The organism is Lentzea sp. NPDC059081 (assembly GCF_042738015.1).
Classification (GTDB): Bacteria; Actinomycetota; Actinomycetes; order Mycobacteriales; family Pseudonocardiaceae; genus Lentzea.
In genome coordinates this window covers 1-55173 of record NZ_JBHYGW010000013.1, presented here as the reverse complement: position 1 = coordinate 55173, position 55173 = coordinate 1, and the positions used below count along the sequence as shown (strand labels likewise).

The 55173-nt window shown below is 69.1% G+C and carries 57 protein-coding genes, 1 tRNA gene, 1 pseudogene and 1 riboswitch (1 of these 60 only partly in view); of the genes and pseudogenes, 38 read left to right on the top strand and 21 right to left on the bottom strand.

All coding sequences use genetic code 11. From position 1 onward, the window contains the following. Together ACFWV3_RS26545 and ACFWV3_RS26540 are read right to left on the bottom strand one after the other, a co-directional pair. A protein-coding gene (locus ACFWV3_RS26545; protein WP_382414749.1) for an ATP-binding protein crosses the window boundary here: on the bottom strand, window positions 1–133 show its beginning. 1565 nt of this gene lie to the left of the window's left edge; the window shows 133 of its 1698 coding nt (coding positions 1–133); its start codon is at window positions 131–133; its stop codon lies off the left edge, out of view. 69 nt (window positions 134–202) lie between these two features. Next, the gene (locus ACFWV3_RS26540) at window positions 203–1621 is read right to left on the bottom strand and encodes a M20/M25/M40 family metallo-hydrolase (RefSeq protein ID WP_382414747.1); all 1419 of its coding nucleotides are present in this window, start codon (window positions 1619–1621) and stop codon (window positions 203–205) included. A 355-nt stretch (window positions 1622–1976) separates the two neighbouring features. Between ACFWV3_RS26540 and pdhA the strand changes: the two genes are divergently transcribed. The 5 genes from pdhA (at window position 1977) to ACFWV3_RS26515 (ending at window position 7025) form a co-directional block, all read left to right on the top strand. Next, on the top strand, window positions 1977–3173 hold the full coding sequence (gene pdhA / locus ACFWV3_RS26535; protein ID WP_382414745.1) for a pyruvate dehydrogenase (acetyl-transferring) E1 component subunit alpha: 1197 nt from the start codon (window positions 1977–1979) through the stop codon (window positions 3171–3173). Further along, window positions 3173–4195 (top strand): alpha-ketoacid dehydrogenase subunit beta, encoded by a 1023-nt coding sequence (locus ACFWV3_RS26530; protein ID WP_382414744.1) that lies wholly within the window; start codon window positions 3173–3175, stop codon window positions 4193–4195. Before pdhA ends, ACFWV3_RS26530 begins: the two co-directional genes overlap by 1 nt. Before the next feature lie 14 nt (window positions 4196–4209). Then, a complete protein-coding gene (locus ACFWV3_RS26525) occupies window positions 4210–5601 on the top strand; it encodes a dihydrolipoamide acetyltransferase family protein (protein WP_382414743.1) in 1392 nt (463 codons plus the stop codon). 115 nt (window positions 5602–5716) lie between these two features. Further along, window positions 5717–6637 (top strand): MerR family transcriptional regulator, encoded by a 921-nt coding sequence (locus ACFWV3_RS26520; RefSeq protein WP_382414742.1) that lies wholly within the window; start codon window positions 5717–5719, stop codon window positions 6635–6637. A gap of 61 nt (window positions 6638–6698) precedes the next feature. Next, window positions 6699–7025: a hypothetical protein gene (locus ACFWV3_RS26515; protein WP_382414740.1), complete on the top strand. Its 327-nt coding sequence runs from the start codon at window positions 6699–6701 to the stop codon at window positions 7023–7025. A 5-nt stretch (window positions 7026–7030) separates the two neighbouring features. On the opposite strand, the gene ACFWV3_RS26510 is transcribed toward ACFWV3_RS26515, so the two are convergent. The 3 genes from ACFWV3_RS26510 to ACFWV3_RS26500 all read right to left on the bottom strand — a co-directional run bounded on the left by ACFWV3_RS26510 (window position 7031) and on the right by ACFWV3_RS26500 (window position 9371). Continuing rightward, window positions 7031–7411, bottom strand: a complete 381-nt coding sequence (locus ACFWV3_RS26510) for a hypothetical protein (protein WP_382414738.1) — start codon at window positions 7409–7411, stop codon at window positions 7031–7033. Between the two features lie 99 nt (window positions 7412–7510). Beyond that, window positions 7511–8725 carry an acyl-CoA dehydrogenase family protein gene (locus ACFWV3_RS26505; RefSeq protein ID WP_330855300.1) on the bottom strand — a complete coding sequence of 405 codons (1215 nt, stop codon included), beginning with the start codon at window positions 8723–8725 and terminating at the stop codon, window positions 7511–7513. Window positions 8726–8741: 16 nt separating this feature from the next. Continuing rightward, complete coding sequence (locus tag ACFWV3_RS26500) at window positions 8742–9371, bottom strand: SCP2 sterol-binding domain-containing protein (protein WP_382414736.1); 630 nt, start codon at window positions 9369–9371, stop codon at window positions 8742–8744. Window positions 9372–9473: 102 nt separating this feature from the next. Here ACFWV3_RS26500 and ACFWV3_RS26495 point away from each other — a divergent pair, with 102 nt between their 5' ends. Further along, entirely contained in the window at window positions 9474–10109 is a 636-nt protein-coding gene (locus tag ACFWV3_RS26495) for a TetR/AcrR family transcriptional regulator (protein WP_382414734.1), read from the top strand. Here the strand turns inward: ACFWV3_RS26495 and ACFWV3_RS26490 are convergent. Both ACFWV3_RS26490 and ACFWV3_RS26485 read right to left on the bottom strand, forming a co-directional pair. After that, complete coding sequence (locus tag ACFWV3_RS26490; RefSeq protein ID WP_382414732.1) at window positions 10098–10865, bottom strand: MaoC family dehydratase; 768 nt, start codon at window positions 10863–10865, stop codon at window positions 10098–10100. The genes ACFWV3_RS26495 and ACFWV3_RS26490 overlap by 12 nt on opposite strands. After that, entirely contained in the window at window positions 10865–12100 is a 1236-nt protein-coding gene (locus ACFWV3_RS26485) for a 3-oxoacyl-ACP reductase (protein ID WP_382414730.1), read from the bottom strand. The genes ACFWV3_RS26490 and ACFWV3_RS26485 overlap by 1 nt, the downstream gene beginning before the upstream one ends. A gap of 53 nt (window positions 12101–12153) precedes the next feature. Here ACFWV3_RS26485 and ACFWV3_RS26480 point away from each other — a divergent pair, with 53 nt between their 5' ends. From ACFWV3_RS26480 to ACFWV3_RS26470, 3 genes are read left to right on the top strand one after another with little or no spacing between them, the layout of a single operon-like run. After that, window positions 12154–13359, top strand: a complete 1206-nt coding sequence (locus ACFWV3_RS26480) for an acetyl-CoA C-acetyltransferase (protein ID WP_382414728.1) — start codon at window positions 12154–12156, stop codon at window positions 13357–13359. Beyond that, window positions 13356–14318, top strand: coding sequence for a serine hydrolase domain-containing protein (locus ACFWV3_RS26475; RefSeq protein ID WP_382414726.1), 963 nt, complete (start codon window positions 13356–13358; stop codon window positions 14316–14318). Before ACFWV3_RS26480 ends, ACFWV3_RS26475 begins: the two co-directional genes overlap by 4 nt. Before the next feature lie 33 nt (window positions 14319–14351). Continuing rightward, window positions 14352–14630 carry a hypothetical protein gene (locus tag ACFWV3_RS26470; protein ID WP_382414724.1) on the top strand — a complete coding sequence of 93 codons (279 nt, stop codon included), beginning with the start codon at window positions 14352–14354 and terminating at the stop codon, window positions 14628–14630. Here ACFWV3_RS26470 and ACFWV3_RS26465 read toward each other — a convergent pair. After that, complete coding sequence (locus tag ACFWV3_RS26465; RefSeq protein WP_382414722.1) at window positions 14627–15241, bottom strand: SIMPL domain-containing protein; 615 nt, start codon at window positions 15239–15241, stop codon at window positions 14627–14629. The two genes, ACFWV3_RS26470 and ACFWV3_RS26465, sit on opposite strands and share 4 nt — an antisense overlap. Window positions 15242–15395: 154 nt before the next feature. Here ACFWV3_RS26465 and ACFWV3_RS26460 point away from each other — a divergent pair, with 154 nt between their 5' ends. From ACFWV3_RS26460 to ACFWV3_RS26435, 6 genes and pseudogenes are all read left to right on the top strand, one after another. Then, window positions 15396–16589, top strand: coding sequence for an AAA family ATPase (locus tag ACFWV3_RS26460; protein ID WP_382414720.1), 1194 nt, complete (start codon window positions 15396–15398; stop codon window positions 16587–16589). Window positions 16590–16747: 158 nt separating this feature from the next. Continuing rightward, complete coding sequence (locus ACFWV3_RS26455) at window positions 16748–16894, top strand: hypothetical protein (protein WP_169746017.1); 147 nt, start codon at window positions 16748–16750, stop codon at window positions 16892–16894. Between the two features lie 207 nt (window positions 16895–17101). After that, window positions 17102–17584: pseudogene (locus ACFWV3_RS26450) on the top strand (NAD(P)-dependent oxidoreductase); the annotation flags it as partial. After that, window positions 17585–17974, top strand: a complete 390-nt coding sequence (locus tag ACFWV3_RS26445) for an NAD-binding protein (protein ID WP_382415058.1) — start codon at window positions 17585–17587, stop codon at window positions 17972–17974. A gap of 53 nt (window positions 17975–18027) precedes the next feature. Then, window positions 18028–19398, top strand: coding sequence for a S28 family serine protease (locus tag ACFWV3_RS26440; RefSeq protein WP_382414718.1), 1371 nt, complete (start codon window positions 18028–18030; stop codon window positions 19396–19398). A 15-nt stretch (window positions 19399–19413) separates the two neighbouring features. Then, complete coding sequence (locus ACFWV3_RS26435; protein ID WP_382414716.1) at window positions 19414–19758, top strand: NTP pyrophosphohydrolase; 345 nt, start codon at window positions 19414–19416, stop codon at window positions 19756–19758. On the opposite strand, the gene ACFWV3_RS26430 is transcribed toward ACFWV3_RS26435, so the two are convergent. Further along, window positions 19755–20528 (bottom strand): HAD family hydrolase, encoded by a 774-nt coding sequence (locus tag ACFWV3_RS26430; RefSeq protein ID WP_382414714.1) that lies wholly within the window; start codon window positions 20526–20528, stop codon window positions 19755–19757. The genes ACFWV3_RS26435 and ACFWV3_RS26430 overlap by 4 nt on opposite strands. A 7-nt stretch (window positions 20529–20535) precedes the next feature. Continuing rightward, a complete protein-coding gene (locus ACFWV3_RS26425) occupies window positions 20536–21222 on the bottom strand; it encodes a TetR/AcrR family transcriptional regulator (RefSeq protein ID WP_382414712.1) in 687 nt (228 codons plus the stop codon). 88 nt (window positions 21223–21310) lie between these two features. Between ACFWV3_RS26425 and ACFWV3_RS26420 the strand changes: the two genes are divergently transcribed. Beyond that, complete coding sequence (locus ACFWV3_RS26420; protein ID WP_382414710.1) at window positions 21311–22228, top strand: SDR family oxidoreductase; 918 nt, start codon at window positions 21311–21313, stop codon at window positions 22226–22228. A gap of 26 nt (window positions 22229–22254) precedes the next feature. Continuing rightward, on the top strand, window positions 22255–22923 hold the full coding sequence (locus tag ACFWV3_RS26415) for a dienelactone hydrolase family protein (RefSeq protein WP_382414708.1): 669 nt from the start codon (window positions 22255–22257) through the stop codon (window positions 22921–22923). On the opposite strand, the gene ACFWV3_RS26410 is transcribed toward ACFWV3_RS26415, so the two are convergent. Continuing rightward, window positions 22920–23936, bottom strand: a complete 1017-nt coding sequence (locus tag ACFWV3_RS26410; RefSeq protein WP_382414706.1) for an NAD(P)-binding domain-containing protein — start codon at window positions 23934–23936, stop codon at window positions 22920–22922. The genes ACFWV3_RS26415 and ACFWV3_RS26410 overlap by 4 nt on opposite strands. 121 nt (window positions 23937–24057) lie before the next feature. On the opposite strand from ACFWV3_RS26410, the gene ACFWV3_RS26405 reads away from it, so the two are divergent. The 6 genes from ACFWV3_RS26405 to ACFWV3_RS26380 all read left to right on the top strand — a co-directional run bounded on the left by ACFWV3_RS26405 (window position 24058) and on the right by ACFWV3_RS26380 (window position 30485). Then, window positions 24058–24948 carry a pentapeptide repeat-containing protein gene (locus ACFWV3_RS26405; RefSeq protein ID WP_382414704.1) on the top strand — a complete coding sequence of 297 codons (891 nt, stop codon included), beginning with the start codon at window positions 24058–24060 and terminating at the stop codon, window positions 24946–24948. Beyond that, window positions 24938–25378 (top strand): hypothetical protein, encoded by a 441-nt coding sequence (locus tag ACFWV3_RS26400; protein ID WP_382414702.1) that lies wholly within the window; start codon window positions 24938–24940, stop codon window positions 25376–25378. Before ACFWV3_RS26405 ends, ACFWV3_RS26400 begins: the two co-directional genes overlap by 11 nt. Before the next feature lie 8 nt (window positions 25379–25386). After that, on the top strand, window positions 25387–27246 hold the full coding sequence (locus ACFWV3_RS26395) for an NHL domain-containing thioredoxin family protein (protein ID WP_382415056.1): 1860 nt from the start codon (window positions 25387–25389) through the stop codon (window positions 27244–27246). 36 nt (window positions 27247–27282) lie between these two features. After that, entirely contained in the window at window positions 27283–27576 is a 294-nt protein-coding gene (locus ACFWV3_RS26390) for a co-chaperone GroES (protein ID WP_089919073.1), read from the top strand. A gap of 284 nt (window positions 27577–27860) precedes the next feature. Then, window positions 27861–29645: a VanW family protein gene (locus tag ACFWV3_RS26385; RefSeq protein ID WP_382415053.1), complete on the top strand. Its 1785-nt coding sequence runs from the start codon at window positions 27861–27863 to the stop codon at window positions 29643–29645. Window positions 29646–29756: 111 nt separating this feature from the next. Then, on the top strand, window positions 29757–30485 hold the full coding sequence (locus ACFWV3_RS26380) for a DUF1206 domain-containing protein (protein ID WP_382415051.1): 729 nt from the start codon (window positions 29757–29759) through the stop codon (window positions 30483–30485). 96 nt (window positions 30486–30581) lie between these two features. On the opposite strand, the gene ACFWV3_RS26375 is transcribed toward ACFWV3_RS26380, so the two are convergent. Then, window positions 30582–32417 (bottom strand): acyl-CoA dehydrogenase, encoded by a 1836-nt coding sequence (locus tag ACFWV3_RS26375; RefSeq protein WP_382414700.1) that lies wholly within the window; start codon window positions 32415–32417, stop codon window positions 30582–30584. A gap of 150 nt (window positions 32418–32567) precedes the next feature. Continuing rightward, complete coding sequence (locus tag ACFWV3_RS26370; protein WP_382414698.1) at window positions 32568–33602, bottom strand: FAD-dependent oxidoreductase; 1035 nt, start codon at window positions 33600–33602, stop codon at window positions 32568–32570. A gap of 81 nt (window positions 33603–33683) precedes the next feature. On the opposite strand from ACFWV3_RS26370, the gene ACFWV3_RS26365 reads away from it, so the two are divergent. Then, complete coding sequence (locus ACFWV3_RS26365) at window positions 33684–34259, top strand: TetR/AcrR family transcriptional regulator (RefSeq protein ID WP_382414696.1); 576 nt, start codon at window positions 33684–33686, stop codon at window positions 34257–34259. Here ACFWV3_RS26365 and ACFWV3_RS26360 read toward each other — a convergent pair. Beyond that, on the bottom strand, window positions 34221–34859 hold the full coding sequence (locus ACFWV3_RS26360) for a response regulator transcription factor (RefSeq protein ID WP_382414694.1): 639 nt from the start codon (window positions 34857–34859) through the stop codon (window positions 34221–34223). The two genes, ACFWV3_RS26365 and ACFWV3_RS26360, sit on opposite strands and share 39 nt — an antisense overlap. A gap of 245 nt (window positions 34860–35104) precedes the next feature. Between ACFWV3_RS26360 and ACFWV3_RS26355 the strand changes: the two genes are divergently transcribed. Beyond that, window positions 35105–36613, top strand: a complete 1509-nt coding sequence (locus ACFWV3_RS26355; RefSeq protein ID WP_382414693.1) for a sodium:solute symporter family protein — start codon at window positions 35105–35107, stop codon at window positions 36611–36613. On the opposite strand, the gene ACFWV3_RS26350 is transcribed toward ACFWV3_RS26355, so the two are convergent. Next, window positions 36573–36968 (bottom strand): hypothetical protein, encoded by a 396-nt coding sequence (locus tag ACFWV3_RS26350; protein WP_382414691.1) that lies wholly within the window; start codon window positions 36966–36968, stop codon window positions 36573–36575. The two genes, ACFWV3_RS26355 and ACFWV3_RS26350, sit on opposite strands and share 41 nt — an antisense overlap. 90 nt (window positions 36969–37058) lie before the next feature. Between ACFWV3_RS26350 and ACFWV3_RS26345 the strand changes: the two genes are divergently transcribed. Next, window positions 37059–37475 carry a hypothetical protein gene (locus ACFWV3_RS26345; RefSeq protein ID WP_382414689.1) on the top strand — a complete coding sequence of 139 codons (417 nt, stop codon included), beginning with the start codon at window positions 37059–37061 and terminating at the stop codon, window positions 37473–37475. A gap of 270 nt (window positions 37476–37745) precedes the next feature. On the opposite strand, the gene ACFWV3_RS26340 is transcribed toward ACFWV3_RS26345, so the two are convergent. Further along, window positions 37746–37819 (bottom strand) — tRNA-Gly (locus ACFWV3_RS26340). Between the two features lie 119 nt (window positions 37820–37938). Between ACFWV3_RS26340 and dcd the strand changes: the two genes are divergently transcribed. Continuing rightward, window positions 37939–38520, top strand: coding sequence for a dCTP deaminase (dcd, locus tag ACFWV3_RS26335; RefSeq protein ID WP_382414687.1), 582 nt, complete (start codon window positions 37939–37941; stop codon window positions 38518–38520). On the opposite strand, the gene ACFWV3_RS26330 is transcribed toward dcd, so the two are convergent. Continuing rightward, entirely contained in the window at window positions 38517–39491 is a 975-nt protein-coding gene (locus ACFWV3_RS26330) for a cation diffusion facilitator family transporter (RefSeq protein WP_382414685.1), read from the bottom strand. The two genes, dcd and ACFWV3_RS26330, sit on opposite strands and share 4 nt — an antisense overlap. Window positions 39492–39768: 277 nt before the next feature. Here ACFWV3_RS26330 and ACFWV3_RS26325 point away from each other — a divergent pair, with 277 nt between their 5' ends. Beyond that, a complete protein-coding gene (locus ACFWV3_RS26325) occupies window positions 39769–40149 on the top strand; it encodes a phage holin family protein (RefSeq protein ID WP_382414683.1) in 381 nt (126 codons plus the stop codon). Between the two features lie 58 nt (window positions 40150–40207). Here the strand turns inward: ACFWV3_RS26325 and ACFWV3_RS26320 are convergent, their stop codons facing one another. Continuing rightward, window positions 40208–42469 carry a (Fe-S)-binding protein gene (locus tag ACFWV3_RS26320; protein ID WP_382414681.1) on the bottom strand — a complete coding sequence of 754 codons (2262 nt, stop codon included), beginning with the start codon at window positions 42467–42469 and terminating at the stop codon, window positions 40208–40210. A gap of 144 nt (window positions 42470–42613) precedes the next feature. Between ACFWV3_RS26320 and ACFWV3_RS26315 the strand changes: the two genes are divergently transcribed. From ACFWV3_RS26315 to ACFWV3_RS26280, 8 genes are all read left to right on the top strand, one after another. Then, window positions 42614–42937 carry a DMT family transporter gene (locus tag ACFWV3_RS26315; RefSeq protein WP_382414679.1) on the top strand — a complete coding sequence of 108 codons (324 nt, stop codon included), beginning with the start codon at window positions 42614–42616 and terminating at the stop codon, window positions 42935–42937. Window positions 42938–42945: 8 nt separating this feature from the next. Next, window positions 42946–43524 (top strand): TetR/AcrR family transcriptional regulator, encoded by a 579-nt coding sequence (locus tag ACFWV3_RS26310; RefSeq protein WP_382414678.1) that lies wholly within the window; start codon window positions 42946–42948, stop codon window positions 43522–43524. A 4-nt stretch (window positions 43525–43528) separates the two neighbouring features. Continuing rightward, window positions 43529–44083, top strand: coding sequence for a hypothetical protein (locus ACFWV3_RS26305; protein ID WP_382414676.1), 555 nt, complete (start codon window positions 43529–43531; stop codon window positions 44081–44083). Window positions 44084–44164: 81 nt separating this feature from the next. Further along, window positions 44165–45001, top strand: a complete 837-nt coding sequence (locus ACFWV3_RS26300) for a DUF4097 domain-containing protein (RefSeq protein WP_382414674.1) — start codon at window positions 44165–44167, stop codon at window positions 44999–45001. A 187-nt stretch (window positions 45002–45188) separates the two neighbouring features. Further along, complete coding sequence (gene dnaK / locus ACFWV3_RS26295; protein WP_382414672.1) at window positions 45189–47051, top strand: molecular chaperone DnaK; 1863 nt, start codon at window positions 45189–45191, stop codon at window positions 47049–47051. Then, window positions 47048–47695 carry a nucleotide exchange factor GrpE gene (grpE, locus tag ACFWV3_RS26290; RefSeq protein ID WP_382414670.1) on the top strand — a complete coding sequence of 216 codons (648 nt, stop codon included), beginning with the start codon at window positions 47048–47050 and terminating at the stop codon, window positions 47693–47695. The genes dnaK and grpE overlap by 4 nt, the downstream gene beginning before the upstream one ends. Window positions 47696–47712: 17 nt before the next feature. Next, window positions 47713–48876 (top strand): molecular chaperone DnaJ, encoded by a 1164-nt coding sequence (gene dnaJ, locus ACFWV3_RS26285; protein ID WP_382414669.1) that lies wholly within the window; start codon window positions 47713–47715, stop codon window positions 48874–48876. 5 nt (window positions 48877–48881) lie between these two features. Beyond that, window positions 48882–49310, top strand: coding sequence for a heat shock protein transcriptional repressor HspR (locus ACFWV3_RS26280; protein WP_382414667.1), 429 nt, complete (start codon window positions 48882–48884; stop codon window positions 49308–49310). A 522-nt stretch (window positions 49311–49832) separates the two neighbouring features. Here ACFWV3_RS26280 and ACFWV3_RS26275 read toward each other — a convergent pair. Beyond that, entirely contained in the window at window positions 49833–50732 is a 900-nt protein-coding gene (locus ACFWV3_RS26275; RefSeq protein WP_382414665.1) for an SDR family oxidoreductase, read from the bottom strand. Window positions 50733–50821: 89 nt separating this feature from the next. Between ACFWV3_RS26275 and ACFWV3_RS26270 the strand changes: the two genes are divergently transcribed. Beyond that, a complete protein-coding gene (locus ACFWV3_RS26270; RefSeq protein WP_382414663.1) occupies window positions 50822–51397 on the top strand; it encodes a helix-turn-helix domain-containing protein in 576 nt (191 codons plus the stop codon). Here the strand turns inward: ACFWV3_RS26270 and glyA are convergent. Further along, window positions 51380–52597, bottom strand: coding sequence for a serine hydroxymethyltransferase (gene glyA, locus ACFWV3_RS26265; protein ID WP_382414661.1), 1218 nt, complete (start codon window positions 52595–52597; stop codon window positions 51380–51382). The two genes, ACFWV3_RS26270 and glyA, sit on opposite strands and share 18 nt — an antisense overlap. 13 nt (window positions 52598–52610) lie before the next feature. Next, a riboswitch (ZMP/ZTP riboswitch) is annotated at window positions 52611–52692 on the bottom strand. A gap of 6 nt (window positions 52693–52698) precedes the next feature. After that, window positions 52699–53802, bottom strand: coding sequence for an FAD-binding oxidoreductase (locus ACFWV3_RS26260; RefSeq protein WP_382414659.1), 1104 nt, complete (start codon window positions 53800–53802; stop codon window positions 52699–52701). A 469-nt stretch (window positions 53803–54271) separates the two neighbouring features. On the opposite strand from ACFWV3_RS26260, the gene ACFWV3_RS26255 reads away from it, so the two are divergent. Continuing rightward, entirely contained in the window at window positions 54272–54790 is a 519-nt protein-coding gene (locus ACFWV3_RS26255) for a pyridoxamine 5'-phosphate oxidase family protein (RefSeq protein WP_382414657.1), read from the top strand. The last annotated feature ends 383 nt before the right edge of the window (window positions 54791–55173 follow it).

Below are 55173 nucleotides of genomic sequence, written 5' to 3'. Positions count from 1 at the left end.
TGGCGAAGGCGGACAGGGTCTCCACGACGCTCTTGGGCAACCCGCCGGCTGCGGACTTCACCTCGACATCGCTCATCTCGGCGCCTGTCCGGCGCAGGCGTTCGACGAGCGACAGCAGTGTCGAGGTGTCCAAGACTCTCCCACTCTCAACTCTCAAGCACTTGCTTGAGAGTACCTTAGAGTAGTTGAGAGTAGCGGAGAGTCAGCTCTTCCTGGAGTGCGCGTCGAGCACCAGCGCCACCGCCTCGGTGACCCGAGCCGCGTGCGCCAGGTGCAGCCACTCGTCCGGCACGTGCAGGTTGGAGTCCGGCCCCACCGCGCCCGTGACCACGAACTGCGCGTCCGGGTACGCCTCGTGGAGCAGCCCCATGAACGGGATCGACCCGCCCAGCGACACGGTCCGCCACGGCGCGCCGAAGACCTCCTTGCCGGCGTCGTCCAGCGTCGCCGACAGCCACGGCGCCAGCTCCGGCGCGTTCCAGCCGTCCGCGTACTCGACGCGCGAGAGTTCGACCGTCGCGCCGTAGGGGACGTCCGTCGTGAGCTTGGCCTTCACCGCTTCCAGCGCTGCCGCGGCATCCGCCGTCGGCGGCAGGCGGAACGAGAGCACGAGGGTCGTGAACGGCCGCAGCACGTTGCCCGCGTCGTCCGGCAGGGGCAGTCCCTCGGCGCCGGTGACGGACAGGGTCGGCCGCCAGCCGGAGTTCAGCGCCAGCTCGACCTCGTCGGAGGCCATCGGCCGCAGGTCGCCCACCCGCGGCACCGGGTCCCACAGCGCGCCGGGAGCGGCCTCGACGGCCTCGCGGACCTCGGTCAGTCGCCCGGCCGGGATCTCGACGTGCATCTCCGGCACGAGGATCTCGCCGGTCTCGGCGTTCTCGATCCGGTCGAGCAGGATCCGCGCGATCCGGAACGACGACGGCACGATGCCCGACGCCATGCCGGAGTGCATGCCGCCCTCCAGCACCCGCACGGTGGCCGTGACCTGCACCAGCCCGCGCAGCGACGTCGTCAGCCACATGCGGTCGTAGTCCGAGCCGCCCGAGTCGAGGCAGACGACCAGCGAGACCTGGCCGAGCCGTTCCGACAGGTGTTCCAGGTAGGCGGGCAGATCGGGCGAACCCGACTCCTCGCCGGTCTCCAGCAGCACGACGCAGCGTGCGTGCGAACCACCCGCCGCGCGCACGGCCTCGATAGCGGCGATTGCGGCATATCCGGAGTAACCGTCATCGGCCGCGCCACGGCCGTAGAGACGTCCGTCACGCAGCACGGGGGTCCACGGGCCCAGCCCCTCGCCCCAACCGCCCACCGGCGGCTGCTTGTCGAGGTGTCCGTAGAGCAACACCGTGTCGTCGCCGGAGTTACCGGATGCCGGCACGTCCACCACCAGCAGGGGCGTGCGTCCCGCCAGTTGGACGACTTCGAGCCCTGCGCCCGGCAGATCCCGTGCGGCGATCCAGGCCTGCACGTGGGCGATCGCCGCGGCCAGTTCGCCGTGTTCTTCCCATGCCGGGTCGAACGCGGGCGAGATCGCCGGCACGGCGACGAGCTGAGACAGGCTCGGGACGATCTGTTCGTCCCAAAGCGTCCTGACGGTGCTGGTCACAACTGAGCGGTCCACCTCTCGATCCTGTCACGACTCCGCCTCCGCTCGCGTCCGTAGCCTCTTGGGAAAGGCCTCGAGCTAAGTTAACGATCGGTAACCGGGACAGCGGTGTCCGGTGGTCGGACGCCGACCTTCGGAGGACAAAAGGTCGAACTTCCGACAGTTGTCGCTGATCAGAACGTTGACTCGTGTGTTACGAAGTGGGACGGGTCTCACCAACTCGGGTGAGGCCGTGTCAGGATGTGGTCGTAAGCCACCGTCACCGTCGACGGCTGCCTCCGGCCCCACAGGGTTGGCGGCGACCGCCGACGTCGCCGCACGAGGTCGTCACGAGCGATCAGGCGGTCGGAGTAGACAGAGGAGAAGGCGCATGTCGTCCCCTGAGCAATGGACGCACCCTGAGCCGGACGCAGCGCCGGCCGCCACTGCCGCAAAACCGACAGCGGAACAGGTGATCGCAGGCTTGCGAGCGACAGACGAGGGTGGCGCCGACCTGGTGCAGCTCCTCACCCCCGAAGGCGAACGGGTCCAGCACCCCGACTTCGACATCGACATCACGGCGGAGGAGCTGCGCGGCCTGTACCGCGACATGGTCCTGATCCGCCGGGTCGACCGCGAGGCGAACGCGCTGCAGCGCAAGGGTCAGCTCGGCATCTGGGTGCCGCTGCTCGGTCAGGAGGCCGCGCAGATCGGCGCCGGCCGCGCGATGCGCCAGACGGACATGGCCTTCCCCAGCTACCGCGAGCACGGCATCGCGTGGACGCGCGGGATCAACCCGACGGAGCTGCTCGGCATCTTCCGCGGCACCGACCAGGGCACCTGGGACCCGGTCGAGAAGCGCTTCCACCCGTACACGATCGTCATCGGCAACCAGGTCCTCAACGCGGCCGGGTACGCGATGGGCCAGAAGTTCGACGGCAAGGTCGGCGACGACGAGGGAGAAGCCACCATGTGCTTCTTCGGCGACGGCGCGACCAGCCAGGGCGACGTGCACGAGGGCTTCGTGTGGGCCGCGGTCTACGACGCGCCGCTCGTCTTCTTCTGCCAGAACAACCAGTGGGCGATCTCCGAGCCCACCGAGCGCCAGTCGCGCCTGCCGCTGTACCAGCGCGCCCGCGGCTACGGCTTCCCCGGCATCCGGGTCGACGGCAACGACGTCCTCGCGACGCTCGCCGTCACGAAGTGGGCGCTGGACGAGTGCCGCCACGGCAACGGCCCGATCCTGATCGAGGCGTTCACCTACCGGATGGACGCGCACACCACCTCCGACGACCCGAGCCGTTACCGGCTGTCCGACGAGCTGGAGATGTGGAAGCTCAAGGACCCGATCGAGCGCGTGAAGGTCTACCTGGTCCGCCAGCAGTGGGCCGACAGCTCGTTCTTCGAGGGCGTCGAGGCCGAGGCCGACCAGCTGGGCGAGGAGCTGCGGGAGTTCTGCACGAACATGCCGGACCCGCCCGCTGGACGGATCTTCAGCAACGTGTACGCGGAGGGCAGCCCCGCCCTCGACGCGCAGCGCGACGAGTTCCTCGACTACGTCTCGGGTTTCGCGGGAGGCGAGCACTGATGGCAGCACCGACGATGGACCGGTCCACGGCCGCCGCCCCGGCGTCGCCGCAGACCCTCACGATCTCCAAGGCCCTGAACATGGGCCTGCGGGCGGCCATGGAGGCCAACCCCAAGGTCATCATGATGGGCGAGGACATCGGCAAGCTCGGTGGCGTCTTCCGCATCACCGACGGCCTGCAGAAGGACTTCGGCGAGCAGCGCGTGCTCGACACGCCGCTCGCGGAGTCCGGCATCATCGGCACCGCCGTGGGTCTCGCGATCCGCGGCTACCGCCCGGTGTGCGAGATCCAGTTCGACGGCTTCATCTTCCCGGGCTTCGACCAGATCGTGTCGCAGGTCGCGAAGCTGCACTACCGCACGCAGGGCAAGATCAAGATGCCCATCGTGATCCGCGTGCCGTTCGGTGGCGGCATCGGTGCCGTCGAGCACCACTCGGAGTCGCCAGAGTCGTACTTCGCGCACACCGCCGGCCTCAAGGTCGTCTCGTGCTCGAACCCGGCCGACGCCTACTGGATGATCCAGCAGGCCATCGACTGCGACGACCCGGTGCTGTTCTTCGAGCCCAAGCGCCGCTACTACGAGAAGGGCGAGGTCGACACGACCGTCACGCCCGGCAAGCTCTTCGAGTCGCGCGTGCTGCGTCCCGGCACGGACGCGACGCTGGTGGCGTACGGCCCGATGGTCCGCACGGCCCTGGATGCCGCGGGTGCGGCCGCGGAGGACGGCACGTCGCTGGAGGTCATCGACCTGCGCACGTTGTCGCCGCTCGACCTGGGGCCCGTGTTCGAGTCGGTGCGCCGCACCGGCCGGCTGGTCGTCGTCTCCGAGGCGCCGTCCGAGTCCTCGATCGCCAGCGAGATTGCAGCCAAGGTCCAGCAGGAGTGCTTCTACTCCTTGCAGGCACCGGTGCTGCGGGTGACCGGTTTCGACACCCCGTACCCGCCGTCGAAGCTCGAGGAGGAGTTCCTCCCCGACCTCGACCGGGTGCTGCACGCCGTCGACCGCTCTCTCGCCTGGTAAGGGGACAACCGGAAATGCCGCAGTACAAGCAATTCCCCCTGCCGGACACAGCAGAGGGGCTGACCGAGGCCGAGATCCTCACCTGGCACGTGAAGCCCGGTGACACCGTCACGGTCAACCAGATCATCGTCGAGATCGAGACGGCCAAGGCGGCCGTCGAGCTGCCGTGCCCGTGGTCCGGCGTCGTGACGGAGCTGCTGGCCGAGCCCGGCCAGACCGTCGAGGTCGGCGTCCCGATCATCACGATCGACACCGACCCCGGTGGCGCCGCCGCTCCCGCTCCCGCCGCTGCTCCCGTTGCGGCGGAAGCGAACGGCACCTCGTCCGGCAAGATCGGCGAGGAGATGCCGGGCGGGCGCATCGCGACGCTCGTGGGCTACGGCCCGAAGTCCGGTGCGGCGAAGCGCCGTGCGCGCAAGGACGCTCCGGCGCCGGTTGCGGCCGTCGTGGCGCCTCCTGCTCCTGTCGCTCCGCCGGCTCCGGTCGCTCCGGCTGCCCCGGTTGCTCCTCCGGCGCCGGTCGTCGCGCCCGGCGGGTACGTGCCGCTGGCCAAGCCGCCGGTGCGCAAGCTGGCCAAGGACCTCGGCGTCGACCTGCGCGCACTCACCGGCTCCGGCCCGGACGGCGTGATCACGCGCGAGGACGTCGAAGGCGCCGTGGCAGCACCCGCCGCCGCCCCGTCCGCACTGTCCTTCGTGGACAACGGCGGCCGCGAACGCCGGGTGCCGATCAAGGGCGTCCGCAAGGCGACCGCCCAGGCGATGGTGGACAGCGCGTTCACCGCACCGCACGTCACCGAGTTCCTGACGGTCGACGTGACCCCGATGATGGAGCTGCGCGCACGCCTGAAGAACGCGCCGGAGTTCCGCGGCGTGAAGCTGACCCCGCTGGCGTTCTGCGCCAAGGCCGTCATCCTCGCCGCCCGCCGCACGCCCGACGTCAACGCGACGTGGGACAGCGCGGCCAACGAGATCGTCTACAAGGACTACGTCCACCTGGGCATCGCGGCCGCCACGCCACGAGGCCTGGTGGTCCCGAAGGTCCGCGACGCAGACCGCATGTCGTTGAAGGAGCTCGCGGTCGCACTGGACGAGCTCGCCACGGTCGCCCGCGACGGCAAGACGTCCCCGGCCGACATGATGAACGGCACCATCACGATCACCAACGTCGGCGTCTTCGGCGTCGACACCGGCACGCCGATCCTCAACCCCGGCGAGTCCGCGATCCTCGCCCTGGGCGCGATCCGCGACATGCCGTGGGTGGTCGACGGCGAGATCAAGGTCCGCAAGATCTGCCAGCTCGCGTTGTCGTTCGACCACCGCGTGGTCGACGGGCAGCAGGGCTCGCAGTTCCTGGCCGACGTCGGCGCGCTGCTGGCCGAGCCGGGCATCGCGATGACCTACTGAGGTCGGTTCGCTCGAAGGCCCTCGCACTCCGGTGCGGGGGCCTTTTCGCTGTTCAGCCACTCGTTCGGTGATTCGAGTTGACCCTCCAGCAACTGGAGACTGCACAGTGGTCCCCGTGACGCGCTACCAGATCGGCGAGCTCGCCAAGATGACCGGACTCACCGTCCGCACCATCAGGTTCTACTCCGACTCGGGCCTCATCCCGCCCACGGACAGGACCGCCGGCGGCTACCGCACCTACGACACGGACGCGCTGGCCAGGCTGAAGCTGGTCCGCACGCTCCGAGACCTGGGCGTGGACCTGCCTACCGCCGGCCGCGTGCTGGCCAGCGAGGTGTCGGTGACCGACGTGGCGCGTGCACACGCAGAAGCGATCGACGCGCAGATGAAGACGTTGCGGCTCAGGCGAGCCGTGCTGCGCGCCGTCGCCAAAGGAGGGGAGATGGAACTGATGAACGAGTTGGCACGCATGTCGGACGAGGAGCGCCAGCGCATCCTCGACGACTTCTTCGAGGAGGTGTTCGGTCCCTACGAGCTGGACCCGCAGTTCGAGCAGCACATGCGTTCCGTGCGCGTCGAGCTGCCGGACGACCCCACGACCGAACAGCTGGAGGCGTGGGTCGAGCTCGCGAAGCTCGTGCAGGACAGCGACTTCCGCGCGGTCGTCAAGCGGATGTCCCGGCAGCACGAGGAGAAGCGCCGCGAAGGCGCCGACATGAGCCCTCCGGCGGGCAACCAGATGGAGGCGTTCGACTTCGCGATCGCCCAGGCCCGTGAGGCACTGGACGCCGGCATCGCGCCGGAGTCCGCCGAAGCGCGGACGATCGTCGACCGCGTGAACGCCAACTGGGCGGAGGCCCTGGGCCTGCCGAACGACGGCAGCCTCGTCGCACGCCTGCGCGAGCTCTCCGACTTCGCGGACCCGCGCGCCGAGCGCTACTGGGTGCTGATCGCGAAGGTCAACGGCTGGCCCGCCATGCCGGACCACTCACGTGAGCGCGCCTGGCTCCGCGAAGCCGGCCAGCCCTTCGGTTAGAAACGCCTGCGGGAACCAGCTGGGCGCCCAGCTCGTTCCCGTGGTGACGAAGGGGGTCGTCATGTCGGTACTGCTCGAGATCCTGGGGAGCTTCCTGGGCGAGGCCTTCGGCCCGTCCGGCGAGGACCACGCGCGCGGCGACGGCGACGTGTTCCTCGACGGCGACTGGTGCGAGGGTGAACTCTTCTTCGGTCCCACCAAAATCGTCTGGGACCAGCGCATCGTCTTCAGCGACGCCGAGGGCCGCGTCGAGCAGATCGTCGACCACGACCCACCACATCCGAACTTCGTGGTGCTGCACTTCCGCCGCCCGGCCGACACCGTGCTGCTGGCGGTGCACCGCCGCGAGCTCAAGCGAGTGGGCGCCGTCCTGAACCTGCCGCTCTGACGCGACTACTCGGGCCGACGAATCGCGGCGTAAGCGAGCGCTCCTCCCGCAAGACCGAGGGCGAGACCCACCCACCCGCGCTGGTTCATGACCGGGTCGTTCTGCATCTGCACGTTCAGCAACGGGATCGCGAAGAGCAGAGCACCGCCGAAGAACGCGACCGCCGCCACCACGCCCACCCAAGCCGGCCGGGCCAACCCGCGGAAGCTGAACCCGCCCTTCACCATGATCCGCACCACCAGCATGAGGGCGATCGAGACGACCACCAGCACGACGTTCGCCGCCCGCGGCAACAACGGACTCCCTGTCACGAACCCGGAAACGATGACGATGGCGTCGACGAGGATGACAAGAAGCGAGGCCCACTCCGGCCGCGACGGATTCATGCGTCACGACAGTAGGGCCACCGTGCACCACACCGGGCGATAACGGACAAGATCGACGCTGAGACGACCCGCCGACCGGCAGGCCGTCTCAGCCGAACGTCACTTGATCTGCATCCCGGAGATCATCCGCGACACCACGAGCCGCTGGATCTCCGACGTGCCCTCGAAAATGGTGAAGATCTTCGCGTCCCGGTGCATCCGCTCCACCGGGTGGTCCCGCGTGTACCCGGCCCCGCCCAGGATGTGGATCGCCCGCTCGGTGGCCCACACCGACACCTCGGACGCCTTGAGCTTCGACATCGACCCCTCGCCGGCGGTGAACGGGACGTTGTTGCGCCCCATCCACGCCGCCCGCCACACCAGCAGCCGGGACGCGTCGATCTCCATCCGCATGTTCGCCAGGTCGAACGCGATCGACTGGTTCTCGATGATCTTGCGCCCGAACGCCTCGCGGTCCTTCGCGTACTCCAGCGCGTAGTCGTAGGCGGCACGTGCGACACCCACGGCCATGGCACCCACGGTCGGACGGGTGGTCTCGAAGGTGGCCATCGCGGCCTGGCCACCCGCGCGCAGACCCTCACGAGCCCGCGCGAGCCGAGCTTCCAGCCGCTCGCGCCCACCCAGCACACAACGGCCGGGCACCCGCACGTCGTCCAGGAACACGTCGGCCGTGTGCGACGCGCGCATGCCGTGCTTCTTGATCTTGCCGGGCGACGACAACCCCGGCGTGCCGGGGGGAACGATGAAACCGGCCTGACCGCGAGAGCCCAAGGAGGCATCAACTACAGCGGTGACCACGTGCACGTTCGCGATGCCGCCGTTGGTGGCCCAGGCCTTCTGGCCGTTCAGCACCCACTCGTCGGTCGCCTCGTCGTACCGGGCGCGGGTGCGGTAGCCGGCCACGTCGGAGCCCGCCTGGGGCTCGGAGGCGCAGAACGCCGCCAGCTTCGGGTCCGACTCGTCGCCGAAGCACTCCGGCACCCACTCGGCGAGCTGTTCCGGTTCGCCGCCCGCGAAGATGCCCGCGACGGCCAGGCCGGTGCCCATCAACGACAGCGCGATGCCCGCGTCACCCCAGAAGAGCTCCTCGGTGGCGATGGGCAGGGACAGGCCGATCGGGTCCGCGAACCAGGTTGCGAGGGCTTCGAAGCCGTAGAGGCCGATCTTCGCCGCCTCCTGGATCACCGGCCACGGCGTCTCCTCGCGCTCGTCCCACTCCGAGGCCGCCGGCCTGATCACGTCGCGAGCGAAGCCGTGCACCCAGTCGCGCAGGTCGGTCTGGTCTTCGTTCAGTTCGAGCGAGAAGCCACCCACTGCACAAACCTCTCCGTCAGGTCTTCGGGATGTTGAACAGGCTCATGAACCCGGCCGCGAACCCCAGGTCGCCCTTCACCTTCAGCTTGCCCGTCATGAACAGCACGGGCGCGGAGGCGTTGCCGGTCGCGAGCTTCAGGAAGTCTGCTGGCGTCAGCGTGACGACGGCACGGGCCTCGCGCGACACGCCCTTGTTGATGACGCACGTGGCGTCTTCGATGATGGCCTCGTACACGTCCTCGAGCACGTGGAAGTGCACGACGGCGCGAGTGGACCCCGCCCGGTCCGCGCGGAAGTGGACCTCCATGCGGCGGAACACCTCGTCCAGCACGCGCTCCCGCAGCGCGGGATCGGCCACGACGGCCTCGATCTGGTCCTTCGAGGCGCGCGAGATGATGCGGGCGAAGTTCGACGGGTCCATCTTCGACAGGTCGAGGTCGGCGCCGCCCTCGGCGAGCTCGCCCAGCGCCCTCAGCAGGGCGGCGAAGTCCTCCTTGCCCAGCTTCTTCGGGTCGATGCCACGGGCGATGACGTCGATGTCGACGCCCTTCAGCGCGGGGTCGTCCGGCGAGATCTGCTCCAACGTGTCGATCAGCTCGGCCGGGCTGAGCTTGGCGATCGCCTCGGTGGTGAGGTCGAGCGTCATGGTGGACACCTCCTGGTACCTACTCGCGAGTAAGACTACTGGTGAGTAGATAGAGCGGCAACCCGATCGGATAATCTTGCTGATCCGAACCGAGGGGTAGTGATGCGGACAGAAGGTCGAGCCAAGCGCTTGCCACGCGCGGTGCGCGAGCGGCAGATCATGGATGCCGCCATCGACGTGTTCTCACGGCTCGGCTTCCACGCGGCTTCGATGGACGAGATCTCCGACGTCGCCGGCATCTCGAAGCCGATGCTCTACGCCTACCTCGGGTCGAAGGAGGAGCTGTTCGCGACGTGCATCCGGCGGGAGGCCACCCGGATGATGGAGGCGATCGCGACGGGCGTCGAGCCCGACCAGGAACCGGACGTGCAGCTGTGGAGCGGCCTGCGGGCGTTCTTCGGGTTCGTCGGCGAGAACCGGTCGAGCTGGCAGGTGCTGCACCGGCAGGCGTCCACGCAGGGCGGGCCGTTCGCCGCCGAGCTCGCGGACATGCGCGGCCGGGCGGTGTCGCTGGTCGCGGCGCTGCTCACCCAGTCGACGAAGGCGCCCGCGACCACCCTGGAGGCCGAGTCGCTGGCCGCCGCGCTGGTCGGGGCCGGCGAGTCGCTCGCGGAGTGGTGGCTCGACCACCCGGAGGAACCCGCCGGCGTCGTCGCGGCCCGGCTCATGAACCTCGTCTGGATGGGCTTCGGGAACCTGGTCGACGGCAACGTCTGGCATCCACCGTCACGGCGTTGATGTGGTCCCCAGCAGATGGGGACCCTTGCTCCACACGGCGAACTCCCAGCCGTCGGTGTTCTCGCGCGCCGAGAACTCGACACGACCGGGGATGAACAGCGGCTTCTTGAACCGGACGTCGACCGTCACGGCCTCGGGAAGCCGTCCCTCCAGCGCCGCCACGCATCGCGCCTTGGTCCACATGCCGTGCGCGATCGCGCGCTTGAACCCGAACACCTTGGCGCCCAACGGGTGCAGGTGGATCGGGTTCCGGTCGCCGGACACCGCGCCGTAGCGCCGCCCGATGTCCGCGGGCACCCGCCACACCGCCGAGCCGGTCGGCCGCTGCAGCTCCTCGCCGGAGCCCGAGGCGCCGCCGGTCCGCCGCAGGTAGGTCGACACCCCTTCCCAGACGCCGGAAACCGACGTCACGACGTCGACCTGCGTGCCCTGCGGATGCGGTCGCAGGTCGCGCGCGGACACCGTGATCTCCAACGGCTCGTCCACCGTCAGCGGCCGCGACTGCGTGACCCGGTTCGCGACGTGCACGAGACCGGGCAGCGGGAACGGGAAGCCGGAGCCCGTCATCAGCTTCATCTGCAACGGAAAGCCCAGCACGTGCGGGTAGGTCACCGGCAACGCGTCGCGCAACCCGAAGCCGCACACCGAGCTGTACGCCGCGAGGTGCTGCAGCGAGACGTCGAGGGTGGAGGAAACCGGCTGCGCGGCAAGGGTTTCCCCGCGCCGGAACGACGTGAGGGCGGCGCGCAACAACATCAGGCCCCCAGCAGCATCTGGCCGCACACCCGCACGACGTTGCCGTTCACCCCACCGGACCCCGGCGACGCGAACCACGCCACGGTCTCCGCCACGTCGGACGGCAGGCCGCCCTGCGACAGGCTGTTCATCCGCCGCCCGACCTCGCGCGTCGCGAACGGCACGGCCGCGGTCATCTTCGTCTCGATGAAACCGGGTGCGACGGCGTTGATCGTGGCGTCCCGAGCAGCGAGAACGGGTGCCAGCGTCTGGACCATCCCGATCACGCCGGCCTTCGAGGTGGCGTAGTTGGTCTGGCCGACGTTGCCCGCGATGCCGGCGATCGACGAGACACCGATGATCCGCCCGCCGGACCGCAGCACGTCGCCTTCGAGCAGCGCGTCGTTGATCCGCTCCTGGCAGGCCAGGTTGACCTCCAGCACCGCGTCCCACTTGTCGGAGTCCATGCGCGCCAACGTCTTGTCGCGCGTGATGCCCGCGTTGTGCACGACGACGTCCACGCCGCCGTGCCGTTCCGTCAGGTACGAGGTCAGCCGCGTCGGGTCGCCGGTGATGTCGAGCTGCAAAGCGGATCCGCCGACGGCGTTCGCGACCTTCGAGAGGTCCTCCCCGGCCGCCGGCACGTCCAGGCACACCACGTGCGCGCCCTCACGGCCCAGCACCGTCGCGATCGCCTCGCCGATGCCCCGCGAAGCACCCGTGACCAGAGCGACCTTGCCCTTCAGCGTCCCAGGCGAAGCGTCACCGGAAACGCGGATGACCTGCCCCGACACGTACGCCGATCGCCCGGACAGCAGGAACCGCAGCGTCGATTCGACCCCGTCCTCGGCGCCGTCGGCCACGTAGACCAGGTTCGCCGTGCCGCCCCGCCGCAGCTCCTTGCCGACGGACCGCACGAAACCTTCGAGTGCCCGCTGCGCCACGGAGTCCGGCGACCGCCCGATCACGACGACCCGTCCGCACGGGCCGAGCTGGGTGATCGCCGGGTGGAAGAAGTCGTGCAGCTGCCGCAGGTCGCTCACCGAAGCGATGTCCGACGCGTCGAACACGAGCGCGCCGTGGGGAGCGGGACCTGTTTCGAGCTGCTTCAGAAAGGGCAGCCGGGTGGCGCCACCGACGAGCACCGACGTCGCCAGAGCGGCGTCCCGGCGCAGCGGGTACGGGTTCGGCAGGCCGAGCCTGCGCACGAGCTGCCGGCCGAGGCCCGAGGTCGCGAACTTCTGGTACCTGTCCACGTCACACAACCTACTCGCTAGTAAGTCTACCCGCTAGTAGGTAGTATGGCGGCATGCGCGTAGCGATCATCGGCGGCAACCGGATCCCGTTCGCCCGCTCGAACGGCCCGTACGCCACCGCCTCGAACCAGGACATGTTCACGGCGGTGCTGGACGGCCTGGTGAGCCGCTTCGGCCTGCAGGGCGAACGCCTCGGCGAGGTGGTCGGGGGCGCGGTGCTCAAGCACTCGCGCGACTTCAACCTCGTCCGCGAGTCCGTGCTGGGCAGCAGGCTCAGCCCGGAGACGCCCGCGTACGACCTCCAGCAGGCGTGCGGCACGGGCCTGCAGGCGATCATCGCCGTGGCCAACAAGATCGCGCTCGGCCAGATCGACGCGGGCATCGCCGGCGGTGTCGACACCACGAGCGACGCGCCGATCGGCGTCAACGAGAACTTCCGCAAGCTCCTGCTGGAGTTCAACCGCACCCGCAAGATCAGCCTGCTGACCAGGCTGCGCCCTGGCCACGTCGTGCCGCACCTGCCGCGCAACGGCGAACCGCGCACCGGCATGTCCATGGGCGAGCACGCCGCCATCACCGCCGCCCAGTACGGCATCACGCGCGAGGACCAAGACGAGCTCACCGCGCGCAGCCACCGCAACCTCGCCCGCGCCTACGACGAAGGCTTCTTCGACGACCTCGTCACGCCGTATCTCGGCCTGACCCGCGACCAGAACCTGCGCCCGGACAGCAGCGTCGAGAAGCTCGCCAAGCTCAAGCCCGTCTTCGGCGACACGATGACCGCCGGCAACTCGACCCCGCTGTCCGACGGCGCCTCCGCGGTCCTGCTCGCCACCGAGGAGTGGGCCAAGGCCAGGAACCTGCCGGTGCTCGCCTACCTGACGTTCGCCGAGACCGCCGCCGTCGACTACGTGCACGGCGACGAGGGCCTGCTCATGGCACCCGTGCACGCCACGCCGCGCATGCTCGGCAAGGCCGGGCTCACGTTGCAGGACTTCGACTTCTACGAGGTGCACGAGGCGTTCGCGTCCCAGGTGCTCGCGACGCTGAAGGCGTGGGAGAAGGAGCTCGGCGAGCTGGACAGGGCGAAGCTGAACGTCAACGGCTCGTCGCTCGCCGCCGGCCACCCGTTCGCCGCGACCGGTGCCCGGATCGTCGCGACCCTGGCGAAGCTGCTGCACCAGCGCGGGAGCGGCCGCGGGTTCGTGTCCGTCTGCGCCGCCGGTGGTCAGGGGATCACGGCTATTTTGGAGCGGTGACGCTCCAAGAGGTGCTGGAAGCCCACCGCGGGACCGTGCCGACCTCGGTCGCACTCGTCGCGCGGGGCGACGACGTGGAGATCGCGGCGGTCGGCGAGGACACCCGCGAGTCGGTGTTCCCGATCGCCTCGGTGACGAAGCCGGTCGTCGCCACGATCGCGCTGCGGCTGGTGCGCGACGGCACGATCGCGCTCGACGACCCGATCGCGACCTGGTTGCCGGAGCTCGCGCACCCGGTGGTCGCCCGCACGCCCTCGAGCCAGGTCGACGACGTCGTCCCCGCCGAGCGCCCGATCACCGTCCGGGACCTCCTCGCGTCCCGGTCCGGCTGGGGCTTCACGGCGGACTTCTCCCTGCCCGCCACGCGGAAGCTGCTCGAAGAGGCGCACCTGCACGGCCGCGAGGACCTGCCGACGCTCGACGAGTGGCTCAAGCTCGTGGCGCAGGTGCCGCTGCTGCACCAGCCCGGCGGCGGCTGGACCTACAACACGTCCTACGACGTGCTCGGCGTGCTGCTCGACCGGGTCACGGGCTCGCTCGCCGACCACCTCGAGCCGCTCGGCCTGACGAGCGCGAGCTTCCTCAGCACCGCGCTCCCGTCCGGCGCCGGCGGTCTCAAGTCCACTGTGGACGACCTGCTGGCGTTCGGCCGCTTTCTGTTGTCAGGTGACCTGCTTCCGGCTCTCGCGACCGACACCACGACGGCCGCGGAGCGCGAGGCGAACCGGATCTTCCTGGAGGGACAGGGCTGGGGCTTCGGCGGCAGCGTCGACATCGCCGAGATCGACCCGTGGAACGTGCCGGGACGCTACGGCTGGGTGGGAGGCTCGGGCACCGCGTTCCACGTGGTTCCGGCACACCGGACTGTCACGATTCTGTTGACCCGTACGGCAATGACGAGTCCCACCCCGACCGCCGTCATGCGTGATTTCTGGCGGAGCGCCGGGCACACTTCATGAACCGCCACGCGCGGAACCCGGGGGTGGGGGCTCATGCAGGTGGATCCGGAACAAGACCCGATACTGGCGCGCGCACTGGTCGGAACGCTGCGCGACGAGTGGCGACCGGCGGCCGACGCGATGGCCTCGGCGAGGCTGTGGGAACGCCGGGCGTACGTGTTGCTGTCGTTGGCACTGCTGGCCGCACGTCGCGTCGAATGGCTCAGGAACTGGCTGCGCGCCCGGCCGGGTGACCGCGACGCCAAGGCCGTGCAGTGCGCCATCGAGACGTTGCACGGCCCAGGTCGACGACCTGGTCGAGCAGTGACCTAGTCGAGCAGTGACCAGGCCGCCGTGCACACCGCCGACACCGTGATCTGCTGAGCCTTCAGGTTCAGCTGGTCCACCATGCCCGCGGGCCCGGCCATCTCGAAGGAAGCCGCGCCGCGCATCATCTTCGGCGAGTACCCGCCGCCGTTGTCGGTGTCGCCGATGCGCAGCAACGGCCCGAGCCGCCGCCCCAGAGCCGACGCGTACCCCTCGGCCCGTCGTAGTGCGTCGGCCACGGCCTCCTTCTGCGCCTCGCGGATCGCCTCGTCGTCGTCGACGAGCGCCCACGACGGTCCGTTGATCCACGACGGCTCGGCCTGCACGAGCTCGGCCAGCAGACCGTCGAGCCGGTCCAGGTCGGACACCCAGATCACGTACTGCTGCTGCGCGCGACTGCCGACGCGCTGGTTGTTGTCCCAGTTGTCGTGCACGGACAGCTGGCGGGAGCGCACCTCGAAGCTCTCCAGCAGCGGTTCGACGGCGGAGATGCGCTGGTTGAGCGTGCTCACCGCCTCCGAGCGCTCGGCTCCGACCGCCTCGAACGTCACGTCCACCTGGGCGCGGTCCGCGGTGCGCTCGACCTCGCCCGTCCCCTTCGTCACGACTTCAGCCACGCGCACCAGCCAACCGGGCTCATGGTCCATCCGCAACTATTACGCAATCTAGCCCGAACGCTATAAAGCTGAATACGCTGACATCCGGAGCCACTTCGAGGTTCGTCTGCGCGTCTCTAGAACGGTCCCTAGAAACGCCGATACGGTGCGAGCCATGGACCCGGTGCGCAACCCGTTCGCCCCCGGTGCAGGCCAGCGGCCTCCTGAGCTCGCCGGCCGGGACAAGGAAGTCGGAGCGTTCGAGGTGGTGCTCGAACGCGTGGCGCGCGGCCGTCCCGAGCGCAGTCTCGTGCTGACCGGACTGCGGGGCGTCGGCAAGACGGTGTTGCTCGGCGAGCTGCGGTCGATGGCCGTCAAGCGCGGCTGGGGCGCGGGCAAGGTCGAGGCCAGGCCGGACGCCGACCTGCGCAGGCCGCTGTCCGCCGCGCTGCACCGCGCGATCAGGGACATCGCCGTCCGTCACCGCGCGCCGGACCGGGTCGAGGCGATCCTCGGCATCCTCAAGGCGTTCGCGCTGCGGGCCGCGCCGGACGGGGCCAAGCTCCGCGACCGCTGGCAACCCGGCATCGACGTGCCGGCGGCGAGCGGCAGGGCCGACTCAGGGGACATCGAGATCGACCTGGTCGAGCTGTTCACCGACGTCGCCGAGCTCGCGCAGGACGTCGGCACCGGGGTCGCACTGCTCATCGACGAGATGCAGGACCTCAGGCCCGACGACATCAGTGCGTTGTGCGCGGCGTGCCACGAGCTGTCGCAGCTCGGCGCGCCCCTCGTGGTCGTCGGCGCGGGCCTGCCCCATCTCCCCGCGGTGCTCAGCGCCAGCAAGTCGTACTCGGAACGCCTCTTCCGCTACGTCCGCATCGACCGGCTCAGCCGCGAGGACGCCGACCGGGCCGTGCTCGCCCCCGTCGAACGCGAGGACGCCGGCATCACCGACGAGGCGTTGGACGCGCTGTTCGACGCGTCCGGCGGCTACCCGTACTTCATCCAGGCCTACGGCAAGGCCGCCTGGGACGCCGCGCCGGTCGACCCGATCAGCGCGATGGACGTCTCGGTGGCCGCCCCCGAGGCCGACGCCGAGCTCGCCGTGGGCTTCTTCGGCTCCCGATACGAGCGTGCGACGCCCGCTGAACGCGAGTATCTCCGGTCGATGGCCGAGTTGACCGACGGAAAGGATGCGGGCGTCAACACCGCCCAGGTCGCCGACCACCTGGGTCGCAAGCCCTCGTCGCTGTCGCCCGCTCGGGACTCGCTCATCAAGAAAGGCCTGGTCTACAGCGCGGAACGGGGTCAGATCGCCTTCACGGTGCCGCACTTCGGGAGGTTCCTGCTCGGTCGCGAAGACTGACGACCGTCCCCCTGGGTTGTCCGGACGTTCACGTTGTCAGCCGATGATTCATCGGCATGTGCCCCACCTCACCGGATAATCGCGTGCTTTCGTGCGCGCGAAGGTGCATACTTGGGTTACCAACCGAACAGACCTCCGAGAGGGAAGTGCAGACCGAGATGAACTTCGCAGCGAAGCTCCGCGCCCGTCGTGCCGAGGCGCGCAACCGGAAGGCCGTGGCTCGCGCGATCGACATGGCGACCACCCCGTCCATGCGTCACGAGCTGATGGCCATCGCCCAGGCTCAGGTCACCACCCTGCGCTGACTTCACGACCCGGCACTCGCACGGCGCCCCGTCCGAGTGCCTCCCCAACACAGGGCCCCTGGAGCACCTCCCGCGCTCCAGGGGCCTTGCTCTGTCAAACGTGATCCAGGACACAGTAGGATGGCGTTGTAACAGTGCACGTCGGTCCGCCGATGTCACATTTGACCTCGCGGTGCTGTCGGACCCCCGACCTGGCAGCACCGCGAGGTTTCTTGTTTGCTGGGGACCATGAAGATCGCCGTGCTCGGCACCGGCCTCATGGGTGCCCCGATCGCAGCCAACCTCGTCGCCGCCGGACACGACGTCCGGGTCTGGAACCGCACGCGCGCCAAAGCCGAGCCGCTCGCCGAGAAGGGCGCCACGGTCGCCGACTCCCCGGCCGCCGCCGTCGAGGCCGTCGACGTCGTCCTGACGGTGCTCAACGACGGAGCGTCGGTCACGGCCGCCATCCAGTCCGCCGCGGAGTCGATGCCGCACGACGCCGTGTGGATCCAGGCGTCCACGGTCGGCATCGGGGCCACCGAGGACCACATCGCGCTCGCCCGGTCGCTCGGGCTGGAGTTCGTCGACGCCCCGGTGCTCGGCAGCACGAAGCCCGCGGCGGAGGGCAAGCTCGTCGTGCTCGCCTCGGGGGCGGACGACCTGCGCGAGCGGGTGCAGCCGGTGTTCGACGTGATCGGCGCCCGCACGATGTGGGTCGGCGAAGCCGGTGCGTCGTCCAAGCTGAAGCTCGTCGCGAACAGCTGGGTGCTCGCGCTGACCGCGGCGGTCGGCGAGGCCGTGTCGCTCGCGGAGGCGTCCGGCATCGACCCGAAGCTGTTCCTCGAAGCCGTGTCCGGCGGTGCGATGGACACGCCGTACCTGCAGATGAAGGGCAACGCGATCATCGAGCGGTCGTTCGAGCCCGCCTTCACCGTGCAGAACGCTCTGAAGGACGCCCTTCTGGTGAACGAGGCCGCGGTGCGCGGCAGCGTGCAGCTCGACGTGGCGCAGGCCGCGGCCGCCCGGCTCAACCGCGCCGTCACGAAGGGCCACGGCGACGAGGACATGGCCGCGTCCTACTACGCCAGCCGTGAATAAAGCCCGACGAACGGCCGGTCCGGCGGGGCGTGCGGGCTCAATAGCGTGGGCGGGTGAACAGACTCGTACGCTCCCTGCTGGCGTTCGGCCTGGCATCGGCGCAGGTCATGGCCACCGCCGCGGTCGTGTCCGCGGCACCGGACATCAAGGACCGCATCGCCGCCCTCCCCGGTGTGCGGATCATCAGCGAGGGGACGTCCGGCACCGCCCGGACGTTCGTCCTCGGCATCCGGCAGCCCGCGGACCACCGCAAGCCGCGCGGCGCCCAGTTCGAGCAGCGGCTTTCGCTGCTGCACAAGGCGGAGTCCAAGCCGATGGTGCTGCACACCTCCGGCTACCAGCTCTCCGGTCCCAGCGCGTCCGAGCCCGCGCGGCTCGTCGACGGCAACCAGATCAGCGTGGAGCAGCGGTTCTTCACGCCGTCGCGCCCGTCGCCCGCCGACTGGGACGACATGACCATCTGGCAGGCGGCCAACGACCACCACCGGATCGTCACCGCGTTCAAGAAGATCTACGGCGCGCGCTGGCTCTCCACGGGTGCCAGCAAGGGCGGCATGACGTCGGTCTACCACCGCAGGTTCTTCCCGCGCGACGTTGACGCCACCATCGCGTACGTCGCGCCGAACGACGTGGTGAACGACCACGACGTCTACGGCGAGTTCATCCGCAAGGTCGGCAACGACCCGACGTGCAACCGTCGCCTCGAAGGTGTGCAACGGCAGCTCCTGCAGAACCGCGACGCGATCGTGCAGCGGCTGGAAGCCAAGGGGTACACGTACGACCAGTTCCGCGGCGCACACCGGGCGCTCGAAGTCCTGGTGCTGGACACGCCGTTCACGTTCTGGCAGTACGGCACCCAGGAGCAGTGCGCTCTCGTGCCCGGTGACGGCGCTTCGGTGGACGCGCTCTGGACTTTCATCGACCAGACCGTCGGCTGGGACTTCTACACCGACGCCGGCGTGGCGCCCTACGACACGTACTACTACCAGGCGGGCACGCAGCTCGGCTGGCCGGCGGCCGACGAGTCGGCGGTGCGGGACCTGTTGCGCTACCCCGGTTCCAGCGTCCCGCGCACGATGGTGCCGGACTCGATCAGGTTCCCGCGCTTCGACCGCCACGCGATGGCCGACGTGGACCGCTGGGTGCGCTACCAGGGGTCGCGGCTGCTGTTCGTGTACGGGCAGAACGACCCGTGGAGCGCGGAACCGTTCCGCCTCGGGCGGGGCACGCGCGACTCGTTGTCGTTCGTGGTGCCGGGTGGCAATCACGGCTCCAACATCGCGCGGCTGCCGGAGGAGGAACGAGCTGCCGCGACGGCCGCGGTGCTGCGCTGGGCCGACGTTCCGGCGCCGGCCGTGACGCTGTCCGCCTCCGCCGACGAGGGTCCCGACTCCCTCGACGCGCTGCGGGCCCGCCGGGGCTGAGGCAGGCTGGGAGGCGTGAAGCCGTTGCTCGTGGTCGATGCTGCCAACGTCGTGGGATCGGTGCCCGACGGGTGGTGGCGCGACAGGGCGGCAGCGGCCGAACGCCTCCGCGACGCGTTGCGCGGCCGTGACGAGGAGGTCGTGCTCGTCGTGGAAGGCAAGGCGCGCAACGTTTCCTCCATCGACGACGTCCGTGTCGTCTCCGCGCCCGGCGAGGGTGACGACGCGATCGTCGAAGTCGTGCGGGCCGAGGGCGCGGACCGGGCGGTGACCGTGGTGACCGCCGACCGCGCGTTGCGGCAGCGGGTGATGGCGCTGGGTGCCGAGGTGGCGGGACCCACCTCGGTGCCGCGCCGCTAAAGGCGGAAGAGCCGTTCGAGGACCTGCGCGACGCCGTCCTCGGTGTTGGGCGGCGCGTGGTTGCTGCAGGCCTGCTTCACGAGCGGGTGAGCGTTGCCCATCGCGTACGCCGTGCCGGCCCACCCGAGCACCGACAGGTCGTTCGGCATGTCGCCGAACGCGATGACCTCCTCCTTGGCGATTCCCCTTGCCTGGCACAGGGACTCGAGCGTCACGGCCTTCGAGATGCCCGGCGGGCTGATCTCCAGGAGCCCCATGCCGCCGGAGTGCGTGACCGTGACGTGCTGCCCGACGGCCTCGCTCGCGACCTCCATCATGTGGTCGGCCTCGGCGTCCGGCGCCCACGCGAGCATCTGCACGACTTGGTGCGCCTCGTCGAGGACGTGGTCGAGCAGCTCCAGCGTCCGGTGCGGGTTGCCCGGCCCGAAACCCCGGAAAGCGGGCTCGCACAACACCTCCACCCCGGTCTCGACGGCCATGCCGACGTTCGGGATCACCTCCGCCAACGCCTCGCAGACCTTGCGCACGACGTCGAGCGGCAGCGTCCGGGCGTGGGTGACCTCCTTCGCCGTGAGGTCGTAGATCATCGCGCCGTTGGAGCAGATCGCGGTGCCGGTCAGCGCCAGGTCCTGCACGAACCGCGGTGGCCGCGCCGTGACGACCACGACGTCCGCGCCGACGGCGTCGAGCGTGGCGCGGGTGCGGTCGCTGAGGACACCGCCCGGCTGCAGCAGGGTGCCGTCGAGGTCGGTCGCGATCAGCCTGATCATCGGCTGATTATCGGCCAGGAGTCCCGTGCGCGGGAACGTCTTCCGCTCGCGCCAGCAGACCGGACGCGGTCACCTCGACGGTGCGGCGCACGACGTCGGTGAAGTCGACGCGCGTGATCGCCAGCGCAGGATCGGCCGCGTAGGCGTCGAGGACCGCCTGCGGTGGCCGGCTGCTCGGCCAGGCGGCGATCATCATCAGCAGCAGGGTCTCCATCAGCACGCCCGCGCCCTCATCCCCGAGTTCGGGCAGCTGCTGCGCGGCGAACCGGATCGACGCCTCGAAGTGCGCCCTGGCGACGCGCTTGTGCCGCACGGCCGTCTCGGTGGAGATGTTGCGCTCCAGCACGGTGGTCTGCGTGCTGATGAGCTCGCACAGCACCGGCCTGGCCGTGAGCGAGGTGGCGACGAGGTCGGCCAGCCGGTCCACCCGCTCCCGGACGGAACCGGTCACCTCCTCGCCCTCGATCGCGTCGATCCACTCGGCGATCTCCGCCTCCAGCAGCTCCAGCAGCACCGCCTCGCGCGACTCGAAGTAGCGCAGCACGTTGGCCTTGGCCAGGCAGACCCGCCGGCTCAGCGCGGTGAGGGTCAGCTCGGCCACCGGCATCTCGGTGAGCATCGCGGCCGCGGCGCCGAGGATCTGCCGCCGCCGCTCGTTGCGCTGCTCGTCGGTGCGCGCCCGCTGGAAACCCATGTCGGGCATGTTACAGACCGGCGGTACTTTACTAAGATACCGACGGTCCGTTATGTTGGCCGCACACGACACGTGATGAGGGGTTGCGATGTACGAGGTCCCTGACCAGCGCGGCAAGCGCATCGTCGTCACCGGCGCGAACAGCGGCACCGGCAAGGAGGCGGCCAAGCGCCTGGCGGGTGCCGGTGCCGAGGTCGTCCTCGCGGTGCGCACCGAGGCCAAGGGCGAGCAGGCGAAGGCGGAGATCCTCGCCGCGCACCCCGGCGCGTCCGTCGAGGTGCGCAGGCTCGACCTGGCGGCCCAGTCCTCGGTGACCGTGTTCGCCGAGGAGCTGCTCGCCGAAGGCACGCCGCTGGACGCGCTGGTGAACAACGCGGGTGTGATGAACGTGCCCGCGCGCACCGAGACCGTCGACGGCTTCGAACTGCAGCTGGCCAGCAACTTCCTGGGCCCGTTCGCCCTGACCGTGCGCCTGCTGCCGTTGCTGCTGTCCGCACCGGCCCCCCGCGTGGTGACCATGAGCAGCGGCGCCGCTTTCCGGGGCCGGATCGACTTCGACGACCTCCAGAACCGCCGCCGGTACAGCCCGACGCTGACCTACTCCCGCACGAAGCTGGCCAACCTGCTGATGACGCGGCACCTGGCAGCTCTCGCCGCCGGCCAGGGCTGGCCGTTGCTGGCGAACGCCGCGCACCCCGGCTACACCCGCACCAACCTGATGAACGCGGGCCCGCACCTGAACGGCGGCACACCAGGCGTCTTCGAGTCGATCGGGTATCGCGTTCTGCCCTCGCAGGGAGTCGAACAGGGCACCGAACCGCTGCTGTACGCGGTGGCGGATCCCGACGCCGTCGCCGGCGGGTACTACGGGCCGCGGTGGGCGCTCGTCGGTCCCACCCGGCCGGTGTCGATGCCGCCGGCGGCGAAGGACGAGGCGGTGGCGGCCAGGCTGTGGGCGGAGGCCGAACGGCTGACGGGCACGTCCGTCGAGGTCGTCGGCGGGTGACACCGGTCCTCGGGCAGGATCGACCCATGACCCATCGCGTGAACGACATGCCGTTGCCGCTCTGGCTCCCCGAGTCCGGATCCGGCCCCGGCATCGTCCTCGTCCAGGAGATCTTCGGCCTGGACGGCTACCTGCAGGGCATCGCCGAGAAGCTCGCCGCCCTCGGCTACGTCGTGGCCGTCCCCGAGCTCTTCCACCGCTTCCAGCCCGGCTGGGTCGGCGAGCACGACCAGGCGGGCATCCAGCGGTCGATGGAGGTCGTGGGCAACCTCGACTTCCCGCTGGCCGTGCAGGACGTCGTCGCGTCGGTGCGGTACCTGCGCGGATTGCCCGAGGTCACCGGCGGGGTCGGCGTGCTCGGCTTCTGCCTCGGCGGCACCCTGGCCTACGCGGCGGCCGTCGCCTCTGACCCCGACACCGCCGTCGCGTTCTACGGCTCGGGCGTGCCGGACCAGATCGGCACGCTGGACCAGGTGTCCTGCCCGATCCTCTTCCACTTCGGCACCGAGGACGAGTACATCACCGAGTACGGCAAGGTCGTCGACGCGGTGGACGGGCGCGAGAACGCCGAGATCCACCTGGAGCCCGCCGGTCACGCGTTCCTCAACCACCTCGGGCCCTGGTACGACCAGGCCGCCGCGGACCGGGCGTGGGACATCACCACGTTGTTCCTCGGCCGCACCCTTCCCGCTTAGGCGATGCACGGCACCGCGAGCTGCTGCGAGAAGAACCTCTCCAGCGGCTTGCGGTGCAACCGGCGTTCGACGGCGATCAGCTCGTTGCGCCGGTAGTGCCGCACCTGCGTGCTCGTGACGACGAACCCGTTGCGTTCGGTCGTGGGCATCTCGTCGTACAGCAGAGCGTGCTGTCCTTGCGGCACAACGACGTCAGCCAGTCCGTCCGGGATCTCACCCGCCCGCGTCGCGATCGTGGCGGCCAGCGCGTCCGGCCTGTTGCGCAGCCGGCGGTGCGGCCACGGGACGCCGTGGTGTTCCGCCTCCATCGTCCTGTGCAACGCCCTGGCGGCGTGCCGGATCGCCTTGATCGAGTCGCCGCCGATCACGTGCGCCGCCGGGTGGTCGAGCTCGTCGTTCCTGCGGAAACCGGTGCAGGCGATGACCTTGTCGTAGCGCAGCTCGCCGGTGCCGTCGATCGACGCGACGAGCTCGTTGCCGTCGCTGACGATCCGCTGCACCGACCGCCCGACGGTGTGCGTCACCCGAGCGGTCGCGGAGATGTTGTCGGCCGTCTCGAACGCGCTGCGCCCGCGTCCGATGATCAGCACGCGCTTGCCCGCGTACTCGGTCGGGTCGGTGCCGGCGCTCGCGTACGTCGCGGCGTGCTCGATGCCGGGGATGTTCGGCAGGTGGGGCTTGAGGCCCGTCGCGATGATCACGTGCCGCGCGTCGTACCGGCCCAGGTCGGTGACCGGGGTGTTGTAGCGGATGTTCAACGGCCGCGCGAAGTCCTCCAGGTACCGCACCAGGTCGTCGGCGTCGGGGAAGGACCGCTTGCTGTAGCGGGAGAACGGCGGACCGTCGAACAGCGAGTTGTCGTCCGTGGAGAGCACGCGGTGCCGCGGGAACCTCCGGAAGAACCCGGCCGGTTCCGGTCCTTCCTCGAGAACCACGTACTCGCGCCCCGCCAGTTGGAGAAAACGCCCCATCTGCAGGCCGGCCGGACCCGCACCGATCACCAGGTACTCCACCACAACGCACCTCCCGGCGTCCTCTACGCCAAACATGGCGCAAAAGTTCAGGCGGGCGGTTACGTTCCATCATGTGGATTCGGGCCTGCTCTGGTCAATCAAAAGGCACATAGGACTTGTGGTGCTGATCGGCCTAACGGTCTTTGCGCTGGCCGCAGGACTCCTCTGGATCGCACTGGGTTTTCCTTCCGCCGCAACGTCCCGGCTCGACATCATCAAGGTCGCCCTGACCGTGGTGGCCGGAGTCGGCGGTGTCGTCGCACTGGTGGTGGCCTACCGCAAGCAGCGCATCAGCGAGTCCGCCGAGACCCGCGAACGCGTGAAACTGCTGACCGACCGCTTCGGCGCCGCCTGCAACCAGATCGGCAACGAGTCGCCGACCGTCCGGCTCGCCGGCATCTACGCCCTGGCCGCGCTCGCCGACGAGTGGCCGGAGCAACGCCAGGTGTGCATCGACGTGCTCTGCTCCTACCTGCGCATCCCGTACGAGCCGGACCTGGACTCCGAGTGGTTCCACGACGCCGAGTCCGAGGTCCGCCTGACGATCACCAGCCTGATCTCCCAGCACCTGCGCGACGGCGCGCGGGTCAGCTGGCGCGGTCACGACTTCGACCTGGTCCGCGCGGTGCTGCGGTCGGCGGACTTCGCGGGCATCCACATCACGTCGGGCACGTTCTTCCTGAGCCTGGCGCGGTTTCACCGCGGGTGGATCTCGTTCGACGGCATGGTGGTCGACGGCGGCGAGGTGTGGTTCGGCGGCGCGACGTTCACCGGTGCGCGCGTGACGTTCGACGACTCGGAGTTCCGCAAGGGCCGCGTGCAGTTCAAGGGAGCGGACTTCGCCTCCGGCGAGGTGTCGTTCCGCGGCGCCCGGTTCCTGGGCGCGGAGGTCGACCTGTCGGAGGCGCAGATCACCGCCATGCCGGTGTTCGACGACGGCGACAAACCCGGTCTCAAGCTGCCGCCGGGTAACGCGGTCGCGGCCACGCCGATAGTGGGGCGTGAGCGATGAGCCGACCTCGGCGCGTTGGTACGTCGCCGGAGTCCTGGGGTTCGCGGTAGCGCTCTGCCTCGTGCTGGTGGTCGCGATGAAGGGGTCCGACGCGAGCAACGCGCCCGCACCGACCTCGTCGACGGTCACGCAAACGCCGAGCACCACGGTGTCGGCGAACCCGCTCGACGGCATCCTCGTGGGCAACTGCCTGCGCAACAGCGGCACGGACACCAGTCCGGCGATGGTCGCGGGCAGCTGCGGCCACGGCTCTTTCGTGGTGCTCGCGCGGAATGCCGGGACCGTCGACACGGCTGTCTGCGCCGCCGTGGCGGGGCACACGCACAACTACACGGTCGAGAAGTACGAGCTGACCATGAAGGACGGCAACGAGATCCGCCGCACGTTGAGCGTGCGCGACTCGTACGTGTTCTGCCTGGAACGCCAGTAGTCCACATGATGGACGCCGGAACAGCACAACCGTCCACAGTGTTGGATACGACCGTGACGACTGCCAAGCGCCGTGCCCGCGTCCGTGCCCCTGAGCTGGTAGGACGCGGCTGGCTGAACACCGGCGGCAGCACGGTCGCCCTCAAGGAGCTGCGCGGCAAGATCGTGCTGCTCGACTTCTGGACCTTCTGCTGCATCAACTGCCTGCACGTCCTCGACGAGCTGCGTCCCCTCGAGAAGGAGTTCGAGGACGTCCTCGTCACGATCGGCGTGCACTCGCCGAAGTTCGTGCACGAGGCCGACCCGGACGCGCTGAAGGCCGCCGTCGAGCGCTACGAGGTGCACCACCCCGTTCTCGACGACCCGGAGCTCACGACCTGGCAGAACTACGCCGTCAAGGCGTGGCCGACGCTCGTGCTGGTCGACCCCGAGGGCTACGTCGTGCACGTTGCCGCTGGTGAGGGCCATGTCGAGGCGCTCAGGACGATCATCGGGGAGCTGGTCGCCGAGCACGACGAGAAAGGCACGCTGCACCGCGGCTCCGGGCCGTACCGGGCACCGGAACCGGCGAGCACCACGCTGCGCTTCCCCGCCAAGGCGATCGTCACCCCGAGCGGCACGATCCTGGTCAGCGACTCGGCGCACCACAGCATCGTCGAGCTCGAGGCGGACGGCGAGACCGTCGTCCGGCGCATCGGCACCGGCGAGCGCGGCAGGCAGGACGGCCTGAACCCGTCCTTCTCCGAGCCTGCGGGCCTCACGCTCGTCCCCGGCACCAACAACGTCGTCGTCGCCGACACGGTCAACCACCTCCTGCGCGGCCTCGACCTGGACACGGGCGAGGTCACGACGCTGGCCGGCACCGGTGAGCAGTGGCGCGACGGCGAGACCGACGGGCCGGCCGACAAGATCGACCTCACCAGCCCGTGGGACGTCGCCTGGTGGAACGGCGGCGTCGCCATCGCCATGGCCGGCAACCACACGCTGGGCTTCTACGACCCCGCGGACAACACCGTCCGCCGCCTCGCCGGCACAACCGTCGAGGGCATCAACGACGGACCGGCCGCGGAGGCGTTCTTCGCCCAGACGTCCGGACTCGCTGCCGACGGCGACCGGCTCTGGATGGTCGACTCCGAGACCAGCGCGTTGCGGTTCCTGGAGAACGGCGAGGTCACCACGGTCATCGGCAAGGGCCTGTTCGCGTTCGGGCACAAGGACGGCGACGCGGAGAGCGCGCTTCTGCAGCACCCGTTGGGCGTCACTGTCCTCGACGACCACTCCGTCGTCATCAGCGACACCTACAACAACGCCGTCCGCCGCTACGACCCCGAGACGAACACGTTGAGCACCATCGCCACGGACGTCGCCGAGCCGTCCGACGCGCTGGTCGTCGACAACGAGCTCGTCGTGGTCGCGTCCGCCGCCCACCGGCTCGAACGCTTCTCCGCCGCCGCCACCAAGATCGACGGTGAGGCCCACCAGGTGAAGCGGCCGTCCACCGACATCGCGCCGGGGCAGGTCGAGCTCGCCGTCGTGTTCACGCCGCCGACCGGGACGAAACTGGACGAAAGGTACGGCCCCTCAACGCGTTTGGAGATCACCAGCTCCCCGCCGGAGCTGATCCTGGAGGGCGCGGGCGTCACCACCGAACTGGTACGGGCGTTGCGGATCAACGATTCCGTCACGAACGGGGTTCTGCACGTCGTAGCGCAGGCCGCCAGTTGCAGTGACGATCCTGCCGACGAACACCCGGTCTGCCGCCTGACCAGGCAGGACTGGGGAGTCCCCGTTCGAGTGGTTGCCGATGCACCTACCCGCCTGCCGTTGCTCATGGGCGGCATGGACGAAGGTCATCAGCAGGGCACGTAGACTCTGCTGGTGCCTGATGTCAAGCTCGAGATCCAGATGCTGTACGACCGCGTCATGGTGCGCATCTCGCCGGAGGACGGCGAGCGGCGGTCCAGCGGTGGCATCGTGATCCCCGCTACGGCCCAGATGGCGAAGCGGTTGGCGTGGGGCGATGTGTTCGGAGTCGGTACCAGCGTGCGCCACGTGAAGGTCGGCGACCGGGTGATGTTCAACCCGGAGGACCAGCTCGAGGTCGAGGTGCAGGGCACCACCTACCTCGTGATGAGGGAGCGCGATCTGCACGCGGTTGCGACGGAGCTCACCGAGCACGGTACTGGGCTGTACCTATGAGCCGCCGGTTCGTGATCTGCGCCTGATAGCTACACCACATACGCCGCCTCAGGAGAGACAGGGCAACGGGGAGAGCTGTGCCGTACGACGCTGACAAGACGAGAGCGATGCCGCCGGTCGGTCCTGGTGGCACGGCCTCCGAGCAGACTGCCAAGATCAACCCGGTCCAGGTGGACGCCTCGACTGCGGCGTGGCCGTCCGAGGAACCGGACACCAACGAGCCGACCGTCTCCGCGGCCGTGCCCGGTGTCGGCTTCCCGGCCGGCGAGGACGCCACCGAGTACATGCGGCCGGTGACGCCGCCCGCGCCCCGGCCGGAGGACTCCGGCGTCTACGGACCCGTGATGATCGAGCCGGGCGAGGACGAGGCGGGGCCGAAGAACTCGAGGAAGAAGGCGCTGATCGTGGCCGCGGCCGTGGTCGGCGCGTTCGGCCTGCTCTGGGGCCTCGACATCCTCGTCTCGAGCGGCAACGTCCCGCGCGGCGTGACCGTGGCGGGCGTCGACGTCGGCGGCATGAGCCACGAAGACGCCGAGAAGAAGCTCCGCGACGAGATCGGCCCGCGCCTGAGCAAGCCGGTCGCGCTCAAGGCCGGCGACGTCACGGCCGAGCTCGACCCGCAGGCGGCGGGTCTGGAGCTCGACTGGGACAGCACGATCAACCGCGCCGGCAGCCAGCCGCTCAGCCCGATCACGCGCGTCACGTCGTTCTTCACGAGCCACGAGGTCGGCGTCGCGACGAAGGCCGACGACGCGAAGGTCTCCGGCGCGCTCGAGGCCCTGCGCCCGAAGCTCGACCACGAGCCGATCGAGGGCAGCATCAAGTTCGAGGGCGCGAAGCCCGTCGCCGTTGACCCGCACGACGGCCAGAAGCTCAAGGCCGAGGAGGCCGCGGGCGCGGTCATCTCGAACTGGGCCTCCGGCAGCCCCGTCGACGTTCCGATGGACTTCACCCCGGTCAAGACCACCAAGGAGGGCGTCGAGAAGGCGCTCAACGACGTCGTCAAGACGGCGGTGTCCGGCCCGGTCAAGATCAAGGGCGAGGGCAAGGACGCGGACCTCAACCCCGAGCAGATCGGCGCCACGCTGGCGTTCGCGCCTGGTGACGGTGGCGCGCTGAACGTCGCGGTCAACAAGGACAAGCTCGTCGAGGTGGCCGCTCCGCAGCTCAAGGACACGGTCAAGCAGGGCAAGGACGCCGAGATCGTCTTCGAGGGCGGCAAGCCGACCGTCAAGGAGTCGGTGGACGGCCTCGACCTCGACTGGGACAAGAACCTCCAGCCGTACCTGGACACGCTGAAGAAGTCCGACGCGCGCGAGGTCAAGTTCGAGTACAAGCACACGCCTGCCAAGGTCACGACCGAGCAGGCGAACAAGATGGGCATCAAGGAGGTCATCGGCGAGTTCCAGACCGGTGGCTTCGCCGCTGCCTCCGGCGTCAACATCCGGGTCGTGGCCGAGAAGGTCAACGGCGCGATCGTGAAGCCCAAGGAGACCTTCAGCCTCAACAAGTACACCGGCCCCCGCGGCACCCCGCAGGGCTACGTCGAGGCGGGCATCATCGAGAACGGCATCCCCGGCATGGCGGTCGGTGGCGGCATCTCGCAGTTCGCGACCACGCTCTACAACGCCTCGTACTACGCGGGCATGAAGGACGCGGGCCACAAGGAGCACAGCTACTGGATCACGCGGTACCCGAAGGGCCGCGAGGCCACCGTGTTCATGGACGGCGCGGGCAACAGCCTGATCGACATCGCGTTCACGAACCCGGACGACACGGGCGTCGCGATCCAGACGATCTGGACCGGCTCGACGATCACCATCCGGCTCTGGGGCACCAAGAACTACGACGTCACCGGCTCGACCAGCGGTGAGTTCAACCCCACGCAGCCGCAGGAGAAGAAGGTCAGCAAGGCCGGCTGCGCGCCGAGCAACGGCGCCCCCGGCTTCTCGGTGACGGACACCCGGACGATCAAGGACCGCCGCAGCGGTCAGTCCCGCAGCGAGTCGCGGACGGTCAGGTACGACCCGCAGTTCAAGATCATCTGCGAGCCGCCGCCCGGCGGCTGAGCCGAAACTCGGGATTCACAGTGGCCATGAGCGGGTAGTCACCCGTTCGTGGCCACTGTTGCGCATCAGGCGCGAAGACACCCCGTCGTCCAGACGCTGGGGCGGGTGGGGATGGTTGTGTACGGGGCGGTCCACGTTCTCATCGCGTGGCTGGCGCTCCAGGTCGCGTTCGGTGGAGACGCCAAGCGGACGGATTCGAAGGGCGCGCTGACCGAGCTCGCGGACGGCGGCGCCTGGCTCCTGTGGACCGTGGCGATCGGCCTGGTCTTCTTCGCGATCTGGCAGCTGATCCTGGCCTTCGTGGGCTACACCTACATCGGCAAGCAGCGCAAACGCATCTCGAAGCGCATCGGTTCCGCCGCGCGCGCCATCACCGCCGGCGGTATCGCGTTCGGTGCCTTCAAGTACGCCACCAGCGGCAGCAGCGGCAGTCAGACGGACCAGAACCAGGAGCTGACCGCGCAGGTGCTCGGCTGGCCCGGCGGCCAGTGGATCGTCGGTGCCGTCGCGATCGGCGTGATCGCCATCGCGGGCGTGATCGCCTACAAGGGCTTCAAGAAGTCCTTCGAGAAGGACCTCGACATGAGCCGTGTGCCGTCGTGGGTCGAGCCCGTCGGCCGGATCGGCTGGATCGGCAAGGGCGTCGCGTACGGCGTGATCGGCGTCCTCGTCGGACTGGCCGCGATCAACGCCGACCCGGAGCAGGCCGGCGGCATGGACAAGGCGCTGCACACGCTGGTGGCCCAGCCCTACGGCATGTTCCTGCTCAGCGCGGTCGCGATCGGCATCGCGGCGTTCGGCGTCTACTGCTTCGTGGCCGCGCGGGCTCTGAAGGAGTGAACCTCAGAGCGTGACCCCGTCGTGCTGCTTCTCCGGCGACGAAGACGGCCCCCACACCTCGGGCAGGAGGTGCGGGGGCCGTCTTCGTCGAGGCGCTTAGAAAACGCTCTCGTCGATGTCCATCAGCGAGTCGTCCGTGGACTCCGCGATCTTGCGGCGGGCGGTGAGCTCCGGCAGCACGTTCTTCGCGAAGAACGACGCCACGGCGACCTTGCCCTCGTAGAACGCCTTGTCCTTGGCCGACACCGTGCCGCCGAGCTTCTGCAGCGCGACCTCGGCCTGACGCAGCAGCAGCCAGCCGACGAGCACGTCACCCGCGGTCATCAGCAGGCGAACCGAGTTCTGGCCCACCTTGTAGAGGTTGCGGACGTCCTCCTGCGAGGTGGTCAGGAAGCCGACCAGCGAGCCGAGCATGCCCTGCAGGTCCTCGAGACCCTGCTTGAGCAGCGCGCGCTCCTCCTTCAGCCGGCCGTTGCCGCCCTCGTTGTCGAGGAACGACTGGATCTCGCCGTTGATGAAGCCGAGCGCCTGGCCCTTGTCGCGGATGATCTTGCGGAAGAAGAAGTCCAGCGACTGGATGGCCGTCGTGCCCTCGTACAGGGAGTCGATCTTCGAGTCGCGGATGTACTGCTCGATCGGGTACTCCTGCAGGAAGCCCGAGCCGCCCAGCGTCTGCAGCGACTGCGCCAGCTGCTCGTACGCGCGCTCCGAGCCGACGCCCTTGACGATCGGCAGCAGCAGGTCGTTGACCTTGGCCGCGAGCTTGGCGTCGTCGCCGCCGAGCATCACCTTGTCCTGGAACGTCGCGGTGTACAGGTACACGGCGCGCAGGCCCTCGGCGTACGCCTTCTGCAGCATCAGGCTGCGGCGGACGTCCGGGTGGTTGGTGATGGTGACGCGCGGGGCGGTCTTGTCCGTCATGCGCGTGAGGTCGGCGGACTGGACGCGCTCCTTGGCGTAGGACAGCGCGTTCAGGTAGCCGGTCGACAGCGTCGCGATGGCCTTGGTGCCGACCATCATGCGGGCGTACTCGATGACGTCGAACATCTGCGCGATGCCGTCGTGCACCTCGCCCAGCAGCCAGCCCTTGGCGGGCGTGCCGTGCTGGCCGAACGTCAGCTCGCACGTGGTGGACGCCTTGATGCCCATCTTGTGCTCGACGTTGGTGACGAAGGCGCCGTTGCGCTCGCCCAGCTCACCGGTCTGCGGGTCGAAGTGGAACTTCGGCACGAGGAACAGCGACAGGCCCTTGGTGCCCGGCCTAACCTCGACGCCTTCGCCCTCGGGACGCGCGAGCACCATGTGCATGATGTTCTCGGTGATGTCCTGGTCGGCCGAGGTGATGAAGCGCTTCACGCCCTCGATGTGCCAGGAGCCGTCGTCCTGCTTGATGGCCTTGGTGCGGCCGGCACCGACGTCCGAACCCGCGTCCGGCTCGGTCAGCACCATCGTGGCGCCCCAGCCGCGGTCGATCATCAGCTGCGCCCAGTGCTGGTCGCGCTCGGTGCCGTTGTTGTAGACGACCGTCGCGAAGCTCGGGCCCGCGAGGTACATGTAGATCGGGGGGTTCGCGCCGAGGATCAGCTCGGACGCGGCCCACGCGACCGAGGGCGGCGTGCCGAAGCCGCCGAGCTCCTCCGGCAGGAACATGCGATACCACTCGCCGTCCCACACGGCCTTGTACGACTTCTTCAGCGACTCCGGCAGGGTCGCCGAGAACGTCGCCGGGTCGTACTTCGGCGGGTTGCGGTCGGCGTCGGCGAACGAGTCCGCGAGGGGACCCTCCGCCAGCGTCTTCATCTCGGCCAGAACGCCGCGCGCGGTGTCCTCGTCGGACTGCTCGAACGGCCCCTTGCCGAGGTGGTCCTGCACGTTGAAGACCTCGAACAGGTTGAACTCGAGATCCCGGACGTTGCTCTTGTAGTGGCCCATCTCGTCAGCTCACTCCTCAGGGTCGGGGCGGATCGCCTACTGACCGGTAACAACAGGGTATTACTCGACAGTAACCCCGGCAAGGCCGTCCACCCACTGGTGGCGAACCAGACAGTCCTCCGAGTGACCTGAATCGGGCATGAGCGCCGGTCAGACCCGTACCGGGCGCTCGGGCACCATTTCGAGCAACGCGGGGTTCGTGCGCGCGGCCAGGTCGGCTGCGCGGGGCAGCATGACCGATTCGTACGCCCGGACACCGTCTCGGACGCCGTGTTCGACGATCGCGAGCGCCAGATCCGCCGCGTCCTGCATCGCCAGGTTCGCCCCGACGCCCAGCGGCGGCTGGAGGTGTGCGGCATCGCCGAGCAGCGTCACGCCGGGCGTGTGCTCCCACGTGTGCGGCACGGGCAGCGAGTACAGCGGCCGGTGGGTCGGCTCGCCGAGGAGGAACGCCGTCAGGTCGGGGTGCCAGTCCGCGAAGAGGTCGAGCAGGTCGGTGGTGGAAGGCCTCCACTCCTCGCTCGCGCGCAGGCACGCGTACGCGCGTATGTGGTCGGCGCTGTTGCGCTGGGCGCACAGCATCAGTCCCTCGTGCTCGGCCATCATCGTGCCCTGGCCGGTGATGTCGAGCAGGCGCTCGGCGCCGTCGTGCCGGGTCTCGACGAACATCACGCCGGTGTACAGCGGCACGGCGTCCGACACCGCGGGGCGCACCCGCGACCACGCGCCGTCCGCGCCGATGACCAGGTCGAACTCCTTCTTCGAGCCGTCGAGGAAGGTGACCTCGCCCGGCGCGGCGGAGGCGACGCCGAGTCCCCACGCGACCGTGCCCGGCCGCAGCGAGCCGAGCAGGAGGCCGCGGAGCTGGCCGCGGTCGATCTCGGGGCGGAAGTCGCCCTCCGCCGGTTCGTGCTCGACCAGCTCCGCCGTGGCGTGGTCGACCCTGCGCTGCTCCTGGCCCTCGACGCGGGCGAGCGCGCGCCACTCGTCGTGGAGACCGGCGGCGCGGACGGCCTCCTGGCCGCTGCCGGCGTGCAGGTCGATGGTGCCGCCCTGCTGGCGGGCGTCCGGCGAGCTCTCGCGCTCGAAGACGGTGACGTTCTCGAACCCGTGCAGCTGGAGGACGCGGGCGCAGGTGAGGCCACCGATTCCGGCCCCTGCGATGGCGATGTGCGGTGTGGTCATGGCTCCATGAAAGCGTACCGACTTGAAAAGTGCAACCGCTACACTTTTGAACCTGCTCAACTCATGAGGTATGGTCGGGTGGTGACCGAGCTCGGCCGCCGGGAGCGGAAGAAGCTGCAGACGCGTCAGTCGATCGCCGACGCGGCGACCAGGCTGTTCCTGGAGCGCGGGTTCGACGAGGTGGGCGTGAAGGAGGTCGCCGACACGGCGGACGTGTCGGTGACGACGTTGTTCAAGCACTTCCCCAGCAAGGAGGCGCTGGTCTTCGACGAGGACCAGGCGCAGGAGGCCGCGCTGGTCGAGGTGGTGCGCAACCGGGAGGGCAGGTCGATCCCGATGGCGTTGCGCGACCACTTCGTCGCGGCGGCGCGGGGGCACGCCGACCACCCGCAGTTCGAGGTCTTCCAGCGGCTGGTGATCGAGACGCCGGCGTTGCGCGACTACGGGCACCGGATGTGGACGCGGCACCAGACCGCGCTGGCGCAGGCCATCGCGGAGGAGGTCGGCGCACCGGAGGACGACGTTCGGTGCGCGGCGCTGGCCAGGTTCGCGCTGGAGGCCAGGGACGTGATCTTCGACCGCGCCGACCGCGAGCGGGCGGCCGACGAGGTCTTCGGCTTACTCGAGCGCGGATGGGCCGCCGAGCAGCAGTCCTGACCGGTAAGCCAGCGACACGGCGTGCGTCCGGTCGCGAGCGCTGAGCTTGCGCAGGATGCCCTTCACGTGGGTCCGCACGGTCTCCACGGACACGACGAGCTCGTCCGCGACCCGTTGGTTCTCCAGCCCTTCCGCGATCAGTGTGAGCACCTCGTACTCGCGCCGGGTCAGCGTGGGGCGTTCCTTGGCCCGCAGGTCGGGGTGCACGAACCCGCGGGAACGACAGGTCTCGGCGATCACCCGCAGGATCTCGCCCGGCTGGGCGCTGCGGGAGACGACGCTGCGGACGCCCGCGTCCATCGCGGTGGTCATGTAGTTGCCGTGCGCGTGGGCGTCGCGGACGAGCCCGATGATCATCAGCGCCGGGTCGCGGTCGACGAGCAGCCGGGCGAGGTGGCCTGCCGGGTCGAGCAGGGAGTCGACCAGCAGGAGGTCGGGCCGCAGCCGCGCGTGCATGCGCACGGCGGAGTGCAGGTCACCCGTCGAGCCCAGCCAGCGCAGGCCGGGGGTGCGCCTGACCAGCGACCACAGGCCCTCGCGGTACAGCGGTACGGGGTCGATCAGCGCGACGCCGGGAGCAGGCCGGCCTGGCGGGAGCATCAGCACCTCCGTTCGTGCTTCCAGACGAGTGACGTCGTTCCCTCGGACGCGTGACGCCGCTCTGGCTGTTCAAGTAGATGAACAAGGGTCACAAACGTGATTCAAGACTGGCGTAGGTCTTCCGCCCCACCGCAACAGTCTCGTAAGACCTACGTCACATATCCCGTGCGGATGTGCCAGGTTCCGCCGCCCGAGGCCTGGTGCTCTCGCGGGCACACGTGTGTGCACACGCCGCAGGAGGTCACATGGGCACCCTCGACTGGGTAGTCGTCGTCGGCTACTTCTTCGTGATGGTCGCGATCGGGCTCTGGTCACGCGGGCGGGTCCAGAACATCGCCGACTTCTTCACCGCGGGCGGCAAGATGCCGTGGTGGTTGTCGGGCATCTCCCACCACATGTCGGGTTACAGCGCGGTCATGTTCGTCGCGTTCGCGTCCGAGGCCTACCGGCTCGGCCTGACGGTCTACGTGTGGTGGTCGCTGACCATCGGCATCGGTGTCGGCATCGGCGCGTTCCTCTTCGCGCCGCGGTGGAACAGGTTGCGCTCCAAGCACAACGTCGCCTCACCGCTCGAATACCTGGCCAAGCGCTACAACCTGCCCACCCAGCAGGTCATGGCCTACGCGGGGGCGCTGCTCAAGGTCGTCGACATCGCCGCGAAGTGGGCGGCCGTGTCGATCCTGCTCCGCGGCTTCGCGGGCGTCCCGATCACGTGGGGAATCATCATCATCGGCCTGGTCACGATGGTGTACTCGGTGCTCGGCGGCCTCTGGGCCGACGCGCTCACCGACTTCGGCCAGTTCGTCATCCAGGCGGCGGCGGGCTTCGCGATGTTCTTCGCCGTCGCCGGCCGCCTCGGCTGGGGCTTCCCCGCGACGATCTGGGACAAGCTGCCGGAGAGCCACAGCGACCCGCTCGCCGGTCCGTACACCTCGACGTTCCTGATGGCGCTCTTCCTGATCAAGACGCTCGAGTACAACGGCGGCATGTGGAACCTGGCGCAGCGCTACATGGCCGCGCCGTCCGGCTTCGCGGCCAAGCGCTCCGCCCTGCTGTCGTCCGCGCTGTGGCTGGTCTGGCCGCTCGTGCTGTTCTTCCCGATGTGGGCGGCGCCACTGATCGTGCCCGGCCTCGAAGGCGCCCAGGCGGAGAACGCCTACATCGAGATGGGCAAGGAGATGCTGCCCGCGGGCATGATCGGCCTGGTACTGGCCGGCTTCTTCTCGCACACCATGGCGATGGTCTCGTCCGACGCCAACGTCATCGCCGCCGTGATCAACCGCGACATGCTGCCCCACCTGTGGAAGAAGGTGAAGTCGTTCTCCGCGGACAACCAGCTCCTGCTGGCCCGCGTGACGACGTTCGCGTTCATCGGCATCAGCATGATCATCGCCATCGCCTCCGGCGGCCAGGGCTTCGTCCTCAAGGTCGTGGTCGACCTGGTCGCGGCGACGATGGGCCCGATCGCGATCCCGTTGATGCTCGGCCTGCTCCCGTGGTTCCGCAAGATCGGCTCCACGGCGGCCATCGCCTCGGTCGTGGGCGGCCTCGGCATGTGGGCGTTCCTCTACGTCGAGCAGATGAACAAGGCCGCCTGGGTCACCAAGGGCGTGCTCGTGTCGTGGCCGTTGATGCTGTCGCTGGTCCTCTACCTGGCCATCGGCTTCCTGAAGAAGGAGCCCTCGACCGAACGCGACGTCCTGCTCGACTCGCTCAACTCCGATGAGCCAGAGCAGGAGAAGGTGAAGGCGTAACAACCCGCTCGTTCCGCATGATCCTCGCGGCGGCGCACCCGAACAGGGTCGCCGCCGCGAGCCACACGTAGGGCATCGGCGTACCGGTGTAGGCCTGCGCGCTGGTCGCGAGCACCACCGTGGCACCCGCGACGAGCCCGGTCGTGTGAGTCACGGGCATGGAGCTCTTCAGCACGGTGAAGAGGGCAACGGGCACGAGCAGGAACCCGTAGGCCAGCAGGCGCGTGAGCAGGTTGGCGCTCTCGGTGAGCTCGTACCGAAGCGCCGGCACGGCGAGCAACGTGAGAACCACGCCCAACCCGAGCCCGACCGCGAGACTCAGCAGCACGGTGAGCCCTTGCCTCGTACGCGTCATGCGTTACAAGACGCGTATGTCACCCGATGGTTGTCGTGGCGTGCGTCATCGTCACGAGACTCTTGTTCCTCATGCATGCACAGTGGATGCATGGGTAAGTGGCGTCCCGCAGACGATGCCGAACTGGCCACGGGCTGGCGGCTCTGGCTGGAGCTGAGCGACAAGGTGTGGCCGGACCCGTCGTGGGACGGCACACCGGCCGACGCCATCCGCCAGGTGCGCTCACTGCTGGCGGTGTGCGAGTCCATCCGCACCGATTACCTCGCCGAGACCCCGACCCCGTCCACCGCCCTGCTGCAACTCCTCCAGTCGATGGCTTTCGTCGCCTCGTTCCCGGTCGACCTGTGGCACGACGACACGCACCCGCTGGACGTGGAACGCGCCGAGCTGCTGCACGGCGACCTCGCGTCGTTCGCCGACCACGTCGCCGGGGTGCGGGCGGCGCTGGCGCAGGGCGGTGGCTGGGTGGAGCTGGACCGGCGGCCGTGGGGCCTGCCGGTCGACTGATGAGGTCGTAGGTTGTCTGGCAACTCCTGCCAGGCTGCCAGACAGATGTAGTCATTTTTTTAAAGCGAGTTGTGCCGCAGCATGACTGACCAGATCCGTGAGACGTCTGGGCGCACCGAAGTCAGCGAGGCGTACCTCCACGAGGATGAGCGGCAGGCCGGTTGGCACGTCGTCCAGTGTTGCGCCCGGTGCGCGCTTGCTCGAGAGAGCAATCGGCTGACTCGGCCCGGATACGACGAAGGCCCCAGCCAACCGGCTGGGGCCTTCGCGTGGAGCGGGTGACGGGAATCGAACCCGCCTCTACAGCTTGGGAAGCTGTCGTTCTACCAATGAACTACACCCGCATGAGCAAGCTCGTAGGCGATCATACACAGCCCGGCAACGCGACGTCTCACGCCGCATCTCACAACGCCGGTCTGTGGTGGCGGCTGGCCAACGCCGCCAACTCCGTTAGCCTGTCCGGGTGCTGCTGAGTGACCAGGATCTGCGCAAAGAGGTCGAGTCCGGCCGGCTCGTCCTCGACCCCTTCGACGTCGAGATGCTCCAGCCGAGTAGCATCGACGTGCGACTGGACCGGTTCTTCCGGGTCTTCAACAACACGAAGTACACGCACATCGACCCCGCCCAGCAGCAGGACGACCTCACCAGCATGGTCGAGGCGGCCGAGGGCGAGCCGTTCGTGTTGCACCCCGGCGAGTTCGTGCTCGGCTCCACCTACGAGATGGTGACGTTGCCGGACGACCTGGCCGGGCGGCTCGAGGGCAAGTCCAGCCTCGGGCGGCTCGGGTTGCTGACGCACTCGACGGCCGGGTTCATCGACCCCGGGTTCTCCGGGCACATCACGCTGGAGCTGTCCAACGTGGCGAACCTGCCGATCACGTTGCACCCCGGCATGAAGATCGGCCAGCTCTGCCTGTTCAAGCTGTCGAGCCCGGCGGAGCACCCGTACGGCTCGAAGCAGGCCGGCAGCCGGTACCAGGGGCAGCGCGGGCCCACGCCGAGCCGGGCCTACCTCAACTTCCACCGCACCGACACGCGCCGCTAGAAGCCGTAGCGTTCCAGCACGCGGCGGCGCAGGTCCGGGTCGGAGCGCGGCACGGGTTCGAGGAAGATCTCGTCCAGGTCCTTGAACTCGTCGCGGAGCTCGGCGGAGATGCGCACGCAGGCGTGCTCCAGTTCCGCGGCCGTCAGGTTGTCGTCGAAGTCGAGCCTCGCGCACAGCAGCACGCGGTCGGTGCCGATCAGCATCGTCAGCACGTCGACCACGGCGTCGACCTCCGGCACCTCGCCGAGGCGCTTCCAGATCGCCTTCACCACCACGGGGTCCGCCTGGCGGCCGATGAGCAGGCCTCGGTTCGTGCGGGCGAGGATGTAGGCCACGACGGCGAGCAGCACGCCGATGGCGAGTGAGGCCAGGCCGTCCCACAGCGACGAGCCGGTCAGCTGGTGCAGGCCCAGGCCAGAGAAGGCGAGGACCAGGCCGATCAGGGCCGCGGAGTCCTCCAGGAACACCGTCTTCACGGTCGGGTCGTCGGACACGCGCAGGTAGTCCCAGAAGCCGCGGCCGTGCGCCGCCGACTCGGAACGCACCTGCCGGAACGCCTGCGTCCACGACACGGACTCCAGTGCGAAGGCCAGGCCCAGGACGATGTAGCCGACCAGCGGGCAGGTTTGTTCCTCCGGCTCGCCGAAGACGGTGCGGAAGCCCTCGTAGAACGCGAACATCGCGCCGGAGGCGAAGATCGAGACGGCCGCCAGCAGCGACCAGAAGTAGCGCTCCTTGCCGTAGCCGAACGGGTGGCGGCGGTCGGCGGGGCGGTCGGAGCGGCGCAGGGCCGTCAGCAGGAGCGCCTCGGTGAACGTGTCGGCGACCGAGTGGGCCGCCTCGGAGAGGATCGCCGCCGATCCGGTCAAAACGCCCGCGATGGCCTTCGTGATGGCGATGGCCAGGTTGACCAGCAGCGCGAGGACGACGGTGAGGGTGCTCTCGCCCGATCCCGAGGGCTTTTCGCTCATGGTGATCAGCGTAGGCCGGGAGGCTCGTGGCAACCGTCCACTACTGCATTCGAGTGACATTCGCGGGGTCGAGCAACATCCGCGGGGGCTGGGGTGTCTTAAGGCTGGGATCCGCTCCGGGGGGACGCTGATCACCAGGGGGTAAGTCGGAACGGCCCGCGTCCGGGAGAGACGCGGGCCGTTCTGCGTCACGGGGAAGTCGCGGCTCCGGCGATCTTCGTGGCACGCCGCCGCCGGTCCTGACCACACAGGACTCGCCACGGCTAGTCTGCGCGGCATGGGCATCTTGGTGCATGTGCTGCTGACCGCGGTGGCGGTCTGGGTGTCGACCGCCCTCCCCGGCATCGACCTGGGCGAGGGCACCACCGGCTCGAGAATCCTCACGCTGATCGGCGTGGCGGTGATCTTCGGTCTGGTGAACGCGGTCGTGAAGCCGCTCGTGAAGTTCTTCGGCTGCCTGTTCTACCTGGTCACGCTCGGTCTGATCGGGCTCGTCGTGAACGCGCTGCTGTTCATGTTCACCGGGTGGATCGCCGAGCAGCTCGACCTGCCGTTCCGCGTCGACGGCTTCTGGCCCGCGTTCTGGGGCGCGATCATCGTCGCCCTGACCGGCTGGCTGCTGAACGTGATCTACGACAAGGTCACCGACAACGACTGACGCAGCAGCAGAAAGCCCCTCGGTCCACACCGGACCGAGGGGCTTTCTCGTGTGAAGCTCAGGCCTTCGCCTTGTCCTCGTCCGGCAGCGGCGTGCCGGTCGGGACCTCGTCGGTCGGCGTGTCCTTCTTCTCCGTGCCGCGTCGCACGGACTCCAGCAGCATCTGCGCCACGTCCACGACCTCGACGTGCGCGCCCGCCTGGCCGTCGGACTGACGCGCGGTCACGCCGTCGGTCAGCATCACGCGGCAGAACGGGCAGCCCGTCGCGATCTTCGACGGCGCGGTGCCGAGCGCCTCGTCCACGCGGTCGAGGTTGATGCGCTTGCCGATCCGCTCTTCCATCCACATCCGCGCGCCGCCGGCACCGCAGCACATCGAGCGCTCCTCGTGCCGCGGCATCTCGCGCAGCTTCGCGCCCGACGCGCCGATGAGCTCACGCGGTGCCTCGTAAACCTTGTTGTGGCGGCCCAGGTAGCACGGGTCGTGGTACGTGACGTCCTCGGTGACCGGCGCGACCGGCACCAGGCGGCGTTCGCGCACCAGCTTGTTCAGCAGCTGCGTGTGGTGCACGACCTCGTACGTGCCGCCGACCGACGGGTACTCGTTGGCCAGCGTGTTGAAGCAGTGCGCGCACGTCACGACGATCTTGCGCTGACCGGCGGGCCGGTCCTCGAACACCGAGTTGAGCACCTCGACGTTCTGCTGCGCGAGCATCTGGAACAGGAACTCGTTGCCGGCGCGGCGGGCAGGGTCACCGGTGCAGGTCTCCTCCGGGCCGAGCACGGTGTACTTCACGTCCGCGGTGTGCAGCAGCTCGGCGACGGCGCGCGTCGTCTTCTTGGCGCGGTCCTCGAACGCACCGGCGCAGCCGACCCAGAACAGGTACTCCGCGTCGCCCAGCTCGCCGTCGAACACCGGCACCTCGAAGTCGAGGCCCTCGGTCCACGCGAGGCGGTCCTTGGCGTTCTGGCCCCACGGGTTGCCCTTGTTCTCCAGGTTCTTGAACATCCCGCCGAGCTCGGTCGGGAAGTTCGACTCGATCAGCACCTGGTAGCGGCGCATGTCGACGATGTGGTCGACGTGCTCGATGTCGACGGGGCACTGCTCGACGCACGCGCCGCAGGTCGTGCACGACCACAGCACCTCGGGGTCGATGACGCCGAGCTCGTCCGGTCCGCCGACCAGCGGGCGCTCGGACTCCGCCATCGCCAGCACGTCGATCGACTCGAGGCGCTTCTTGTAGTCCTCGTACTTGTCCTCGACCAGGCCGACCTCGTCGCCCGCCATGTCGCGCGAGCCGCCGGCCAGCAGGTAGGGCGCCTTGGCGAACGCGTGGTCGCGCAGCTGCGTGATGACCATCTTGGGGGACAACGGCTTGCCGGTGTTCCAGGCGGGACACTGCGACTGGCAGCGGCCGCACTCGGTGCACGTGGAGAAGTCGAGCCAGCCCTTCCAGCTGAAGTCCTCGACCTTGCCGACGCCGAACACGTCCTTGTCCGGGTCGGCCTCCTCGAGGTCCAGGACCTGGCCGCCGGACATCATCGGCTTGAGCGCGCCCAGTGCGACGCCGCCGTCGTCCTCGCGCTTGAAGTAGATGTTGAAGAACGCCGAGAACCGGTGCCAGGCGACGCCCATCGTGAGGTTCCGGCCGACGACGACCAGCCAGATCATGCCGCTCAGCAGCTTGACCAGCGCCATCACCGACACCCAGATGGGCGCGGAGGGCAGGATCTGCGCGAGCGGCTGCGTCACGAACGACGTCCACAGCGGCGCGTCCTCGAGACCGCTCGACTGCTTGAAGGCCTTGACCAGGAGGATGCCGAGGCCCTCGATGACCACGACCGCCTCGACGAAGTAGGCGGAGCGGAAGCTCGACCCGGCGAAGCGGGAGATCCGGTCGGCCCGGCGCGGGTGGTTGAGCTGGCGGATGATCGCGAGCGCCACACCGCCGACGACGGTGCCGAGGCCCAGCAGCTCGACCAGCAGCAGCCAGATCGACCACGTGCCGATGACCGGCCAGTGGAAGTGCGGGTCGAACACCTCGCCGTAGGCCTCGAACAGGACGGCGGAGCCGATGAGGAAGCCCCACATCACCATCCAGTGCCACGGGGCGACCGAACGGAACTTGGCCATCCGCGTGTGCGCGACGAACTCGACGACCATCGTCTTCAGACGCGGCCAGAACGGCCCGAAGCGGGTCCCGTCCGGCTGACCGAGCCGGATGATCTTGATCATCTTCCAGACGCCGGTGACGAACACGCCCCAGGCGACGACGCTCACCGCTACGGCGACGAGTCCGAGAACCAGCTGGAGGGTCATGGCGGGAGTCTAGGACAGGTTACTCCTGAGTAACCACTTGGACGTGGCCGGTGTCTCCCCGCGTACCGGTCAAGATTCCACATCTTGATCGAAAACTTATGGAACAATCGTTCAGGTAGTTCGTCCAAACCCCTGGAGTCCACCGTGTTGTACGTGTATCTGGCCGCGGCGATCGTGGCCGAGATCGCCGCTACGGTGTCGTTGAAGCTTTCCGAGGGATTCACCAGACTGTGGCCGTCGGTCGTGGTCGTCATCGGATACGCCATCGCCTTCACGGCACTTTCGCGCGCGTTGAAGTTGGGTATGCCCGTGGGCGTCGCCTATGCCGTGTGGTCGGCTATCGGTGTCGCGTCCGTGGCGATCATCGGCTGGCGGTTCCTCGGCGAGACCCTCAACCCCACGATGGTCGTCGGCCTGGTCCTGATCATCGGAGGCGTGGTGACGCTCGAGCTCGGGAGGACGCACTGACCGCGGTAATGGAGCCCCAGAAGGTGGACGGCCGCAAGGCGCGGGGCGAGAAGAAGCGCCGGGCGATCATCGAGGCGACCCTGCGCGTGATCGAACGCGACGGCATCGCCGGCGTGACCCACCGCAGTGTGGCCCGTGAGGCGGGCGTGCCGACGACGGCGCCCACCTACTACTACGCGACGCTCGACGACCTCCTGATCGCCACGCTGCTGTGGTCGGCCGAGGTGCTGTGCGACGACATGCTGCAGATCGTCGCGAGCGGCGGCAGCGCGCGGGAGATCGCGAAGGTCATCGCCAAGTCGGTCGACGAGAACCGCGGCCGCACGCTCGCCGAGTACGAGCTGTACCTGTTGGCGGGCAGGCGTCCCGAGCTGAAAGCCGCCGCACGCCGGTGGCTCGACCTCGCGGTGGAGGCGGTCCGCCCGGCCGACCCGGTGGCGTTCCGCGCGTTCCTCGCCGCGATCGACGGGCTGCTGCTCCAGGGCCTCATCGCCGACGTCGCGCCGACCGAGGACGAGCTGGAGCCAATCGTGTCCTTCTTGATCCGCGGTCGCGACGATTTCACGGCCGCCGCGAGGGAAGAATGAGGCCATGAAGTTCGCGCGAGAGGTGTCCGGCATCAGCCACGGGGTGAGCCTGGGGCTCCTCGCGGCGCTCTACGTGCGCGACTCGCTGGCGTTGTCCGTCGACGTCGAGCCGCACGTGCCCGGCCTGGAGCCGTCGTTGCCGGTGCAGGTGCCCGCGGGCGTCGACCGCGCCGCCGTGACCGCAGAGTGGCCCGGCTGGTGGGCCGACGCGCTGGTCGCGTGCACGCGCGGCGCCGAACCCGCCACCCCCGAGGACGCCGCGGCGCTGCTGACCCGCCCCGCCTGCCACGCCGCCGCGCTCGCGCTGAAGCCGGGCATCGAGGAGCTGCACCGGGTGCAGAGCCCGGCCGCGCTGCCGATCGGCGACGTGCTGCGCGGTATCGAGTCGCGCATCGGCCGGTGGGCGCAGAGCGTGGAGCTCCACATCGTCGAGGTGCCGGTCGAGGGCCTGCTCTGGGAGCGCATCGCCCCGGCGCACGTGCTGGCGTCGACGAGGTTCCTGAACGACCCGGCGCGCACGGCGCCGGCGTTGCGCGCGGTGCTCGAAGACCTCGTCTAGGTCGGGGTAGGGAGAACCCCACCCCCGCTCCGGGGGCTCACTGCCGTGTCCCTGAGCAGGCTCACCTCTACTTTTGTGGGCATGATGAGGACAGCGCTGGTGGCGTTGGTGGCGGGGACGGTGCTCACGGCGCTGACGGGCTGTGGCATCCGCATCGTGGAGTACGAGTTCTCCGACGACCACGTGGTCGGGGAGAAGATCACGTCCGTGCGTGCGCGCAACGGGTCGGGGGACGTGACGATCAGGCACCAGCAGGGCCTGGCCGAAACCAAGATCCACCGCAGGGTGCAGCACAACAAGAACAACAAGCCGAGCGGGCCCACGCACCACGTCGAGGGCACCGTGCTGGTGCTGGACTCGTGCGGGGACCACTGCGAGGCCAACTACGACGTGCTCGTGCCCTCGGCCGACATCACCGTGGTCGGCGACGTGGGGTCGGGCGACGCGGTCGTCGAGGGGGTCGCCTCCGTCGAGTACTCGACCGGCTCCGGCGACGTCACCACGCTCGACATCGCCGGGGACGTCAAGGTCAACGCCGGGTCGGGCGACTTCCGGGCCACCAGGGTCGGTGGCACCGTGACCGCCGATCTCGGTTCCGGCCGCATCGAGCTGAACACGGTGAAGGGCAAGCTGCTCGCCGTCGCGCGGTCCGGCGACATCGACGGGTCGTTCCTGAGCGGCGACGTGATCGCCGACTCCGGCTCCGGCCGGGTCGAGCTGACCATGGCGGAGCCGAGGTCCGTCCGGGCCAACAGCGGCTCCGGTGACGTCAACGTGCGGGTGCCGGGAGGTCCCTACAAGATCACCGGGAACTCGGGCAGCGGTGACCGCGACATCCACGTCGCCACCGACCCGAACGCCTCCCTCGAGCTCAACCTGACCACCGGGTCGGGAGAGGTCCGGGTGTTCGCCATCTGAGACCCGTCCGGGGGGACTGTGTCGAGGGCCACTCCACAAGGGGTGGCCCTCGGTGCGTTCTGAGGGAACAACGCGAGCTTCCCGGCCGTTGGCACAGTCAGAAAGCTTGAGTCGGGTAGGCTCAAGGTTGAGCGGATGGCAAACTTGAGCCAGCAACGCTCAACAAGTACTAGCGGAAGGAACTCCAATGGCGCGTGCAGTCGGCATCGACTTGGGGACGACCAACTCCGTCGTCGCCGTTCTCGAGGGCGGTGAGCCGACGGTCATCGCCAACTCGGAGGGCTCGAGGACGACCCCGTCCATCGTCGCGTTCGCGAAGAACGGCGAGGTCCTCGTGGGTCAGCCCGCGAAGAACCAGGCCGTCACCAACGTCGACCGCACCATCCGTTCGGTCAAGCGCCACGTCGGCACCACCTGGAAGACCGACGAGATCGACGGCAAGCAGTACACCTCGCAGGAGATCTCCGCGCGCGTGCTGATGAAGCTCAAGCGCGACGCCGAGGCGTACCTGGGTGAGGAGATCACCGACGCCGTCATCACCGTCCCGGCCTACTTCGAGGACGCGCAGCGCCAGGCCACCAAGGAGGCCGGCCAGATCGCGGGTCTCAACGTGCTCCGCATCGTCAACGAGCCGACCTCCGCCGCTCTGGCGTACGGCCTCGACAAGGGCGAGAAGGAGCAGACCATCCTGGTCTTCGACCTCGGTGGCGGCACGTTCGACGTCTCGCTGCTCGAGCTCGGCGACGGTGTGGTCGAGGTCCGCGCGACCTCCGGTGACAACCACCTCGGTGGCGACGACTGGGACCAGCGCATCGTCGACTGGCTGGTCGAGCGCTTCAAGCAGGCGAACGGCATCGACCTGACCAAGGACAAGATGGCCCTGCAGCGGATCCGCGAGGCCGCTGAGAAGGCCAAGATCGAGCTGTCCAGCTCCAGCAACGCCTCGATCAACCTGCCGTACATCACGGTCGACTCGGACAAGAACCCGCTGTTCCTCGACGAGACGCTGTCGCGCGCCGAGTTCCAGCGGATCACGAACGACCTGCTCGAGCGCACCCGCGCGCCGTTCAACAACGTGATCAAGGACGCCAACATCTCCGTCGGCGACATCGACCACGTCGTGCTCGTCGGTGGCTCGACCCGCATGCCCGCCGTCGCGGAGCTCGTCAAGGAGCTGACCGGCGGCCGCGAGCCCAACAAGGGCGTGAACCCGGACGAGGTCGTCGCCGTCGGCGCCGCCCTGCAGGCCGGTGTCCTCAAGGGCGAGGTCAAGGACGTCCTGCTGCTCGACGTCACCCCGCTGTCCCTCGGCATCGAGACCAAGGGCGGCATCATGACCAAGCTGATCGAGCGCAACACCACGATCCCGACGAAGCGCTCCGAGACCTTCACGACGGCGGACGACAACCAGCCGTCCGTGCAGATCCAGGTCTTCCAGGGCGAGCGCGAGATCGCGGCGCACAACAAGAAGCTCGGCATGTTCGAGCTGACCGGCCTGCCGCCCGCCCCCCGTGGCGTGCCGCAGATCGAGGTCACCTTCGACATCGACGCGAACGGCATCGTCCACGTGTCGGCGAAGGACCTGGGCACCGGCAAGGAGCAGTCGATGACGATCACCGGTGGCTCCGCGCTGCCGAAGGACGACATCGACCGCATGGTGAAGGACGCCGAGGCCCACGCGGAGGAGGACAAGCGCCGCCGCGAGGAGGCCGAGGTCCGCAACCAGGCCGAGACCCTCGTCTACCAGACGGAGAAGGTCGTCAAGGAGAACGACGACAAGCTCCCGGCCGAGGTCAAGGAGAAGGTCAACGCCGCCATCGCGGAGGCGACCGAGGCGCTCAAGGGCACCGACATCAACGCCATCAAGACGGCGGTCGAGAAGCTCGCGACCGAGTCCCAGGCCATCGGCCAGGCGATCTACGCCAACGCGCCGGGTGCCGCCGGTGCCGAGGCCCCTGGTGCCGACGCGCCGGGTGCCGCGGGTGCGGGCGCCAAGAAGGACGACGACGTCGTCGACGCCGAGATCGTGGACGAGGACGAGAAGAAGTGACCGAGCCGAGGCACGCCGCCCCTGACGAGGAGCAGCCTCAGGTCGTCGTGAACGACCGGCGCCGGATCGACCCCGAGACGGGCGAGGTCCGGCCGCCGGCCCACGCGGCGCCAGAGGAGGGCCTTGCCGAAGGCACTGCTCCGGTTTCCGAAGAGCCCCTGGTCGCCGAGGTCGTGGACGAGGTGGCCGCCGAGCTGAAGACCCAGCTCGACGAGCGCACCGCCGACCTGCAGCGGCTCACCGCCGAGTACGCGAACTACCGCAAGCGGGTGGAACGCGACCGCGAAGCGGTGATCAACAACGCGAAGGCGTCCGTGGCGGGCGAGCTGCTCTCGGTCCTGGACGACGTCGAGAGGGCCGCCGCGCACGGCGACCTGACCGGCGCGTTCAAGGCCGTGGCGGACAAGCTCGTGTCCACGCTGGCCAAGACCGGCCTGCAGCCGTTCGCGCACGAGGGCGAGGCGTTCGACCCGTCGGTGCACGAGGCCGTGCAGCACAGCACGTCCCCGGACGTCGACGGACCGACGGTCACCGCCGTCCTGCGCCGCGGCTACACGTTCGGCGACAAGCTCGTCCGGCCCGCGCTCGTCGCGGTGACGGACCACGAGCCGGCACCCAGTGCCGCGCCGGCTGAAGAGAACTAGGGAGGAGGAGACGTCCGGTGAGTGCTAGGGACTGGATCGAAAAGGACTTCTACCGCGAGCTCGGCGTCTCCTCCGACGCGTCGGCGGACGAGATCAAGAAGTCGTACCGCAAGCTCGCCCGCGAGCTGCACCCCGACGCCAACCCCGGCGACGCCAAGGCCGAGGCCCGCTTCAAGGCGGTCTCCGAGGCCTACGGCGTGCTGTCGGACCCGGCCAAGCGCAAGCAGTACGACGAGGCCCGCCGCCTGTTCGCGGGTGGCGGTGGCTTCCCGGGCTCCGGCGGCTTCGGTTCCGGCGGCTTCGACGTCAACGACCTGTTCGGCCGTGCCGCGCAGGGCACCGGTGGCGGCGGCCTGGGCGACATGCTCAGCGGCCTGTTCAACCGGCGTGGCGGAGCGGCGGCCGGTTCGCCGACGCGCCCGCGCCGTGGTGAGGACGTCGAGACCGACGTCCGCATCGACTTCACCGAGGCGGTGAAGGGCGCGACCGTGCCACTGCGCCTGTCGTCCCCGGCCGCCTGCACGACGTGCAACGGCTCGGGCGCCAAGCCCGGCACCACCCCGCACACCTGCGCGACGTGCTCGGGTTCCGGCCTGGTCACCCGCTCGCAGGGCGCCTTCGCGTTCAGCGAGCCGTGCCGCGACTGCCGCGGCACCGGCCGGATCATCGACGACCCGTGCCCCGAGTGCGGTGGCGACGGCGTCAGCACCCGGACCCGCACGCTGACCGTGCGGATCCCGTCGGGCGTCGACGACGGCCAGCGGATCCGCCTTGCGGGACAGGGAGAACCCGGCCGCAACGGCGGGCCCTCCGGCGACCTGTTCGTGCGCGTGCACGTCAACCCGCACAGCGTGTTCGGCCGTCAGGGCAACGACCTGACGCTGAAGGCGCCGATGACGTTCTCGGAGCTCGCTCTGGGCACGACGTTGACCGTGCCGACGCTGGACGGCAAGGTGACCTTGAAGGTGCCCGCCGGCACGTCCTCGGGACGGGTGATGCGGGCGCGGGGCAAGGGGATCACGAAGCGCGACGGCACTTCCGGCGATCTCCTGATCACCCTGGAGGTCGCGGTGCCGAACAACCTCTCGTCCGAGGCCCGCAAGGCCCTGGAGGAGTACGCGGCGGTGACCGTGGACCACGATCCGCGCGGAGATCTGAACGCGCTGCTTGAAGGGCGGTGAGTTCCGTGGGTTTTCCGTTCCCTCCTGGGACTGACGAGGACACGCCGTTCTTCGTGATCTCGGTGGCCGCCCAGTTGTCCGGGTTGCACGCGCAGACCCTCCGGTCGTACGACCGGATGGGGCTGGTGTCGCCGGGGCGCACTTCCGGTGGCGGGCGGCGGTACTCGATGCGGGACATCGTGCTGCTGCGCGAGGTTCAGCGGTTGTCGCAGGACGAGGGTGTGAACCTCGCGGGGATCAAGCGGATCATCGACCTGGAGAACCAGGTGGATGCGTTGCGGATGCGCGTTGCCGAGTTGCAGCAGGAGCTTGCTCAGGCTTTGGCGGCGGCTGATTCGACGGCTGCTGCTGTGCATGCTTCTTATCGGCGGGATCTGGTGCCCATTCGGCAGGAGACCGCGCTGGTGGTGTGGAAGCCGAAGCCGCGCAAGTGAATCTTGTCGGACCCCCTGAGTAAAGTCGGGTTGATCAGGGGTCCATTTTTCAGGGGGACGCCTGCGTCAGCGTGTGGTTTGCGCTGGGGTGGTTGCGTTCCCCTGTTTTGTGCCTTCTGTTGCGTGCCCCCTGTGCGACCCTTGTTTCGTGGCGTTCCCCTGGTGCGGGCGGGGTGGTTGCGGTTGCGTGCTTCCCCTCAGGGGCTCTGCCCCCGAACCCCCGGCAATCTGATCGGGGGCCCAGCGCCACTCGCGGGTTGATGGCACGCCTGTTTGTGTTGGGCGGCTTGCTGTTTCGTAGTTTGGTTGCGTTGCGGTGGGGTCCCGTCACGAGTCGCACCAGGAGCGAGCCACAACGAGATGGGGGTGTCAAACAGCCGAAAAGCGTGGCCGTTTGACACCCCCATCTCGTTGCAGCGAGTGCTGTGGTGCGACTCGTGACGGGACCCCACCGCGGGCGCTCTTGGCTCAAAGCAAAGGGCTCGGCTTCGCCTTCGCAGGGGCTCGCCTTTGGTCTCGCGTCTACTTCTGTTCGAAGTAGAAGTCGGCTTCCAGGTCCTCCAGGAGGCCCGGTTCCTTCGGCTCCCAGCCCAGCAGTGCCTTGGTTTGCTCGGCCGACGTCGGGGCGTCGCGCGACACCATGAACGCCAGTGGGCCGAAGTGTTCCTGTGCGCGGTCTGCCGGGATGCTCTCGGTGGGCACGCCCAGCTTGCGGCCGATGGCCTCGGCGATCTCCTTCATTGTGATCGCCTCCTCTGCCACCGCGTGCAGGACCGAGCCGGCCGGTGCCTTTTCCGCTGCCAGGCGGTAGAGGCGGGCGGCGTCCAGGGTGTGGCCTGCTGACCAGCGGTTCGTGCCGTCGCCGGGGTAGCCGGAGACGCCGGTGGCTCGTGCGGTCCTGATCAGGATCGGGATGAAGCCTGCCGTGTCCAGGGCGCTGTGGACGGTGGGCGGGAGGACGACCACGGCGCCGCGGAGGTCGGTGGCGTCGATGATCTCGTTGCGGGCGGCGCCTCGGGGGCTGTCGCTCGGGACGCGTTCCTCTTCCGTGGCCGTGTGGCCCAGGCCCGAGTACGAGAGGGTGCCGCCGGTGCCGATCAGGGGCTTGCCGGTGCCGGACAGTTCGTCGAGGAACGTGCGGACCACGGCGATGTCGGCGTGGGCGGCGCCGGCGTAGTCGCCTGCGTACATCTCGTCGTGCTTGAACGCCAGGTGGATCACGGCGTCCGACTCGGCGGCGGCTTTGCGGAGCACGTCCAGGTCGTCGAGTGTGCCCAGCAACGGGGTGGCGCCCTGGGCGTCGACTTTGGCGGCGGAGGCGTCCGAGCGGGCCAGGCCCACTACCTGGTGGCCCGCGTTCAGCAGTTCCGGGACCAGGGCCGAGCCGACGTGGCCGCTGGCGCCCGTGACGAAGACCTTCATGAAACCTTCTCCTGCGACAAGTGATGGGACTTGGTCTCATCAACCGTAGCAGAGTGATGGGACTAAGTCGCATCACTTAGGATGGGGGCATGGGTCGATGGGAGCCGGACGCACGGGCGCGGTTGGTGGCGGCTGCGCTCGACCTGTTCAGCGAGCAGGGGTACGAGAACACGGCGGTCGCTCAGATCGCGGAGCGCGCGGGGCTGACGAAGAGCACGTTCTTCCGGCACTTCCGGGACAAGCGCGAGGTGCTGTTCGGGGGGCAGGACGAGCTCGCCGGGTTGATGACCGGGGCGATCGCCGCGACGCCGGTGGAGGCCGGGGCGTTGGCGGCGGTCGAGGCGGCGTTGGTGGCCACCGCGGTGACGTTCGGGGAGGAGCGGCTGTCGCACGGGGCGCAGCGGCTGGCGGTGATCGCGGGCAACGACGAGCTGCGGGAGCGGGCCGCGTTGAAGATGGTCGGGTTCGCCCTCGCGATGACCGGTGCGTTGAAGGACCGCGGGGTGCCCGAGCTGGACGCCGTCGTGGCCGCCGAGCTCGGGGTGCTGGCGTTCGACCGCGGGTACGTGCGGTGGCTCGAGACCGGCGGGGACTTCCGGGAGATCGCCCGCCGGTCACTCGGTGAGGTGTGTGCCGCCGCCAGGTCGCTAGAGGGCGGCGAGTAGTTCTTCCACCTCGGACGCGATCCGGTCCAGTGCCTGGTCGTCGTCGTGGGCGGCGATCGCGCGGTCGATCCAGCCGGCGATCGACGGCATCTGCTCCGGCTCGAGGCCGCGGGTGGTGATGCCGGCGGTGCCGAGGCGGATGCCGGACGGGTCGAACGGCTTGCGCGTGTCGAACGGGACCGCGTTGTAGTTCAGCTCGATGCCCGCGCGGTCGAGCGCCCGTGCCGCCGGCTTGCCGCCGATCAGCTTCGACGTGAGGTCGATCAGGATCAGGTGGTTGTCGGTGCCGCCGGACACCAGGTCGAAGCCGCGGTCCAGCAACGCGCCTGCCAGCGCCTTCGCGTTGGCGACGACGGTGTGGGCGTACTCGCGGAACTCCGGCTGCGAGGCCTCGTGCAGCGCCACGGCGATCGCCGCGGTGGTGTGGTCGTGCGGACCGCCCTGCAGGCCGGGGAACACGGCGCGGTCGATCGCCTTCGCGTGCTCGGCAGTGCTGAGGATCATCGCGCCGCGCGGGCCGCGCAGGGTCTTGTGCGTCGTCGTGGTGATCACGGGGGCGTGGCCGACCGGCGACGGGTGGGCGCCGCCCGCGACGAGGCCCGCGATGTGCGCGATGTCGGCGACCAGGACCGCGCCGACCTCGTTCGCGATCTCCGCGAACGCCGGGAAGTCGATGGTGCGCGGGATCGCCGTGCCGCCGCAGAAGATCACCTTCGGGCGTTCGGCGAGTGCCAGCGCGCGGACCTCGTCCAGGTCGACCACGCCGGTGTCCTTGCGGACGTCGTACTGCACCGCGCGGAACCACTTGCCCGTGGCCGAGACGCTCCAGCCGTGGGTGAGGTGGCCGCCCATCGGCAGCGACATGCCCATCACGGTGTCGCCCGGCTGCAGGAACGCGAGGTACACGGCGAGGTTCGCCGGCGCACCGGACAGCGGCTGCACGTTGGCGTGGTCCACGCCGAACAGCGACTTCGCCCGGTCGATGGCGAGCTGCTCGACCTGGTCGATGATCTGCTGCCCCTCGTAGTATCGCTTGCCGGGGTAGCCCTCGGAGTACTTGTTGGTCAGCACGGAACCCGTCGCCTCGAGCACGGCCTGCGACACGTCGTTCTCCGACGCGATCATGCGCAGCTTGCGTGCCTGGCGGTCGGCCTCCGCGTTGATCAACGCGAACACGGCGGGATCGGTCTCAGCGAGCACAGCGCGACTCCACGCCGGGCACCCAGGCGTTCGGTGCACACGGCGGTCGCTTCCCGGTGGTCACTTCCACCCTCGGCACGCCAGTCGCGGACGTGCCGAGCCTAGTCCAGCGTGAACGGGTCGTACTTGATCCGGTCGAGCGGAGTTCCGGCGACCAGCATGCGGGACACCGTCGATCTGATCATGGCCGGACTGCCGCAGACCAGGACGTCGCGGTCCTCCCACGCGCCGTAGCGGGTGACGACGTCGGCCAGGCTGCCCTGCTCGACGCCGCGGACCCCGGGATCCGACTCGAGCACCGGCACGACCGTGAGCCACGGGTTCGTGGTCGCGATGCGCTGCAGGTTGTCGAGGTCGTAGAGGTCCTCGCGGGTGCGGCCGCCGTAGAACAGGTGCACGCGGGGGTTGTCGCCCCACTGAGACATCTCGTCGATGATCGCGTGCATCGGCGCCACGCCCGTGCCGCCGGCCACCATCAGGACGTCCGACCCGGACGTGCGGTCGACCGAGAGACGTCCCATCGGCGGACCGATGCGCCAGGTGTCGCCTGCCTGCGTGTGGCCGACCACCGAGCGGGACACCCAGCCGCCGTCGACGGACCGGATGTGGAACTCGATGACGCCGTCCTCGCGCGGGGCGTTGGCCGGCGAGTAGTACCGCCACAGGCGCTTGCGCTGCGGTGTTTCGACGCTGACGTACTGACCGGCCTTGTAGTTGACCGGGTGGTCCGGTTGCAGCCGGACGACGGCCAGGTCCCACGAGACGCGCTGGTGCTCCAGCACCGTCGCGTGCCAGTAGGCGGGCCCGTTGTCGGCGTCGGCGGCCTCCTGCATGGCCCGCGCCATCAGCGTGTAGGCCTCGGCCCACGCCATCTCGACCTTGGGCGTCCAGGCGGCACCGGCGAACTTCTTCACCGCGGACAGCAGTGCCGTCCCGACCGCCTCGTAGTGGACGTTGATGACACCGAACTTGCGGTGGTCACGGCCCAGCTGGCGCAGGAACGGGATGAGGTCGTCCGGGCGGTCGACCATCTGCACCACGTGCACGAGGGCGCGCAGCAGGCGGCTGCGTTGCACCTCCATGTTCGCGGGGAACATCTCGCGTGTGGCGGGCGAGAGGGAGAAGAGCATGCCGTAGAAGAACTTCGCCACTTCTTCGGCGTGCGGCTCCACCACCGCGAAGCTCTCCCGGATCATCCGCACCATCGCGGTGACGCCAGGCGGAGGTTCTCGGTGTGGCGGGGTAGGGATGGGGCTCAGCACAGCGTTCGCAGTCATGGTCCGCGCGCAGTCTCCACGTTCTCATGGGCGCCAGCAAGGCGCTGTCGTCCTGGTCGAGCATTGGTGCCAGCAAGGCGCTGACGTTCCTCGTCAAGCATCCGTCCCCCGACAGGGTGGACAGTAACCCCTGATCTAGCCCTTTGACTCCTTGATGCCACCTTCGAGCGAAGCATGGTTACTCTACGCAACTACTTGTTACCGCAACAGTGTGAATGTGAGCATCCTTCTGTACCGGGTTGCTCGCTTGCGTGCTTGGGTGGGCCGCGTGTCCCTGCCTGAGCTGACTGATACCACCTCACCCGACCGTGTCGAGCTCCCCGGCTCACGCGGAGAGCACTTCCTCCAATGTGCCCTGGAGACGTCCGATCGCGCTAGACGCTTCTACTCGGACCAGGTGCTGGATCACCTGAACGCGGCGATGGTGGAGTTCGTCGAGCGGATGGAGATGGCGTTCATCTCCACCGCTGACGCGGACGGGTCGTGCGACTCGTCGCTGCGGTGCGGGTCGGCCGGGTTCCTGCGCGTCGTGGACTCGCGGACCGTCGTCTACCCCGAGTACCGGGGGAACGGGGTCATGGCTTCCCTCGGCAACATCATGGAGAACCCGCACGTCGGGATGCTTCTCGTCGACTTCGCCGACGACCTGATCGGGTTGCACGTGAACGGGCGGGCTCGGATCGCTCCGCTGGAGGAGTTCTCGGAGTTCGCTTCGGACGATCCTCGGGTGGAGCGGTGGGTGGTGGTGTCCGTGGAGGAGGCTTACGTCCACTGCCGGAAGCACATCCCTCGGATGGTTCCCGTTGATCGGGTTCGGCATTGGGGGACCGATGATGTGAAGCGGAAGGGTGGGGACTTCTTCGGGGTTCGGGCTGATCGGGCCGCTTCGGCTGATCTTGTCGGACCCGCTGAGTAAAGTCGGGTTGATCAGGGGGTCCACTTTTCGGGGGGACGCCTGCGTCAGCTTGCTCCTGTGGCGCGCGGCTGTTGCGTGGGTCGTCCCCCTGTTTCGTTGGCGGCTGTCCCGTCTGTTGTCCGTGCGTGGCCGCTTTGCGCTGGGGCCGTTCCTGGTGCGTGCGTTGATTCGGGGGCGCTGCCCCCAAGCCCCCGACACTCCCAAAGGAGCCCCCTCCAACGCCGCGCGCAGGCTGATGGCACGCCTGGTGCGTTGGGCGGCTTGCTGTTGCGTAGGTGGTTCCGGTGCGGTGGTGGCTCCCCCGTCTAGCGCTACCGAGCGAGCCACACGCGAGGAGGGGTGTCAAACGGCCGAAAAGCGTGGCCGTTTGACACCCCTCCTCC

Excerpts from the sequence above, each read along its gene's own strand:
- pdhA (WP_382414745.1), top strand. The coding sequence starts at position 1,977 with ATGTCGTCCCCTGAGCAATGGACGCACCCTGAGCCGGACGCAGCGCCG.
- ACFWV3_RS26530 (WP_382414744.1), top strand. The coding sequence starts at position 3,173 with ATGGCAGCACCGACGATGGACCGGTCCACGGCCGCCGCCCCGGCGTCG.
- ACFWV3_RS26525 (WP_382414743.1), top strand. The coding sequence starts at position 4,210 with ATGCCGCAGTACAAGCAATTCCCCCTGCCGGACACAGCAGAGGGGCTG.
- ACFWV3_RS26515 (WP_382414740.1), top strand. The coding sequence starts at position 6,699 with ATGTCGGTACTGCTCGAGATCCTGGGGAGCTTCCTGGGCGAGGCCTTC.
- ACFWV3_RS26510 (WP_382414738.1), bottom strand. The coding sequence starts at position 7,411 with ATGAATCCGTCGCGGCCGGAGTGGGCCTCGCTTCTTGTCATCCTCGTC.
- ACFWV3_RS26500 (WP_382414736.1), bottom strand. The coding sequence starts at position 9,371 with ATGACGCTCGACCTCACCACCGAGGCGATCGCCAAGCTCAGCCCGGCC.
- ACFWV3_RS26495 (WP_382414734.1), top strand. The coding sequence starts at position 9,474 with ATGCGGACAGAAGGTCGAGCCAAGCGCTTGCCACGCGCGGTGCGCGAG.
- ACFWV3_RS26490 (WP_382414732.1), bottom strand. The coding sequence starts at position 10,865 with ATGTTGTTGCGCGCCGCCCTCACGTCGTTCCGGCGCGGGGAAACCCTT.
- ACFWV3_RS26480 (WP_382414728.1), top strand. The coding sequence starts at position 12,154 with ATGCGCGTAGCGATCATCGGCGGCAACCGGATCCCGTTCGCCCGCTCG.
- ACFWV3_RS26470 (WP_382414724.1), top strand. The coding sequence starts at position 14,352 with ATGCAGGTGGATCCGGAACAAGACCCGATACTGGCGCGCGCACTGGTC.
- ACFWV3_RS26460 (WP_382414720.1), top strand. The coding sequence starts at position 15,396 with ATGGACCCGGTGCGCAACCCGTTCGCCCCCGGTGCAGGCCAGCGGCCT.
- ACFWV3_RS26455 (WP_169746017.1), top strand. The coding sequence starts at position 16,748 with ATGAACTTCGCAGCGAAGCTCCGCGCCCGTCGTGCCGAGGCGCGCAAC.
- ACFWV3_RS26445 (WP_382415058.1), top strand. The coding sequence starts at position 17,585 with ATGTGGGTCGGCGAAGCCGGTGCGTCGTCCAAGCTGAAGCTCGTCGCG.
- ACFWV3_RS26430 (WP_382414714.1), bottom strand. The coding sequence starts at position 20,528 with ATGATCAGGCTGATCGCGACCGACCTCGACGGCACCCTGCTGCAGCCG.
- ACFWV3_RS26425 (WP_382414712.1), bottom strand. The coding sequence starts at position 21,222 with ATGGGTTTCCAGCGGGCGCGCACCGACGAGCAGCGCAACGAGCGGCGG.
- ACFWV3_RS26420 (WP_382414710.1), top strand. The coding sequence starts at position 21,311 with ATGTACGAGGTCCCTGACCAGCGCGGCAAGCGCATCGTCGTCACCGGC.
- ACFWV3_RS26415 (WP_382414708.1), top strand. The coding sequence starts at position 22,255 with ATGACCCATCGCGTGAACGACATGCCGTTGCCGCTCTGGCTCCCCGAG.
- ACFWV3_RS26395 (WP_382415056.1), top strand. The coding sequence starts at position 25,387 with ATGGACGCCGGAACAGCACAACCGTCCACAGTGTTGGATACGACCGTG.
- ACFWV3_RS26390 (WP_089919073.1), top strand. The coding sequence starts at position 27,283 with ATGCTGTACGACCGCGTCATGGTGCGCATCTCGCCGGAGGACGGCGAG.
- ACFWV3_RS26385 (WP_382415053.1), top strand. The coding sequence starts at position 27,861 with ATGCGGCCGGTGACGCCGCCCGCGCCCCGGCCGGAGGACTCCGGCGTC.
- ACFWV3_RS26380 (WP_382415051.1), top strand. The coding sequence starts at position 29,757 with ATGGTTGTGTACGGGGCGGTCCACGTTCTCATCGCGTGGCTGGCGCTC.
- ACFWV3_RS26375 (WP_382414700.1), bottom strand. The coding sequence starts at position 32,417 with ATGGGCCACTACAAGAGCAACGTCCGGGATCTCGAGTTCAACCTGTTC.
- ACFWV3_RS26370 (WP_382414698.1), bottom strand. The coding sequence starts at position 33,602 with ATGACCACACCGCACATCGCCATCGCAGGGGCCGGAATCGGTGGCCTC.
- ACFWV3_RS26360 (WP_382414694.1), bottom strand. The coding sequence starts at position 34,859 with ATGCTCCCGCCAGGCCGGCCTGCTCCCGGCGTCGCGCTGATCGACCCC.
- ACFWV3_RS26355 (WP_382414693.1), top strand. The coding sequence starts at position 35,105 with ATGGGCACCCTCGACTGGGTAGTCGTCGTCGGCTACTTCTTCGTGATG.
- ACFWV3_RS26350 (WP_382414691.1), bottom strand. The coding sequence starts at position 36,968 with ATGACGCGTACGAGGCAAGGGCTCACCGTGCTGCTGAGTCTCGCGGTC.
- ACFWV3_RS26345 (WP_382414689.1), top strand. The coding sequence starts at position 37,059 with ATGGGTAAGTGGCGTCCCGCAGACGATGCCGAACTGGCCACGGGCTGG.
- ACFWV3_RS26330 (WP_382414685.1), bottom strand. The coding sequence starts at position 39,491 with ATGAGCGAAAAGCCCTCGGGATCGGGCGAGAGCACCCTCACCGTCGTC.
- ACFWV3_RS26325 (WP_382414683.1), top strand. The coding sequence starts at position 39,769 with ATGGGCATCTTGGTGCATGTGCTGCTGACCGCGGTGGCGGTCTGGGTG.
- ACFWV3_RS26320 (WP_382414681.1), bottom strand. The coding sequence starts at position 42,469 with ATGACCCTCCAGCTGGTTCTCGGACTCGTCGCCGTAGCGGTGAGCGTC.
- ACFWV3_RS26310 (WP_382414678.1), top strand. The coding sequence starts at position 42,946 with ATGGAGCCCCAGAAGGTGGACGGCCGCAAGGCGCGGGGCGAGAAGAAG.
- ACFWV3_RS26305 (WP_382414676.1), top strand. The coding sequence starts at position 43,529 with ATGAAGTTCGCGCGAGAGGTGTCCGGCATCAGCCACGGGGTGAGCCTG.
- ACFWV3_RS26300 (WP_382414674.1), top strand. The coding sequence starts at position 44,165 with ATGATGAGGACAGCGCTGGTGGCGTTGGTGGCGGGGACGGTGCTCACG.
- dnaK (WP_382414672.1), top strand. The coding sequence starts at position 45,189 with ATGGCGCGTGCAGTCGGCATCGACTTGGGGACGACCAACTCCGTCGTC.
- ACFWV3_RS26275 (WP_382414665.1), bottom strand. The coding sequence starts at position 50,732 with ATGAAGGTCTTCGTCACGGGCGCCAGCGGCCACGTCGGCTCGGCCCTG.
- ACFWV3_RS26270 (WP_382414663.1), top strand. The coding sequence starts at position 50,822 with ATGGGTCGATGGGAGCCGGACGCACGGGCGCGGTTGGTGGCGGCTGCG.
- ACFWV3_RS26260 (WP_382414659.1), bottom strand. The coding sequence starts at position 53,802 with ATGGTGCGGATGATCCGGGAGAGCTTCGCGGTGGTGGAGCCGCACGCC.